Source organism: Inquilinus sp. CAU 1745 (assembly GCF_039839375.1).
GTDB lineage: Bacteria > Pseudomonadota > Alphaproteobacteria > DSM-16000 > Inquilinaceae > JBDOQU01.
On sequence record NZ_JBDOQU010000014.1, the window covers coordinates 56613 to 112681 of the forward strand.

Below are 56069 nucleotides of genomic sequence, written 5' to 3' on the forward strand. Positions count from 1 at the left end.
TCGCTCTGGAGCCCGGTGAGAACCTGGCCGGGGCGGGACCGATCGCGGCGGGAGACACGGCCCGCTGGATCATCGGCGATACCGAGAGCGGGGCCGGCAACAGCCGTCGCGTCCATATCCTCGTCAAGCCGACCCGGCCGGACATCTCGACCAATCTGATCGTCACCACCAACCGGCGCACCTATATGATCGAGTTGCGCGCGCGGGAATCGCTTTACATGCCGGCCGTAGCCTGGGCCTATCCCGCGCCGCCAGCCGGTCAGCGCCGAGCCGTGCCCGCCGCACCGATCATCCCGGGCGAGACAGCCCGAAATTACCGCTACGGATTGCAGGTGCAGGGCGACAGCCCGCCCTGGCGGCCTGTCTCCGTCTTCGATGACGGGCGGCGTGTCTATGTGGTCTTCCCGGCCGGGATTGTGCAGGGCGAGATGCCGCCTCTATTCGTCCTCGGGTCCGATGGCGAACCCCAGATCGTCAACAGCCGCATCCACCGCAACGTCCTGATCGTGGATCGTCTGTTCGGTGCGGCCGAACTGCGTCTCGGTAGCGGCGAGCATCAGCGGGTCGTCAGGATCGTGCGCATTGAAGAGCGGAAGACAGCCGCTCCGCAACAAGGCGGCACGCACGACGGAGGATCATCGTCATGAGTGACACCGAAACCGCAGCCCCGATGCGCCTGCGTGCGGAACCCCCGCGCGTCACGCGCCTGTCCCGGAAGATGCTTGCCGGTATCGGCGCCGTCGCGCTTCTCGGCATCGGCGGGGCGCTGATCTATGCCCTTCAGGTGCCGGACAGAGGTGGAAACGGCGAAGAACTCTATTCCACCGAGAACCGGCCCACGGCGGACGGACTCACCGGCCTGCCGTCCGACTATACCGGGCCGGTTCTCGGTCCGGCGCTGCCGGGCGATCTCGGTCGTCCGATCCTTGACGCGCAGGAACGTGGACAACCTGTCGCTTCGCCCGCCATCGCCACACCGGCCGTCGATCCCGAAGAGGAACGCCGACGCGCCGAAGAAGAAGCCGCGCGGCTCAGCAACGTGTTCTTCCAGTCCGGCCCGCGCAGTGGGGCCACACCTGGCGCCGCGGCACCCGGCATTGCGAACCTCAACCCTGGCGGCCAGTCCGCAACGCAGGACCGGCACACGGCCTTCCTCAATGGTCCGGTGGATCGCCAGACCGTTGCTCCTGATCGTGTAACACCGCCCGCATCGCCATACATCCTGCAGGCGGGTTCGGTCATCCCCGCCGCGTTGATCACCGGCATCCGTTCGGACCTTCCGGGCCAGATCACGGCGCAAGTGACTGAAAACGTCTATGACAGCCCGACCGGCTCGCTGCTCCTGATCCCGCAGGGGACGAGGATCATCGGCCAATACGATGACGGCGTGACCTTCGGCCAGCGCCGCGTGCTTCTGGTCTGGAACCGCCTGATCCTGCCGGGCGGCCGCTCGATCGTCCTGGAACGCCTGCCGGGCGCGGACGCTTCCGGCTATGCCGGCCTCGAGGATGGCGTCGATTATCACTGGTGGGATATCATGAAAGCGGCCGGGCTCTCGACCTTGCTTGGCGTCGGCACAGAACTCGCCACCGATGACGAAGACCGGCTGATCCGCGCCATCCGCGACGGCGCGCAGGACACCATCAACCAGGCCGGCCAGCAGATCGTTCAGCGCCAGTTGCAAGTCGCGCCCACGCTGACCATCCGGCCGGGATTCCCGGTCAGGATCATCGTGACGCGCGACCTGATATTCGAGCCCGTAGGAGGTTGAACATGGCCAAGCTGAAACTCGGTCCGCTGCCCGATGACAAGCCGGTGAAAGTGACGGTGGAGCTGCCCGCGCCGCTCCACCGCGATCTCGTCGCCTATGCCGATATACTGGCCCGCGAAACCGGCCAGCCCGTCACCGATCCCGTGAAGCTCATCGTGCCGATGCTGGAGCGGTTCATTGCGACGGATCGTGGCTTCGCCAGGGCGCGAAGGGCAGGGGGCAGAAACGCCAGTTGATTCCACATAGAACTTGCCGCACCGTCGGGGTATCTATCGCCTGTATGGCGTGTCAGGGAGACGGAAGAAAGAAGCCCAGCTAGGGCCACAAATGGATGGCGTCACAGGTAATATGGCAGCGGAGTTGCATGACGGGAAGCGCTTGCCGTAGGTCCAGCCGCGTTTACGGGGTATCGCACAAGAATTTGTAGTTCAAAGAAGCAAAAACGGATACAAGCTCAGAGGTGAGAAGGAGGCGAGATTAAACGGTGTCGAACGCGAGGCAAATATTGGCGATGTTGCGCAGCCGCGCAGATGATGACGACGAGCAATTCTATTCGATTGCTCTGCAAATCGCTGCATCAGAGGCTCGTCAAGGGCATCGATCGACTGCTGAAGAGCTTCGTTCCGCTGTGGAAAAAGCCCGCTCCCGGTCTCAATCCGGTGTCCCCATTCAGTTTGCGCAACCCCGTGGCGACCTGGAAAGCATCATTGAGTTCCGTGAGCCGCGTTATGTTCTCAAAGATGTTGTTTTAAACTCCCGCATTTGCGAACGGCTTGATGATCTGGTTCGTCAACAGGCACGGCGAGATTGGCTACGCGAACATGGAAAAGCTCCCAGTCGGCGTGCGCTGTTTCTAGGGCCACCAGGGTCGGGTAAGACCATGACGGCTGAGGCGTTGGCCGGTCAGCTCCGTTTGCCGCTTTTTGTCATTCGCCTTGAGGCGCTTATCACACGATATATGGGTGAGACAGCCGCCAAGCTGCGGCTTGTTTTTGATGAAACCGCAAAGCGGCGCGGTATTTATCTTTTCGATGAATTCGACGCCGTGGGCGGTCGGCGCAGCGCGACGAACGATGTGGCTGAGATGCGGCGTGTCTTGAATTCCTTTCTGCAATATATGGAGGAAGAGAGTGCAACCGACAGTCTTGTTGTCGGAGCAACCAACCATCCGGAACTGCTCGATAAGGCGCTTTTGCGCCGCTTCGATCTTGTTCTGACTTTCGACATGCCATCGGAAGAGGACATTAAGCGTATCGTTACAATCGGGTTGCGCCCCTTCAAGGCGGGGCGGCTTGCGTGGACGAAAGTCGTGCCTGCCGCCGCTGACCTGAGCCAAGCGGAAATCGCCAAGGCGGCTGAGGACGCCGTCAAGGCGGCTATCCTTGATGAAAGGAAATCCATCACCACCGATCAGCTTTTGCGGCGTTTGCACGAACGCCGTGAAATGCAGGAGGCATTCTCGAATACGAAAGCCACGTAAGAAAGCCTCATGCCTCCTGAATTTGATCGGACACACATCAATATCTCCGAATTTGCCGTTTCCAGGCGTTATAGCTCCCCTCCGCAGAATGTTGGCGATGGGCAAGCCCCGCGGGTTCGAGAAGAGCACGGCAGAATGCTGGGTGAGCAGCTCCGGGCAACTTTCCGTGAGGAACGCGAAGCGCGTGGCGAGATGGAAATCCCGGAAGATTTGGCGGTAAGTGAAGGGGCCTATTACGAAGTCGAACTGCGAAAAGGGGCGAAGGCAGAGAAACTCGAACGCAAACGGGATCATATCGCAGTTGGCGCTACGAAAATCGACCCGGACACGGAGCGAGTTTCAACGGTTGTTTTCATTCCCGATGCATCGGTGCCTGTTCTGGAGAACATCTTTCAGGATTATGCGACCGGTGAATTGACGGAGAGAGGCAACAAGCCTCCGAACAATAACTACGTCGATCCCATTGAAACGATCCGGCGTGCCCGCCTTTTCTCCTTCTGGACCGACAACCCCGCCGCGCTACCGGATGATGCGCAGGATCGCATCTGGTGGGAGGTCTGGTGCAGACCCGATGAGGTGGATGACGATGCCGCTGTGTTTCGGCGCATGGAATGCCGGGTTGCAGATGAGGATCGCTGGCTGAAATTCCCTGAATCTACGGTCATTCCTGTTCTCGCCCGTCGCGCCGACATCGAGCTTGCGCTGGTTGTCGCCGACGGGATCATGGAATTGCGCCGCGGCTCCGATACACCGAATTTCTTTTTGGAGGAAGAGCGCGAAAACCAGTACGACTGGGCGGCCAACCTTGCTGACCGCACGATTTGGCCTGGCGCCAATGTGCCGCGCGTCTGCCTTCTCGACACCGGCGTCAACAGGGCGCATGTATTGATTGAACCAGCCTTGGCTGGAGGCGACCTGATGGCCGCCAATCCGGATTGGCCGTCCACGGACAATGTCCGGGAAAGCCACGGCACTCCAATGGCGGGCCTTGCTCTGCATGGCGATCTGTTTGCACGCTTGCAAGACTATCAGGAGTATCGGCTTGGACACCGACTGGAATCTGTTCGGATCATGCCGGCGGACGGCTTCGATCCCAACGAGCCGTCCCGCTACGGGTCAATCACGCTGAACGCTGTGGCGCGTGCCGAGATCGAGAATCCCAACAGTAACCGCGTATTTTGTATGGCCGTAACCAATGAGGACCGCTCTGGTGAACGGGCCAGCAGTTGGAGCGCTTGTGTTGATCGGGCGGCGGCGGGGCTTCTTGTCGGTGATGAAGTCGACCGGCCCCACCGACTGTTTTGCATTTCCGGCGGCAATGTTCGAAACGCGATGCAGATCGACCGCTTGGGCGCGCTTGAAGATCATCCTATCGAAGACCCGGCTCAGGCATGGAATGCCCTTTCGATTGGGGGTTATACCGACAAGACCGACATTGATCCCGCTGATCCGTATTTCAGAGGACATCGCCCCGTGGTGGACGCCGGCGATGTCAGCCCCTTTTCCAGAAATTCTACCGGGTGGCATTCCAGCAAAACGCCTATCAAGCCGGAAGTTGTGTTCGAGGCCGGCAATCGTGCTGTCTCAGGCAATGGGCGCGATCTGATTGATTGCCCGTCTCTGGAGCTGCTGACGACCGGAGCGGAGGTTGATCGCCTGCCCATCGTCAACTTTGCGGCAACCAGTGCCGCGACTGCTCAGGCAGCAAGACTGGCCGCACGCCTGCAAGCCGATCATCCGGATTCATGGCCGGAAACGATTCGCGCGCTCATCGTCCACAGTGCTGAATGGACGGAGCGTATGAAAGAACGTCTCACGAATGAGGGGCGCTTGCGGAAGCGCAAACAGCTTGTTCGCGCCTTCGGCTACGGCGTGCCATCATACCGCCGCGCTACGGCATCGGCCACCAGCGACCTTGCGCTCCTGGCACAGAGAACGATTCAACCTTATCGGCGAGAACAAGGCGTCGTCTTCAACGAATGTCACTATTACCCTCTGCCTTGGCCGCGAGACGTACTTGAACAATACGGAGACCAGGAATTCACACTCAAGATCACGCTGTCCTATTTCGTGGAGCCCAACCCAGGCAAGTCAGCAGCTATTGATCCTCAGCGCTACCAGTCCTTTGGCCTCCGATTCGATCTCAAGCGCCCTCGAGAGACCAATGACCAGTTCAGACACCGGGTCAATGCTCAGGAACGTGAAGACCCACGCAGGGCTGGGCCGAGGGCGGAGCCCGATAGCGGCGAATGGTTGTTAGGGCCGAACAGCATTTCAGCCGGTTCCCTGCATTGCGATGTTTGGCACGGAACCGGCGCCCAGCTTGCCGCGCGCAACGTGATATGTATCAGGCCTGTATCCGGTTGGTGGAAAGAACGCAGACGCCGTGAAATCTGCGAGCAACGGGCGCGTTATGCCCTCATTGTTACCTTGACGGCCCCTGAGGCTGAAATCGACCTATACACCCCTATAAGCAATATTGTCGAACAGGGTATCGAGATTGAGGTGTAGCGTCGAGCAAATCCGAGTTTGACACTCTGTCTTGAGAATCGGGAATGTTGGTTGCTCATGTCGCATCACTTCCATTCTGAAGGCAGAAGGCGAGTTTCTTCTGTCCTTAGATGGCAACCCGCAACGAATGTCGGTATCGGTAGTTGCGAGCCCCCGCAACCAAGTCCGCCGAAAAGTCTCAGCAAATTCAATGAGCTGCAGAGATTATGCTTTGAGGTATGGTGGTCGCAGAAATGTGTGTCAATAAAATAAATAGCTTACAACTAGGTTCAAATCACCTCGCAACCAACCACAAACATCTGGTTGGTGGAGCAGAAACGACCATTACGCGCCCTCTTTCTGGCCGTTCGACTGCCGCTTGCGGCGTCCCGAAAGCCGACATTGCTCACGGCGTAGCCAAGCGCAAGCCGATTACTTCGGCGCATGTTCGAATCCCACCCGGTCCGCCACTTTGGTAAAAACCGGGAACGCCGATTCCAGCCGACTTCCCTCCTTTGGTGGCTACCGGCGTCCTCAATAGGGTGTTTTTTGCTGACCTTGATGTAGATCGCGTCGTCCGCGATCTCGGCGTGTTAGGCGAAGGCGCGGACATGTTCCCGCCGATAGCCGCCCTTTCCAAGCCGGAGGCGAGTGCGAGCTTCGCTTGCCAGTTCCGGCACGACCGCTTTGGCGTGAATCTAAATTCAAACAGCAAAGCGCCCGATGGGTTGCACCGGGCACTTCTTTCTCAAGTCACCTCGAGATTACTTGGTAGCGAGGATTTCGAAATTGTGGACGTTTGCCACCACACCGTCGTCCCATCCACCTGAGATCAATTCTGAAGCCTTTTCATTCAGGAGTCCGGCGACTTGTCCGGCAAAGTGCGCTTCGCGGCCAGAGTTGTCGGCAAAGATGTCGAAGATGGCGAAGTTGGTCTCGTCAATCTGCAGCGCCGCCCAGAACAATGTCTTGGGTTCAGTTTCTGCGACGATGGGGCCGGCGGCGGTCAGCAAGGCTGCCAATTCGGGGCCTTTACCTGGAGCAGCTTTGAGCTTGATGTAAGTTGCGGTCGTTGCCGTGGAGAGATCAACCGGCGCCTTGACCGACAGGACATCGGAGTTGTTGATATTCGCGACAACACCGTCGTCCCATCCGCCGTCGACCAGCGCGTCGGCGTTTTGGTTCAAAGCCGCCGCAACCGCTCCTGAGAAGTGAGCGTCGCGTGCTTCTTCGTCTGCGAAGATGTCAAAGATTGCGAGCGTATCGTCGGCTTGCAGAGCAAACCAAAGGACGGTGCCCGGCTCTGTGTCCCGCACGATCGCTGCGGCACCAGCCAGAAACTCCGCGAAAGCTCCGGTCTGGCCTTCGGCGGCCGGCATGGCGATGTAGCTGGCTGTATGATTTACCATTGGGTTGTCCTGTGCAGTTGCAGAAGTTGTGATCAGCGCCAGTGCGGCGACTGTCTGAAGGATTTGCGTTTTCATGGTCGTCTCCTGATTTGAAGTGCTTCAGGTTTGGTTTCGATGCACTTTTGTCCCATGCCGAATGCGCCCGAACCCAATTCCGAAATTCTATTCTTTGATAGACATTGACTATTGAAATTGGTTTGATGGTGTGGCTGAAGATGTAACGGAGAATGCGGCGATGGAAATGAACCAGATCAGGTATTTTCTCGCTGTCTGCGAGCACCGAAACTTCACCCACGCAGCCAGCGCCTCCAATGTCTCCCAGCCTTCCTTGACGACTGCGATCAAGAAACTTGAAGACGAGCTTGGAGGTGACCTGTTTGTCAGGGACCGTGCGGGATGCAGGCTGACGACGCTGGGAAAACTCATGCAGCCAAGATTGCAGAAGGCTCATGATGAGACGAGACAGGCGAAGGCGGAGGCGGTCCGTCATATGCGCTTGGAGCGGGTGCCAATCTCTGTCGGTGTCGGAGAAACGATTGGCCACAACAGGATTTCGGCAGCTATGGAGCGTACTCGTACGCGATTGCCGCAAGCCGAAATAGAATTGATCGTTGCGTCAACCTCCGAGCTTCTTGCCGGGTTACGAGATGGTGAATTTGACGTTGTAGTCACCGCAGAGAAGGTCAGTGAAGACCTCTATCGTATAGACCATCTCTATGAAGAGGACTACAAGGTCGTGGTGTCAAAGTCGCATCCGTTGTCTGAACTAAGTGCGATCTCTCTTTCGACTCTTGCTAAAACTGACATGCTTGACCGCCTAAATTGCGAAATGCGGGATGTTTTGCATGGGACCTGCGCGGATCATGGTCACGAACTCTACGCGGCCTATCGGTCAAATCGCGTGGATTGGTTAGTTGAACTTGCTCGGCAAGGGTCAGGTGCGGTGATCCTGCCAGCCACCGCTATTCCTTCGGACATGGGCCTGGTGTCGAAACCCATCGATGGTCTTGAAATATCAAGAACTGTTTTGGCCCTTCGATATCGGCACCAAACGACGAGACCAGAGACAAATGATCTGATCCGTGAGATGACGCGCACGCTGGCGTAGTGAGGTCGGTAATCGACATTCGCCCATCGTGCAGCATTCGTCACTTTGGGCTCAGACCAGACTTTCGCGGCATCACGCTCGAACGTCCGTTCTACTTTTCTTCGAGATCTCGCCAGCAATCCGCCACTTAGCGCTGGAGAAATTGCGCCAGATTGCGGTGAAGGTCACAGCGAACCACACCCATTGTGTGCGGTGATAGTCGTCGGTGACGAGGCCGTACTCTTCAAGAAGCCACCGCGCCGCGTGAGGCGACCTTCGGCGCGGGTAACAGTGGGTGGGTTCTTTTCAATCTTGAGGAGCCGCTTGATTTCCCTGATGACCTCTTCAGCAGACGTCCCCGACTTTGCCGTCGGGTGGAAGTGAATGAACGGCAGGTTTCGGGCGCCGAACGCGGCGCTCCGAACGGCGACAATGGAGTCGGGTCCCGAACGTCAGCTTTCTCGATACCAGAAACCGGTCAGTCCGCTATCGGCCCCCATTTTGCCAGTCAGCAAAGCGCCCCCAATTCGAGGCATTCACGCGGTGTTTGCGGTTGCCCGGTAGCTGCCGTTCGTGCGGTGGTCGTCCGATATCGTGCTTGGGGTGGGAAGGGGAAAGACTGGTTTGACCGACTGCTTGCGTAACGCGACATCCTTAGGTTCACTGAGCGACTCCCCGATCCTTGGACAGAATTCCGGCTGGTTTAGGCTGCTGCCTGAACCAGCTGATCGTCATCTCGCACCGAGTTGTCGCTGGTCCTCTCGAGACTATGCTTCGATCTCTACGAGTTCTGCCAGTTGCGCTACGACTGTGCCCCAGCCTTCGTGAAACCCGAGTTCTTCATGTTTCTCGCGGTCTGCACGGCTCTTGTGCAGAGCCTGTGCGCGATATCGGGTTCCATCGGGGTGGTCCGAAAGCGTGATGATTGCCGTCACAAAGCCATGCTCCGCTGGTCGCCAGCCACCGGTCAGCGCGTTCGTGTAGATGATGCGTTCCCTGGGTATCACGTCGAGAAAACAGGCTGACAGGTGCGGAACAAATGGCTCGCCATTCTCACTCATTTCGGTGACGAATGCTCCACCTGGTTGCATGTCCAGGCTGACAACGCGGCAGGCGATGGGGTGCGGTATCCACCATTTTGCCAGTCGTTCGGGATCCTCCCAGGCATGCCACACGCGGTCTCGAGGCGCCCTGATAATTCGGGAAACTTCGAGATCGAGTTCAGCGGTCCGGGTCTGCATCGTTGGCGTCCTCTTCCTGTTCCTGCATAACAAACGCCTCCAGGCGATCGGTCTGCGCTTCCCAAATTTCCCGCTGCTCAGCCAGCCACCGCTCGGCATTGGAAAGACCTGGACCGTCGATCAAACACGTGCGGGTCCGCCCCGCCTTTTTGGTCCGGATCATCCCGCTGCTTTCAAGAAGCCGAATGTGCTTCATGAACGATGGCAGTCCCATGTCGAACGGACTTGCGAGTTCGCTGACGCTGGCCGGCCCTTGCCCAAGTCGGGCAATAACGGCACGGCGGGTCGGATCGGCGAGCGCCAGGAAGATCGTGCTGAGATCGTCGGGCGGTTGATGGGCGGTTGATGATATCATTTTGATGCTCGATCGCTGGCAGCCTCAGACGCCGATAGATTGGTCTGCCCGCGCACATATGTTCCGGCCGCTCCAACGCCGGTGTTCTCAAGGCGGCACATAATCAGGCCCGACGGGGTGCGCTCCTCGGACAGCAGGTTGAAGCCTGATGGTGCTTGCGTGTCGCCAAACAGTTTTCGTCCCTGGCCCACAATCACCGGAGCGATCGCGAGACGCAGTTCATCGACAAGATTTGCAGCTAGGAGAGACCGGCCCAATCGGCCGCTGCCGTGCACCTGAAGTTCGCCACGTCCATCCTGCTTCAGAGCGGCGATGGCGGCTTCAACATCGTGGTCCAAGACCGTTGCTGGCCCCCAAGTGGCGTCGACGGGAGAGGTGGCCGCCACATACTTTGGAAGAGAATTGAGCCGAGCGGCGTTGCGATCGGCTGGATCGGTTATGGTGGGCCAGACGGCTGAGAATTCCTCGTAGGTTCGTCTTCCGAACAGAAATCCGGTCGCAGACGCCGCCCATTCCTCCACTCTCTTTTCCAGAGCCGCATCGACAAAGGGCACGAACCAACCGCCGCGCTCAAAGCCATCAGTCCGATCCTCATCCGGGGACCCCGGACCCTGATAGACGCCGTCGAGCGATAGAAAATTCAAAATGACAACGCGCACTTTAGCCTCCATGCACAATAGTTCTCCTTAAAGCCAACTATCATGCATGCATACTTCTCTCAAGAGAAAAGTGTTTGGCCTCGCGACGTCAACGGCGTAAGTTTCCATATATGGAAACTGCCATTGAAATCGCGGGAAATCTGGGCTATTGGTTTCCTTTGATGGAAACTAATGGACGCATAATGGCTCTCACGCTCTACCTCCACCCACTCGCATCGTTCTGCCACAAGGTCCTGATCGGCCTCTACGAGAACGATACGCCTTTCGAGTCCAGCTTCGTCGATTTTTCGAACGCCGGATCCGCCGCCGCTCATATCGAGCGCTGGCCGGTGGGCAAGATCCCCGTGTTGTATGACAGCGTCGGCAACAGGGTGATCGCCGAAACCAGCATCATGATCGAATATCTTCAGCGCCATTATGCCGGCCCGGTCCAACTCATACCGAACGAGCCGGAGCGGCAGCTCGACGTTCGCCTCTGGGATCGTTTCTTCGATCTCTATGTCAGCGTGCCGATGCAAAAGATCGTCGGCGATCGTATTCGCCCCGAAGGCGCCGCCGATCCCCACGGCGTTGCCGAAGCACATGCGACGTTGGAGACGGCCTATGACATGATCGAGGAGCAGATCGAGGGGCGCAGCTGGATTGCGGGCGGGACATTTACAATGGCGGATTGTTCGGCGCTGCCGGCGCTCTTTTTTGGCTCCATCGTGCACCCCATTGGCGATGGCAGGCCGCAAGCGCGCGACTACCTAGAGCGCCTGCTGGCGCGACCTTCCGTGCAACGTGTGCTCGCCGAGGCACAGCCTTACTTCGAATTCTTTCCCTATCGTGACGCGATGCCAGCGCGCTTTCTGGAACCTGCACAATGATTGAATCAAGGAGTATCGATCGCTATTTCCAAGCCATGGCTGACCCTTACCGGCGCGGGTTTATCGAACGGCTCTCGGAGGGTCCGGCTTCGGTGAAGGAGCTGGCAGCTCCGGCCGACGTTCAGTTGCCAGCTGTGCTCAAGCATCTTCGGGTGCTCGAAGACGGCGGCATTGTCGTCAGCGAAAAAGTGGGCCGCGTGCGCACCTATCGCATGCGGCCCGATGCGTTCAATGCCATGACCACCTGGATAGAACAGCGCCAGCGCGACATGAACGCTGCCTTCGACAGGTTGGCGGCCGCTATGGCCCAGGTGCCTGAGGAGAAAGATCACTGATGGGTATCAATGTCGATCACCGCAGTTTCGTCATCGAGCGCGACCTGCCCGGCAGCCCGGCCCACGCTTTTCGCTTCTGGTCCGACCACCAGCTCAAGCGGCGCTGGAATAGTTGCCATCCGGATTGGACGGTAATTGAAGACCGCTTCGACTTCCGCGTCGATGGGCATGAGAGCATGATCTGGCGCATGCTGGACGGCACTGAACAGGCGATGCTGGCTCACTTCCTTGAAGTTCATCCTCGCAAACGCATCGTCTATGCATACACGATGCGCACCGACGGGAAACCAATATCGAGCTCGCTCGTCACTGTCGAATTCGAAGGCCGGGACGGCAAAACCAAAATGACCTTCACCGAACAGGCTGCCTTTGCAGACGCGGCTGACGGGGACGTGCGAGAGAGAGGCACGGGCGTCGGCTTTGCCCGGCTCCAGGAAGCGATGCTGGATTTCGAGAAGGATACAAGCCGATAGGATCGGTCGGCTTCCGGGGACCCGCGGGCTACCGTCACACGACAGCAAATGGGGTCGGGGGCCGACTGTCGGGTTTCTCCGTTTCTCAACCAGAACCGGACAGGCAGCTTCCGGCCCCCTTCCGGTCATTGCGTGGCAGTCTTTTGACGGCTCTCGACCAATAACGTCTCAAATGGTGACTTTCAGCGAATGTCGGTATCGGGGGTTGCGAGCCCCCGCAACCAAATTTCCCTCTCGCTGCAACAGCGACCCAGAAGCCGCCCCCAAGGGCGGCTTTTTGCTGTGCAGCAGAAGAAGCGTGAGGGGTACGTCCATGGTCCGCAGCCTCGCATGCGATTCAGTTGATGCTGCGTTGCAGCATTCGATATACTGAATCCACTCCCGGGACGCCATCTTATGGATGTCGTTACAAGGAGATTATCATGACTGAAATCAGAATCTCGCATGTCGGCTCCGCCCCCGAGGGGATTCGGCAGCGCATCGCCAACTCGTTCCGGGGCATGTTTGACGGCTATGCGGCCTACCGCCGCTATGTCGGGCTTTCGAGCATGAGCGAATCCGCTCTGGCCTCGATCGGGCTGACGCGGCTGGACGTTCCGCGGGCGGCCATGTTCCCCAACGAGTTCGCCAGCGGGCAATCACAGGAATCCCGTTCCGAGGCCGGAGCCGCCGGCGTCATGTTTCACAATGACGACGACGCCAATCGCGCGGCTGCCTGAAGGTTTGTGAAGGCGGCGAAGCGGGCGTCGTGCCAGTCGCGGGTCGCGCCGGACGCCGGAGCATAAATCTTGTCGCGGGCCGACATGGCGGCCATTGCGGCGGCGATGTCGGCATAAGCGCCTGAGGCTACCGCGCCGAGGATGGCCGAGCCAAGCAGGACCGGCTCCTCCGACTGCGTGGAGATGACCGGCAGTCCGGTGGCGTCGGCCAGAAGCTGGCGGATCAGAGGGTGACGGCCGGCCCCGCCGCTGATCGCAATGATTTCGACCCCTATACCCTCGGCCGCCTGGGCCTCGACGATCTGGCGCAGGCCGTAGCCCAACCCGCAAAGACCCCCGACATAGAGCGCGACCAGCGAGTCGACATCCCGCTCCATGCCCAGCCCGGCGATGATTGCGCGGGCCTGCGGGTCGGCGAAGGGGGCGCGGTTTCCAAGGAACTCCGGCACCACGTGGAGGCCGTCGGCGAGACGGGCCGCGTCCGACAGGCTTTCCGCCGATCCGGCCGCGCGGTCCGCCAGCCATTCGGCCAGCGGCTTTCCGTCGGCCCTCGCCAGGTCCGACGCCTCCGCATGGGCGGGATGGAAGGCGACTAGGTGATCGATCGCGGCCCCGGCGGCCGATTGTCCTCCCTCGTTCAACCAGGCTCCCGGAATCATCGCCGAGAAGTACGGCCCCCAGACGCCCGGGACGAAGGCCGGCTGGCGGGTCGTGGTCATGGTGCAGGAAGAGGTGCCGAAAACGTAGCCCATGCAGTTCGCCGGGTCGCTCGTCGTTCCGCTCCCGGATGCCGCGCCGACCGTTCCGACGCCGCCGGCATGGGCGTCGATCAGCCCCGCGGCGACCGCGAGGCCCGGCGGGAGGCCAAGCTGCTCCGCTGCTTTCCCCGTCAGTCCCGCACCGAGCGCGGCGCCGGGGTCGACCACCTCCTGCCCGATGCGCGCGAACTCCTCATCCGCCAGCTCCTCCAGCCCGATCTGCCGGAAATAAGTCGGGTCCCAGCGGCTCTCATGGGCGAGGTAGGTCCATTTGCAGGTCACCGTGCAGGACGATCGGGCGAGGCTGCCGGTCGATTTCCAGGTCAGGAAATCGGTGAGGTCGAAGAACTGCCAGGCGGCGTCAAAGATCTCGCGCCGGTGCTCCTTCAGCCACAGCAGCTTCGGCGTTTCCATCTCAGGGGATATCGCGCCGCCGACGAAACGCAGCACATCGTGGCCGCCGGCGTTGATACGCCCGGCCTGGTCGACCGCGCGATGGTCCATCCAGACGATGATGTCGCGCTCCGGATCGCCCGAATCCCCGACCGGCAGCGGCGCGCCGCCCTCGCCCAGCACCACGAGCGAACAGGTCGCGTCGAAGCCGATGCCCCTTATGTCGCCGGGAGGAACCGCCGCGCCCGCCACGGCCTCTCTCACCGACGCGCAGACGGCGCCCCATATCTCCCGGCTCGACTGCTCCACCATGCCGCCCTTGCCATGGTGGACCGCGATATCGCGCTTCGCCGTGCCGAGAAGTTCGCCGGCAGTGCCGAAGATTCCCGCGCGGGCGCTGGCCGTTCCAACGTCCACGCCCACGAAGAAGGCGTTCCGGGTCACAGGTCGACGCTCTGCGGCAGGATCACCAGATCCCTGACCGTCACGTTCCGGGGGCGCGTCAGCATGAAAAGGACGGCGTCGGCGACTTCCCTCGCCTCCATCAGGCTGCCGGCCGCCAGCGCCTCCTCCATCTTCGCCTTCGGCCAGTCGTCCAGCAGCGCCGTCACCACCGGGCCGGGCGCGACGGCCATGACGCGGATGCCATGCGGTGCGACCTGCCGCCTGACCGTATGGACGAACGCCTGCACCGCATGTTTCGACGCGGTGTAGATCGGCTCCCAGACCACGGGAACCATCCCGGCGACCGAACTGGTGAACAGGATGTCGCCGGCCTTGTTCTCGACCATATGCGGCAGCACGGCATGGACTGACCGGAACGCCGCATTGATGTTGAGGTTCAGCATGCGGTCCCACGCATCGGGATCGCCGGTCACCACGTCGCCGCCGATATAACTCCCCGCATTGGCATGGAAGATATCCAGCCCGCCGGCCAGTTCCAGGATGGGCTCCAGCATTCCCGAAACGCTTGACGGGTCCGTCAGGTCAATCGTCAGGGGGAGGGCTTCGGGCCCCAGTTCCGAGCAGATTTCGTTCAGCCTGTCCTCCGCGCGGTCGATCAGGACGACCCTGGCGCCCGCATCGAGCATCGACCGGGCGCAGGCCAGCCCGATGCCGGATGCCGCGCCCGTGATTGCGGCGACCTTGCCGTTCAACTCATTCGTCATATCGATGTTTCCACTAGATCGTCTTGTTTATGCGCGGCCGTGGGAGACCCGGCTTTGCCGCGCGAGGCTGTCGACGATGACCGCGACGGCGAGAACCGCCCCGGTGATCATGTAGCGCAGCGAGGATGACAGGTTCAGAAGCGTAAGCCCGTTGGCGATGGACTGGATCACGATGATCCCCAGCAGCGCGGAGAACGCGCTGCCGCGGCCGCCGAAGAGGCTGGTCCCGCCGATGACGGCCGCGGCGATGGCGTTGAGGTTGACGTCCCCCGTGCCGGCCTGCTGGCTTGCCGAAGCCAGGCGCGCGGAGGACAGGATCCCGCCCAGCGACGCGAACATCGAGCACAGGATGAAGGCGCTGAAATAGATCCGCCTGACGCCGATGCCGGCCCGCCGCGCGGCCTCCGCGTTACCGCCCACCGCCCGCATGGAGCGGCCCCATTTGGTGCTTGTGAACGCATAGTTCATCACCAGCACCAGCGCGACGAACAGCGCGAACATCCACGGCACGCCGCGGCCCAGATTGAGATAGTAGACCAGCGCCTCCAGCCCGATCGTGATGAGGATGGCGCGCAGGACCAGCCCGCCGGGCGAGCCGGCCGAGAGGTTCGCCGCCCGACGCTGGCGCATCGTACGGAGGCCCAGCAGCAGGATCACGAGCCCGCCCACGGCCGCAAGCGAATGGGAGAGCCAGTCGGGCATGATCATGAGCTGCCCGAAACTCACCATCGCCGAACCATAGGGCAGGTTGATCGAGCCCGTATTCCCCAGGAGGTAGAGTTGCAGGCCGAGCAGCGCCAGCAACCCGGCGAGGGTGGAGACGAAGCTGGGCATACCCAGCCGGGTGCGCAGAAGCGCGTAGAACGCGCCGATCATCGCCCCGGCGGAGACGGAGATCACGATGACCAGGGGCAGCGGGACACCCTGATTGACCCAGAGCACGCCGACCAGCGCCGATCCGACGCCGCTCATCGAGCCGACCGAGAGGTCGATCTCCCCCAGCATCAGCACGCACACGATGCCCAGCGCTATGACGCCGACGGTCGAGCAGTCGAAGAGCAGGTTCACCAGATTGTTGCTGGAGAGGAAGATCGGATTGAGGCTGGTGAAGACCGTCCAGATGAGCACGAGTCCGACGACCACGGGCAGCGATCCGAGATCGCCTGAACGCACCCGGTCGAGAAAGGCGCGGACCGATCCGCCGATCCCGGTGGCGTGGGTCACGCGGCTGTCGCTGCGGTCCAGCAGGGCGGCTGCGCCCGTATTGTTGGCGTTGTCTGTCATGGGCTTTGCTCCGGGACAGGCGCGTCGGCGGCCGGACGCCTGCCGGCCGCGCGCCGGGAGACGGCGTTGTCCGTCGCGCCGGTGATCGCGCCGACGAGCTGTTCGTTCGAGGCGTCGGGGGTGAACACGCCGTTGTTCCGGCCGAGCCGCAGCACGGCGATACGGTCGGAGACGGCGCGCACATCCTCCATGTTATGGCTGATCAGGATCACGCCGAGGCCGCGGTCGCGCACCCGCTCCACCAGGTTCAGCACCTCGGCCGTCTGCGCGACGCCCAGCGCTGCGGTCGGCTCGTCCAGCATGATCAGCCTGGGGTTGAGGAGCAGCGACCGCGCGATGGCGACCGTCTGCCGCTGCCCGCCGGACAGCGAGGCGACCACGTCGCGCACGCTGGGGATGCGGGCGGCAAGCTCGTTCAGGAGGGTCCAGGACCGCAACTCCATCGACACCTCGTCGAGATGGAGGGGGTTGATCTCCTGGCCGAGGAAGATGTTGGCGACGACATCGAGATTCTCGCAGAGGGCGAGGTCCTGGAACACCGTCGCGATGCCAAGCTCCAGCGCGTGGCTCGGGCTCGGCAGGCTGACATGCTTGCCCTCGAAATAGATCTCGCCGGAGGTCGGCTGGTAGACTCCGGCGAGGATCTTCACCAGCGTGGATTTGCCCGCGCCATTGTCTCCGACCAGAGCCACGACCTCCCCGGCGCGGACCTCCAGATCGATGTCGGTCAGCGCCGAGACGGCGCCGAAATTCTTGCAGACGCCGTGCAGGCTCAGGATCGGTTCGCCGCTGACGGCGTGATCGGCTGCATTGGTCATGGAGGCTGTCTCCTCCCGCTGGATCGGAACGATGGCCCCCGGCCCTGCGGCCGGGGGCGCTTCAAGGCAGGTTACTCGATCCCAAGCTCGGCGCAGCCTTCGGCATAGCGGCCCGTGCAGATATCCTCGGCCGAGGCGATGCCCGTGTCGAAGATCTCCTCCTTGATGTTCTCCCGGGTGACGACCACGGGGACGAACAGTTGCGAGGGCGTGTCGTAGAGCGTCGTTTCGGCCTCCGGCGTCTCGCCGTTCAGCAACTGGACGGCCACCTGCGCCGCGGCGGCGGCCACGATCTCGGACGGCTTGGAGATCGTGTTGTACTGGTCGCCCGCGATGATCAGCTGCAGCGCGGCGTTGGTGGCGTCGTTGCCGGTGACCGGCGGGACGGGATCGACGCCGGCCGCCTTGAACGCGGCGATCGCGCCGCCCGCGGTGCCGTCATTGGCGGCGACCACACCGACGATCTCGTCGCCGAAGCGGGTGATCTGGCCGCTGGTCCATTCCTGCGCCTTCGGCGGCGCCCAGTCCGGCGTGTCGTATTCAGCCAGCGTCGTATAGCCGCTATTGTCGAGACCGGCGTCGATGCCGTCCCGGATCAGTCCGGCGGCGGCGTCGGTCGGCGACCCGTTGATCTGCAGAACGCCGCCCACGTCCTTCGGCACTCCGGTCTCTTCCAGATGCGCGACGAGGCTTTCGGCGATCGCCTGGCCGATCGCTTCATTGTCGAAGGAGACGTAGTAGTCCGCCGGCACGTCGGGGATGGGTCGGTCATAGGCGATGATCTTCACGCCCTGAGATTGCGCGAGCTGCACCAGCGACGCCGCCGCGCTGGAATCGACGGGATCGAGGACGATCACCTTAGCGCCCTGGGTGATGGCGGAATTGAACTGCTGCTGTTGCAGCGCCACGTCGGCGTTGGCGTTCTGGTAGATCACCGTGCAGTCGGGGCACAAATTCTCCATCTCGGCCTGGAAACCGGGGAAATCATGCTCCTCATAGCGGGTCGACGCCTGGTCGGGCATCAGGAAGGCGACCGTTCCGGCGGTCTGGGCGGACGCGGCCGTTCCGCCCAAAAGGGCTACCGTGAGCGCCGTGGCGCCGATCAATCTGGTCTTGTCGAACATTTGCGTTTCCTCCGTTGGGATTTTCCCGTTGCGCAATAAGCCGGCCCTTTTCCCACAGGCAAAATCCGGCCGTTTCGTTGGCATTCGGCGCCAGCGATTTTGTGTGAAACAGTTTCGTGCCGGTCAGGCCGACATTGCCTCCTCCCACTGTTCGCTCCTGGGCGTTGTGTCGCCCAGATTGAAATTCTCTGCCAGAAGCGCCCGGAAGCGGGACGGCGTCATGCCCTTCTGCTTCAGGAACTGGCGGTTGAAGTTCGACAAATTGTTGAACCCGGACGAGAAGCAGACATCGGTGATCCGGACGTCCGCATCCCCCATCAGGAGTTGGCAGGCGAGGTTGACGCGCAGCCGGTTGACATACTTCACGAGCGCCAGGCCGGTATGCCGCCGGAAGCTGCGTGAGAACGCAGCCGGGCTGAGGCCCGCTATCTCCGCCAGATCCTTCTCGCCGAATGGCTCGGTCAGGTTCTGGTTGACGTAGGCAAGCGCCTCGTTGATCCCGGCGGACATGAAGCCCGACGGGTCGGGGATGTAGCTGGCGCTGGTCAGAAGCCGGGTGTCGCGCGCGCCGCCCAGCGCGCCGATCACGTCCATGAAGATCTTGATGCGGCGGATTCCCTGGGCGTTCACCAGCTCCTTCAGCATGGGGCCGACCAGCCCGGCCGTCGCCGCCGGGAACAGCACGCCGCTGCGGCTCCGTTCAAGCAGGTCGCGAAGGCAGCCCAGTTCGGGCAGGAGCGCCATGGCATCGTTGATGAATACTTCGGAGAATTGCACGACGCGGCTGCGCAAGGGCACTTCCGCGTCCGGCGCGGTGTCGCTCACCCAGTTGTGCGGAAGGTTGGGGCCGGTGAGGACGAGGTTTCCGGGCTCGAACGTCCCGATGAAGTCGCCGACGAAATATTTTCCCGTCGTCGCGACCACATGATGGATCTCATATTCGGGATGGAAGTGCCACCGCACGGTGTGGAACGGATATCCGTGTTCCCACGCCTTGAATGACTCCGCCCGTCCGATCTGAACGACTTCCAGGTCCGGGTTCACCTCGATGTCCTCCCCGGCAGCACTTAAACTCGCGCTACTCAACAGTTAGGGTACATCGCGACGCCGAGGGTCACTACTACGTTCACATAGGTTCAATGATACTTTTTTGTCGTTTCCGGCAGCCGTGCGAGCCGGAATTGCATTGAGACCAAGCCGGCTTCAACGGCCAGCAGAAAATATCGGAATCAGCGCATAAACCGATTTTATGCGCCAAGCCCGATAAGAAAGTTCAACTGCGCTCCGGATAGAGTCCCGACAAACCCTCCCGCGAGGCCGCGACCACGCCGCGTTCGGTGATGAGGCCGGTGACTAGGCGCGCGGGCGTCACGTCGAAGGCAGGGTTGCCGGCGGGTGTGCCTTCGGGCGAGGTGCGGACCTGGGTGACCGCGCCATCGGCGGTCCTGCCCCAGACGAGGGAGACCTCGTCCCCCGCCCGCTCCTCGATCGGGATCTCCCTGATCCCGTCCGATACGGTCCAGTCGATGGTGGGGGAGGGCAGGGCGACATAGAAGGGCACGCCGTTGTCGGCTGCCGCCAGCGCCTTCAGATAGGTGCCGATCTTGTTGCAGACATCGCCGTTCGCCGTGGTGCGGTCGGTGCCGACGATCACCATGTCGATATTGCCGCGCTGCATCAGGTGGCCGCCGGCATTGTCGACGATCAGCGTGTGCGGCACGCCATGGCCGACCAGTTCCCACGCGGTAAGCTGGGCGCCCTGGTTGCGCGGCCGCGTCTCGTCGACATAGACATGGACGGGCACCCCCTCCTCGGCCGCAAGGTAGATCGGCGCGGTGGCGGTGCCGTAATCGACGGTGGCGAGCCAGCCGGCATTGCAATGGGTCAGGATGTTGACCGGCTCGCCCGGCTTCTTCCTTGCCGCCGCCTCGCGGATGAGGGCGAGGCCGTTGCGGCCGATCGCACGGTTGATCTCGATATCCTCCGCCGCGATCTCTCGCGCCCGGGCATAGGCCGCCTCCGCGCGATCCGCCTCCGGCAGAGCCTTCAGATGGCCGCGCATGGCGTCGAGCGCCCAGCGCAGGTTGATCGCGGTTGGGCGCGTCTCGTGCAGCCGCTCCCAAGCCTCGTCCAGCGCGGCGTCGGAAGGATCGGCCGTCATCTGCCAGGCCATCCCATAGGCCGCGGTGACGCCGATCAGCGGCGCGCCGCGCACCCACATATCGCGGATGGCGGTGGCGAAATCCTCCAGCGACGCCAGCGTGACGATGCGGAATTCGTGCGGCAGCCAGCGTTGGTCGATGATGTCGACGGAGCGACCGTCCTCATTGACCCAGATGGTGGTGTAGTGCCTGCCCTGAACCTTCATGGCCGGGCCTCCTCGTTCAGCCGTCGGGCGATGGCGTGGATCTCCTCCAGGCCGGCGATGCGGCGGCGGTTGACGACCAGGTGGCGGCCGAGCAGGAGCGCCGGCCGTTCGCACGAGGCGCGCAGGTCGGGATCCTCTATCGTCTCGAACTCGGCATTATGGGCGAGGCCGAGGATGCGGCGGTGCATCTCCACGCCGGCGAAGCCCAGCATGTCCCGCCAGATGTCCGCCAGCATATGGTCCAGCGCCTGCCGGGCGCCCAGCGGATCACCCTGATCCTCATAGAGTGTGCTGGGATAGAGAATGCCGGCGCGCTCCGTCTCCCAAAGGCGGGTGAATTCCTCGCGGAAGACCCGCCAGATCTCCACGACGACATCCAGCAGATAGGCGCGCATCGCGTCGCGGGAGCCGTCAGTCTCATGGCCGGCCTGGGAGAAATAGGCCATCCAGAAATTGGCGAGCAGCATGCCGACATCGAAAGCCATCGGGCCATAGACCGCGAATTCCGGATCGATGACGCGGCTGTCCTCCATCGTCACCATCACCGACCCGGTATGCAGATCGCCATGGAGAAGCGTTTCGGCCGCGCTGGTAAAGAGGCGCTTGAGGTGCTGCGCTTCCACCTTGAGGTCCCGGTCGGCGCGCAGTTGGGCGACCAGTTCGTCGAGCTGCGGAGAGGTGTGGCGGTTCATCTCCGCCGCGAAATAGGGGTCAGTGAAGACCAGATTCTCGGTGATGTCGCACAGCTCGATATTGCCGGCAAAGAGGGCGAGGTCCTTCTTTCGCGCCGGCGCCTCCATCGAGAGGTCGGAGCCGCGGAACAGCGTCCGCGCCGCGAACAGGCCGAGATCGCGGCCGATCCTCGGCAGGCGCTGCCCCTCGATCAGCGCGCGGCGCAGGATGACGTGGGGTGTCAGATACTCCATGACGATCAGCGCCTGGGCCTCGTCGAAATGGTAGATTTCCGGCACCCGTCCGGGGTCGCGCGCGGCCTGCCGCGTCAGCGCGTGATATTCGAAGAAGGATCGCCTGAGCGGCAGCGGCCAGCTTTCTCCGACCAGCCTGACATAGGGTAGCGCCTGCTTGACGATCGCCCCGCCGTTCGCGCCCTCCACGATGAAGACGAGGTTGAGATTGCCGTCGCCGACCTCACGCACCGACCAGGCGGCGTGGTCGGGGCCGATCCTTTCGGTCAGCGCCGCGACCGTGGCCAGCCGCGCGCCGAGCGTTTCCACGGTGAGAGGTTCGAAGCGGGCTTCGGACATGATCGGCATCTCTCCCATCAGTCTCGCGGACCGGCATTGCGCCGCCTTCTCCTGTCACCTTGGCTAATCCGCCGATTGTCAAATGTCAACCGTGTTGACATTTGATTGGCCGCTGATAGCATCATGGTCGGGGAGGAATGGCGACTTGCAAGATGCCGTCTTTCGCATCGAACGGATGATGAAATCCTTCGGGCCGGCGCCGGTGCTGGCGGGGGTCGATCTGTCGCTCAACGCGGGAGAGGTGACCGCGCTGATGGGCGCCAACGGCGCCGGCAAATCCACGCTGGTCAAGATCGTCTCCGGTGTCCATCGGCTCGACGCCGGGACCATGCAACTCGCCGGCCGGCCTTATGAACCGCCGGGGCCGGCGGAGGCCATTCGCGCCGGGATCGTCACCGTCCACCAGAACATCAATGATGGGATCGTCGCTGACCTGGACGTCGCGACCAACCTGACACTCGACCGCCTGTCGGGCAAAGGAGCGCGGCTGGTCTTCAATCCGCGCCGGGTCAGGCGGGAGGCGGAGATCGTCGCCGAACGGATGGGCCTCCATCTCGACCTGCGCGCCCGCGTCGGCGACCTGTCGCTGGCCGACCGGCAGATGGTGGCGATCGCCCGCGCCATGGCGCGGGAGCCGCAGGTGCTGATCCTCGACGAGCCGACATCCTCCCTGTCGAGCGCCGAGGCCGACCGTCTCTTCGACCTGATCGACAGGTTGCGCGCTCGTGGCGTGGCGATCCTCTACATTTCCCACCGCATGTCCGATATCCGCCGCGTCGCGGACCGCATCGTGGCCCTGCGCGACGGGCGGATCGCCGGGACCTTCGACGGCAACCCGCTCGATTACGAGGGCGCAATCCATGCCATGCTAGGACGGTCCACGGCCGTCGGCACGATCGAGCCGAGAGAGGCCGGGGACGCGATCTTCTCCGCCCGCGACCTCAAGATCGCGCCGCACGCGGCCTCCTTCGACCTGGAGATCGGCGATGGGGAGATCGTCGCCGTCACTGGCCTGGTCGGAGTGGGCAAGACGGCGCTGGCCGAAACGCTGTTCGGGCTGCGCGCACCGTTCGGCGGGACGATGACGCTGGATGGCCGGGATTACCGGCCGGCCTCACCCGCCGCCGCTATCGATGACGGCGTCTTTCTGTTGGCCAAGGATCGCGCCGACAACGGCATCGTCCATGATTTCGACCTGGCGCGGAATATCAGCCTGCCCTTCCTGCCACGTCTATCCGACTTCTCAATCCTGCGGCGAGGCCGGGAGCGGAGCCGGGCGCGGGAGCAGATCGAGGCCCTGGGCATCGTCTGCCGGGGCGAGCGCGACCCGATGGACGCGCTGTCCGGCGGCAACCAGCAGAAGGTGATGGTCGGCCGCTGGATGGCGGAGAGGGCTCGGCTCTTCATCCTGGACGAACCCTTCCAGGGCGTCGATATCGCCGCCCGGCGCGACATGGCGGCCCGGCTGCGCGATTCCGCCGCCGGCCGCGCGACGCTCATCTTCCTGACGGAGATCGACGAGGTGCTGGAGACCGCCGACCGGATCCTCGTGATGTCCGAACACACGATCGTCGGCGCGCACCGCAACAGCGGCGTCGATATGGACCGGCTGCTGGCGGAGATCGCGGGCCGGCACGCCTTTGTCGAGGAAAGCCGCCCGTGAACGCCTACGCCGCCGCCAGCAAGCAACAGCCCGCCGCAGCCGCCCGGCTGTCCCTGACCGGGATCGCCATCCGTTACGGCTTCATCGCGCTGATGTTGGGGCTGGTCCTGTTCTTCTCCATCGCCGCCGATGGATTCGCCTCGCCCATGAGCGCGGTGTTCATCCTGCAATCCGTGGCGATCACCGGCATCCTGGCGCTGGGGGTGACGGCGACGCTGGTCGTCGGCGGCTTCGACCTTTCGATCGGCTCGGTCGCGACCACGGCGATGATGACCGCGGCCTACGTCATGGTGGTGCTGGACCAGAACGCCATCGTCGCCGTCCTGGCCTGCCTCGCCATCGGGGCGGCTGTGGGCGCGTTCAACGGCTGGCTCATCGTCTATATGCGCGTGCCGGACCTGCTGGCGACGCTCGGCATGATGTTCCTGCTGATCGGCCTCCAGCGCATCCCGACCGAAGGCAGGTCGATCGCCGTCGGCATGACGCTGCCGGACGGATCGACGGCGCCCGGCGCGTTCAGCGAGGCCTTCCTGGCGATCGGCCGGCACCGTTTCGACCTGCTCCTGGAGGATTTCCTTCCGATCTCGGTCGTCTTCCTGCTGGTGCTGGCGGTGCTGATCTGGGTCTTCCTGGAGTTCACGCGGTTCGGCCGGATGATGTATGCCGTCGGCTCCAACGTACGGGCGGCGAGGCTCGCCGGCGCGCCGGTTCGGGCCTACAAGGTCTGGGCCTATGTGATCTCCGGCGTCTTCGCCTCGATCGGCGGCATACTGCTCGCCGCCCGCCTGGGGCGGGGCGACATCGCCTCGGGTAACAATCTGCTTTTGGACGCCGTCGCCGCCGCGCTGATCGGCTTCGCCGTGCTGGGCGCGGCCAAGCCCAACGCCTTCGGCACGGCGGTCGGCGCGCTTTTCGTCGGCATCCTGCTGCAAGGGCTGACGATGATGAACGTCCCCTACTACACGCAGGATTTCGTCAAGGGCGCGGTGCTGGTCGTCGCCCTTGTCTTCACCTTCGCCCTGTCCGGCAAGGGCAGGCAATAAGGACCTCCCGCAAGAGGTCCGGAACATATGGAAAGGGAGGAATGGACATGAGAATCGACAACAGGACAATCGCCCGGTTCGCCGCCGGACTGACGATGGCGACCTGCCTTTCGGCAACACCGGCGACCGCGCAGGACATGCCGCCGCCCTTCGACAATCCCGAAGAGGTGACGATCGCGCTGGTGCGCTATCTCTCGACCGGCGATTTCTTCCAGGCCTACCTGTTCGGCGTGGAAGCGCAGGCCGAGGCGCTGGGTGTCGAGCTGAGGGTGCTGGACAGCCGGCAGAACGCCGCCCTCCAGGCCGACATGGTCGATCAGGCGATCGCCTTGGGCGTCGACGGCATCATCATCCAGCACGGGCTGACGGAATCGATGTCCCCCGCCGCCCAGCGCGCGGTCGAAGCGGGGATCGACGTCGTCGCTTTCGACGTCAATGTGGAGAACGAGGCTATTCCGCAGATCGAGCAGTCGGACCGGGACCTGGCAAGGCTCGCGCTCGAACAGGCGATCGCGGACAATGGCGAAAGCTTCGCCGCAGGCTATGTCTACGTCCCCGGCATCGCGCCGCTCGACCGCCGCGACGAGACCTGGCAAGCCTTCAAGGAACGCTATCCGGGAATCGAGGAGGTCGCGCAGTTCGGCACGCTCGACAATCCGATCGCCAACAGCGTCGCCAACCAGGCGCGCGCGGTCCTGCAGGCCAATCCGAACATCACGGTGATGTTCGCGCCCTATGACGAATTCGCGAAGGGCGTGAAGATCGCTGTCGACGAGATCGGCATGTCGTCTAACGTCAAGATCTACTCTGCCGACATCTCGACCTCCGATATCGCGGCGATGCGGGAGCCGGGGAGCCCCTGGGTGGCGACGGCGGCGACCAACCCGGCGGTGGTCGGTGAGGTCTCGGTGAGGGCGCTCGCCATGCTGATGGCCGGTGAGGAGCCGGACCACAACGTCATCGTGCCGCCGACCCTGATCACCCAGGACATGCTGCTGGAGAACGACATCGCCAACATGCAGGATCTTTCCGCGGCGCTGCCGCAGTTCGCCCATGCCGACGTGGCGATGCCGGACTGGATGCCGCTGCCCGATCGTGACTGAGGAAAGCCCTACGGCTTCTCCAGCCCGGCTTCCAGCAGCTTCTGTCCCATCTCGGCGGAGACGACGAGATGGGAGACGAAGCCGCCCCTGATCGCGGCGGCCAGCGCCTCGAACTTCCCGGCCTCCACCACGACGACGAAGCGCTTGGGGATGCGGCGGACGGTGTCGAGATCGACGGAGATGAGCCGCCGGTTGTAGGAGCAGTCGATCCACCGGCCCGCGCCGTCGATCAACTGCCCGCCGATGACGCCGACCGCGCCTTCCTCCCGCATCCGGGCCAGCTTGTCGGCCGGAAGAGCGCCGCAGGCGACGATGTGGCTGTCCGGCTCGACGCTACCGACGGAGAAGAGCGCGATATCGCATTCCGCTATGCCGGCAAGCTGGCCGGCGACCACCCGTTCGGCGCGCAGGCCCCGGGCCAGTTCCTCCGTGCTCAGCACCAGCGGCGCATAGAGGTTGATCGGCCGGGCGTTGAGGCGGCGCGCGATCTCTATCGTGCATTGGTCGGGCCGGTAGGTGTAGGGCGCGCCCAGATTGCCGCAGAGCTGCGTGACCGTCACGTCCTGCAGGTCGGCCACGTCCATGGCGTCGGCGACATGATAGATCGTGCGCCCCCAGGCGACGCCGATGCGGCTCGTCGGGCCGATCAGGGAGAGGAAGGCGTTCGCCGCCACGAACGGTATGTTGGCCTCGGCCGACATCGCGCCGCCGCCCTCCGGCACGATCCAGACAGCCCCGAGCCCCAGCCCGTCCTCCAGCCGCCGCGCCAGCGTCTCCTCCCGATAGAGCCGGGTGGAGGCGGAGATGCTGACGACGCCGGCTTCCCGCGCCTTGCGCAGATAGGCCGCCACGCTGGCGCGGGAGATGTTCAGCGCCTTCGCCACCTCTTCCTGGCGCATATTGTGCGTGTAGTAGAGCCACGCCGCCTTGTGGATGATCTGATCGCTGGCCCGCAAACCCGCCGGTCTCCCCTTGTCCGGCAGTCACAATAGTCAGCGGTGCTGACAAACGGCAAGGTTCTCCGCCGTCACATTGTCGCGCCCAACTGCCAGGGCACGAACTCGGCGTCGCCGTATCCTAAGCATTCCGATCTTGTCCGGCGGCCCGACGCGACGGCCAGGATCTCGCGGAAGATCTCCTCGCCCTTCTCCGCCAGCGACACGCCGTCCAGGATGTCGCCGCAGTTCAGATCCATGTCGTCCCGCATGCGCAGGAAGAGGTCGGTGGTGGAGGCGAGTTTGATCGATGGCGTGGGCTTGCAGCCATAGGCGGAGCCGCGGCCGGTGGTGAAGCAGAGGACGTTCGCGCCGCCGGCCACCTGGCCGGTCGCCGAGACGGGATCGAAGCCGGGCGTGTCCATGAAGACGAACCCCTTCGTCGTCACCGGCTCGGCATAGCCGACCACGTCCATGAGCGGGCTGGTGCCGCCCTTCATCGCCGCGCCCAGCGACTTCTCCAGGATCGTGGTCAGGCCGCCGGCCTTGTTGCCGGGGGAGGGGTTGTTGTTGAGGTCGCCGCCCATCCGGGCCGCGTACTCCTCCCACCAGCGGATGACGCCCAGCAGCTTCTCCCCCACCTCCCGGCTGGCCGCCCGCCTGGTCAGCAGGTGTTCCGCGCCGTAGATCTCCGGCGTCTCCGACAGGATGGCCGTGCCGCCCTGGCGCACCAGCAGGTCGGCCGCGACGCCCAGCGCCGGATTCGCGGTGAGGCCCGAATAGCCGTCGGAGCCGCCGCATTGCAGGGCCAGCGTCAGTTCCGAAGCAGGACAGGCCTCGCGGCGCGCGCGCTCCGCGACGGGCAGCATCTCCCGCACGGCAGCGACGCCAGCCTCCACCGCGCGGCGGGTGCCGCCGCTCTGCTGGATGGTCAGCGTGCGGAAGGTCTCGCCTTCCTGGATCCCATAAGCGTCCTTCAGCATGGCGATCTGGAAGACCTCGCAGCCAAGGCCGATCATCACCACCGCCGCCATGTTGGGATTGCTGGCGTAGCCCCACAGGCTGCGCTTCAGCGTGTCGAAGCCGGGGCCGTGGGCGGCCATGCCGCACCCCGTGGCGTGGACCAGCGGGATGACGCCGTCGACATTGGGGAAATCATCCAGCATCCCCGAACGCTCGACCTCCCGCGCCACGAACCGCGCGACCGAGGCGGAGCAGTTGACCGAGGTCAGGATGCCGACATAGTTCCGCGTGCCGACCCTGCCGTTGGCGCGGCGGAAACCCTGGAACGTCTCCGCCTGCTCCGCCGGGGGGAGGGAACGGGCGTCCTCGCCAAACCGGTAGTCGCGGTCATGGTCGCCCATGCCGCAATTATGCTCATGCACCCATTCGCCCGCCGCGATGGGACGCAGCGCCACACCGATCGCCTGGCCGAACTTGCGGATCGTCTCGCCTTCCGCCAGATCACGCGCCGCCAGCTTGTGGCCGCGCGGCACCTTCTCGGCGACGGTCACACCGTCGACGGCTATGCCGGGCTCCAGCCCGTCGACTGCCAGGACGACATCGTCATCGGGGTTCAGCCGCACCGTCCGCGGCTGCGGGTTGGCGGTCATGTCATTCACTCCCGATCCTTATGGCCTCCGCCGGAGGCCGAACGGATCACCAGCTCCACATCGTCCCGTCCTGGAGGCGCGCCACAGGCAGGTAGGCGGGATCGTAGGGATATTTCGCCGCAAGTTCCTCGTCTATGTCCACGCCATGGCCGGGCGTCTCTCCGGGGTGAAGGAACCCGTCCGCGAAGCTGTAGGCATGGGGGAAGACGGCGTCCGTTTCCTCAGTATGGCGCATATATTCCTGGATGCCGAAATTCGGGACCCAGAGATCGAAATGCAGGGCCGCGCCCATGCAGACGGGCGAAAGGTCCGTCGCGCCGTGGCAGCCGGTGCGCACCTGGTAAAGCTCGGCCAGCGCGGCGATCTTTCTCAACTGCGTGATGCCGCCGGCATGGACCACGGTGGCGCGAATATAGTCGATGAGCTGGTTTTCGATCAGCCCACGGCAATCATGGATCGAGTTGAAGACCTCGCCGACGGCGATCGGCGTGACCGTGTGCTGGCGTATCAGCTTCAGCCCGTCCTGGTTCTCCGCCGGCGTCGGATCCTCGATCCAGAACAGCCGGTGGGGCTCCAGGCTCTTTCCCAGCCGCGCCGCCTCGATCGGCGTCAACCGGTGGTGGACGTCGTGGAGGAGATGGAAATCGAAGCCATGCTTCTCGCGCAGCGCGTCGAACAGCTTCGGCGCGAAATCGAGGTATTTCTCCGTCGACCAGACCTGCTCTTCCGGCAGGCCCTTGGTCGCTGGCTCGTAATAGAGATCGCCGCGCGCGATTCCGTAGGCGGTGTCCAGCCCCGGAACGCCGGACTGGGCGCGGACGGCCTTGTAGCCCAGTTCGAGATACTGGCCGACGGCGTCGACCGTCTCCTCTATGTCCTTGCCGTTGGCGTGGCCGTAAACCATGACGCCCGCGCGGCTCTTGCCGCCCAGAAGCTGATAGAGCGGCAGGCCGGCCGTCTTGGCCTTGATGTCCCACAGTGCGGTATCGACCGCCGCGATCGCCGCCATGGTCACCGGCCCGCGTCGCCAATAGGCGCCCTTGGCCAGATACTGCCAGATATCCTCTATCCGGTGCGGGTCGCGGCCGATCAGGCACGGGACGACATGGTCGGCCAGATAGGCGACAACCGCCTTCTCCCGCCCGTTCAGCGTCGCGTCGCCGATGCCGTAGAGCCCCTCATCCGTCTCAATCTTGAGAGTGACGAAGTTCCGGCCCGGGCAGGTGACGATGACCTTGACTCCCGTAATCTTCATCTTGCGATCTGCCTCGACGGTTGGTGCTTCAGGCTGACATGGCGTCCGGCAGGGCCGGCTCGAACAGTTCGGGGTGGCTTGCCGCGATGTCCGGCAGGGTGCGCAGGATCTCCGTCAGGTGATCGCGCATGGCGCTCTCCGCCCGGTCGGGGTCGCCCGCCTTCACCGCCTCCATGATCGCGGCGTGCTGGGCGACGATGACGTCCATCGGCGTGGCGTCGGCCATGCTGAGGAACCGCACCCGGTCCATCTGCGGCTTCAGATCCTCCACCGTCCGCCAGGCGGCCGGCCTGCCGGCGGCGATCGCCATCAGCCGGTGGAACTCCTCGTCCAGATCGAACGACGCCTCGCCGTCCTTGGCCCGCGCCGCGCGTCGCTGGCGGGTCAAATTGTCGGTGAGAAGGGCGAGGATCCGCGCGTCGCCCCGGATCGCCGCCTCCCGGACGACGGCGGATTCGATGGCCTCACGGATGAAGCGGGCATCCTCCACCGCGGCGCGGGAAATCTTCACGACCAGCGTCCCCCGCTGCGGCAGGATGCGGACCAGCCCGACCTCGCCCAGCTTGATGAACGCTTCCCGGATGGGGGAGCGGCTGATCCCGAAGCGGGTCGCCACCTCCTGCTCCGACAGCATCTCGCCCGGCTGGATGCGGTTGGTCACGATGGCGTGACGCAGCAGCCGGACGACCTGACGGGCGATGGATTCGGAATTGTTGGCCGGATCGATGGCGAAAACTGTCTTCATATCTTGTCTTCTACCATACTAGTCTGGTATTGCATATATGAATGACGGCGCGAAACGGCCGTCGTCGCGAAAAAGACGCCCCAGGGAGAAGCGACGCCAATGCTGATCGATGACGACCGGCTGTTCCCCGCCGACCCGTCGGCCCGCGCCGTCGCGCGCCGGCTCTATGACGGGGTCAAGGGCCTGCCGATCGTCTCTCCCCATGGCCATACCGATCCCGCCTGGTATGCGGGGGACGAGCCGTTTCCCGATCCGGCGCGGCTCTTCGTCATCCCCGACCACTACATCTTTCGGATGCTCCACAGCCAGGGCGTCCGGCTGGAGGATCTGGGCATCGCGTCCAGGGATGGCGGCGCGCCTGCCGCCGATCCCAGGGCGGTGTGGCGGCTCTTCGCGCGCCACTATTATCTGTTCCGCGGCACGCCCACGCGGATGTGGCTCGACCACGCCTTCGCGACCCTCTTCGGGTTCGAGGAGCGGCTGTCCGCCGAAAACGCCGACGCCTATTACGATCGGATCGCCGAATGCCTGGCCCAGCCGGAATTCCGGCCGCGCGCCCTCTTCGAGCGGTTCAATATCGAGGCGATCGCGACCACCGAAAGCCCGCTCGACCCGCTAGCCCACCATGATGCGATCCGCCGGTCCGGCTGGAAGGGCCGAATCGTCACCGCCTATCGCCCAGACCCCGTCATCGACCCGGAATTCGAGGGCTTCTGCGCCAATGTGGAGCGGTTCGGCGAGATCACGGGCTGCGACACGCTCTCCTGGGCGGGCTATCTGGAGGCCCATCGCCGGCGGCGCGCCTATTTCCGGGAGCGGGGGGCGACCTCCACCGATCATGGCCATCCCAGCGCCGCGACCGCCAATCTGTCGCCGCGGGAAGCCGAAGCCCTGTTCGCGAAGGTGCTGGGCGGCGGCGCCAATGCGGCGGAGGCCGAGCTTTTCCGCGCCCAGATGCTGACCGAGATGGCGGCCATGAGCGTCGAGGACGGGATGGTCATGCAGATCCATCCGGGTTCCTTCCGCAACCATAATGGCGGCCTCTTCGCCCGGTTCGGGCGGGATATGGGCGCCGACATCCCGATGCGGACGGACTATGTCCACGCTTTGAAGCCGCTGCTCGACCGGTTCGGCAACGACCGCGGCTTCACGCTGATCCTCTTCACGCTCGACGAAACCAGCTATTCGCGGGAACTGGCGCCGCTGGCCGGGCACTATCCGTGCCTCCGGCTGGGACCGGCCTGGTGGTTCTTCGACAGCCCCGACGGCATGCGCCGCTTCCGCGAACTGACGACGGAGACGGCGGGCTTCTACAACACGGTCGGCTTCAACGACGATACGCGCGCTTATCTTTCCATTCCCGCCCGCCACGATGTCGCAAGGCGCGTCGACTGCGCCTTCCTCGCCGATCTCGTGGTCGCCCGCCGGCTGGACGAGGACGAGGCGCACGAGGTGGCGGGCGACCTCGCCTACAGACTCGCCAAGGAGACCTACAAGCTGTGAGCCTGCCGCATCCGGCGGCCGGACACGGGCAACAACAAGGGAGGAAAACGATGAAAAAGCTTTATCGGATATCGCGCAGGGGCTTCGTCGCCGGCACGGCCGGGACGGTCGGGTTCGCCACGCTCGGCGGCAAGGCCGCCTTCGCCCAGCTCGCCCTTCCCGACGAGGCGGTGGCGCTCAACATCATCGACGTCGCCGGCAATCTGGCGTTGACCCAGCCGGCGATCGAGAATTATGCCGAGGCCCATCCCGAGCTTGTGTCGCGGGTAACCTTCACCAAGGCCCCTGCGCCCGAACTGCCGGGCAAGATCATGGCCCAGCAGGGGGCGGGACGGCTGGATATCGACCTGGTGCTGACGGGCACGGACGCGCTGTCGGCCGGGATCGAGCAGGATCTGTGGGTGGAACTTCTGCCCGGCCATCAGGACGAACTGCCGAACCTGGAGGAGATATACCTTCCGGCCGCCCACGACATGCAGGGGCTGTCGCAGGGCTACGGCGTCGTCGTGACCTACTACCCTTCCGGCCCGCTGCTGGAATACATGCCCGACCGGGTGGCGACCCCGCCCAAGACGGCGCAGGAACTGCTGGACTGGGCGCGGCAGAACCCGAACCGCTTCATGTACGCCCGGCCGGCCAATTCCGGGCCGGGGCGCACCTTCATCATGGGGCTGCCCTACCTTCTGGGCGATTCCGACCCGAAGGATCCCGAGAATGGCTGGTCCAACACCTGGGCCTACCTGAAGGAGCTGGGGCAGTATATCGAGTACTATCCGACCGGCACCACCGCGACGATGAAGGAACTGGGCGAAGGGTCGCGCGACATGGTCGCGACGACCACCGGCTGGGACATCAACCCGCGCGTCCTCGGCGTCGTGCCGAAGGAGGCGAAGGTCGCGGCGCTGGAAGGTTTCCACTGGGTCGCCGACGCGCACTACATGGTCGTGCCGAAGGGGCTGCCGGACGGCAAGATGGCCGTGGTGCTGGACCTCATGCGCTACCTGCTGACGCCGGAAGCGCAGGCCTACACCTATGACGAGGGCTATTTCTATCCCGGCCCTGCCGTCGCCGGCGTGACGCTCGACATGGCCCCGCCGGAAAGCCAGGCCGCGATCGAGGAGTTCGGGCGGCCGGAATATGAGGACTGGATCGCCAACAATCCGGTCGAAACGCCGCTCGAACCCGCCCAACTCGTCGTCGCTTTCCGCAAGTGGGACGAGGAAGTCGGCGCCGCGCAGCAATAGTAGACGCTAAGGAACGGGAGCCCCCGCGATGCCGATCGAACATCCGCGTTTCGAGGAGGTGAGGCTCGACCGGCTGAGCCGCTCCTTCGGCGCGCTCAATGCCCTGCACGAGGTAAGCCTGTCCATCCGGCGGCGCGAGTTCATCGCGCTGCTTGGCCCCTCGGGCTGCGGCAAGTCGACCGCGCTGAACTGCATCGCGGGGCTTCTCCCCACCACCGGCGGCAGCATCTGGCTGGACGACCGCCGCATAGACGGGCTGCGGCCGGAGGATCGCGGGTTCGGGATGGTGTTCCAGAACTACGCGCTCTTCCCCCATATGAACGCCCGGAAGAACATCGCCTTCGGGCTGAAGATGCGCGGTACGCCCAAGGCGGAGATCGAGACGAGGGTCGAGGAGGCGATCCGGCTCGTCCGGCTGGAGGGCCATGCCGACAAGCTGCCGGGCCAGCTTTCGGGCGGCCAGCAGCAGCGCGTCGCCATCGCGCGGGCCATCGTCATCGAACCGCCGCTGGTGCTGATGGACGAACCGCTGTCGAACCTGGACGCCAAGCTGCGGCTGGAGATGCGGGCGGAGATCAGGCGCATCCATGACGAGCTGGGCGCGACCACGATCTACGTAACCCACGATCAGGACGAGGCTCTGTCGCTGGCCGACCGCATCGTCGTGTTGCGCGACGGGGAGATCAGGCAGGTTGGAGCGCCGAAGGAGCTGTACGACACGCCGGCCCATCTCGATGTCGCCGAATTCATGGGGTTCCGGAACCGGCTTTCCGGGATCGTCGCGGGACGGAACGGCGATCGCGCCACCGTCTCGGTGAACGGCGTCCCGATCACCGGGCTGGCGCGGGAGCCGGTGTCCGACGGCGCGCCGGCGATCATCGCGCTCCGCCCCGACGATCTGATGGCGGGGCCGGCGGGCGAGCACGCCCTGACCGCGTCGGTGGAGACGATCGAATATCGCGGACGGGAATTCGTCGGCATGGCGCGGACGGCAGACGGCATGGAGCTTGTCTTCCGCTCCCATGAACTGCTGGAGCCGGGTGCGACCGTTCATCTGAACGCGGCCGAGGACAGGGTGCTGGTCTATGCCGACGACGACGCCGGACGCGACCGGCAAGAGGTCGCGGCATGACCGTCGAGGCGACGCTCCACGCCCCGCCGGCCGCCGGTCGCAGCCTTCGCCAGAAGCTGGCGGCGCGCGGCATCGACGGGGTGACTCTGCTCGTCCTGCCGGCGGCTATCTTCCTGGTCGCGCTCTTCATCTACCCGTTCCTCTACGGGCTCATGCTCTCCTTCACCCCGAAGGAAGGGGACTGGCTCGCCAACTACCGGGTCTTCTTTTCCGACCCCTTCCTCTATGAGACGATCGGCAAGACGCTGTGGCTCGCCGTGCCTGTCACGCTGCTGAACCTCCTGATCTCGATCCCGGTCGCCTTCCGGGTGCGGCTGATGCGCCGCCAGCGCATCCTGACGGCGATCCTCGTCCTGCCGATCACGCTGGGCACCGTGCTGGTGGCCGAGGGGCTGCTGAACTATCTGGGTCCGCAGGGCTGGTTCAACCGCACCCTCCTCCTGCTCGGCCTGGTCGAGGATCCGGTCCAGCTCATCCATAATTACTGGGGCGTGTTCGCGTCCCTCATCATCACCGGCTTTCCCTTCACCTTCCTCTTGACGCTGTCCTACGTCACCGGCATCGACCCGGCGCTGGAAAACGCCGCCGCGACGCTGGGGGCGGGGGCGGCGCGGCGGTTCCGCCATATCTTCCTGCCGCTGCTGGCGCCGGGGCTGGCCATCACCTTCTGCCTGTCCTTCGTCCAGGCCTTCGCGGTCTTCCCGTCGGCGATCCTCCTGGGCGCGCCATCGGGGCCGACGCGCGTCATCTCGATCGCCGCCTATCAGGCCGCATTCGAGCAGTACGACTACTCCATGGCCTCGGCCATCGCGATGATCATGGCGTTCGTGCAACTCGGCATCGTCGTCGCGCTCCTGTCCTCGCGCCGGCTGTTCTATCGCGGGCCCAGCGCCGGCGGGAAAGGGTGAGACGATGATCCGCGACACCACCATCCTCTCCAAGCTCTGGTCCACCGCCGTCTGGGTGCTGGTCGGCTTCTTCGTGCTGAACCTCTTCGCGATGATCGGAACAGTGATCACCAGCTCCTTCGCGACCCGCTGGTTCGACACCTGGCTTCCGGCCGGCGCCACCATGCGCTGGTACTTCTCCGCCTGGGACGAATTCCAGCTTGACCAGGTGCTGATCGTCACCTTCCAGATCGTCTTCGTCGTGGTGCTCCTGTCGGGCGTTCTGGGCGTGACGGCGGCCTATGCGCTGGCGCGCCGCGATTTTCCCGGCAAACGGATTGTGCTGCTTCTGTTCCTGCTGCCGCTGCTGGTCCCGCCGATCACTTTCGGCATCCCGCTGGCGACCGTGCTCTACCAGACCGGGTTCGGCGGCACCTTCTGGGGCGTCGTGCTGGCCAATCTGGTGCCCACCGTGCCCTTCGTCATCCTGGTGATGATCCCGTTCATCGAGCAGATCGATCCCAAGATCGAGGCGGCGGCCCGGGTGTTCGGGGCCAACACCTTCCAGCTTTTCATCCATGTGCTGCTGCCGCTGCTGCTGCCGGGCATCCTGGCGGCGCTGCTGCTGGTGCTGGTCCGGACGCTGGCGATGTTCGAGCTGACCTTCCTGACGGCGGGGCCGACCAGCCAGACGCTCGTCGTCGCGCTCTACTATTCGGTGTTCGCGGCCGGCGTGCGGGCGGTACAGTCGATCGACGCCATGGCGGTCATCTACATGGCGACGACCCTCGTCTGGCTGCTGATCGCGCTGCGCTTCGTCAACCCGACGCAGATGGTCACCCGCGGCAAGCAGCAGCGTAGCTGAGGAGTCTTCGTCTTGCGCCTCAACGACGCCGCCCTCTCCGCGCTGCCGGCTTCGATCCGCCGGCCTTCATACGACCGGCGGTCGGTGACCGCCGGGATCGTCCATCTTGGCATCGGCGCGTTCCACCGCGCCCATCAGGCGGTCTATACCGACGACATTCTCCGCCACGACCCCGGCTGGGGCATCGTGGGGGCGAGCCTGCGCAGCGCCGGCACGCGCGACGCGCTGGGGCCACAGGACGGCCTCTACACGCTCGCCGTCCGGTCGGGCGAAGGGGAGGCACTGCGGGTCGTGGGGTCCATCGGCCAGGTGCTAGTCGCGCCGGAGGACCCCCAGGCGCTCCTCGCCCGCATGTCGGAGCCGAGGGTTCGGATCGTCTCCCTGACGGTCACGGAGAAGGGCTATTGCCACGACCCTGCGACGGGGGAACTGAACGAGGACCACCCCGACATCGTCCGTGACCTGGCCAACCCCTCCGCCCCGGCCTCCGCGCCCGGCTTCATCGTGGAGGCGCTGCGCCGCCGCCGCGAAGCCGGCATAGCGCCCTTCACGGTGCTCACCTGCGACAACCTCCCCTCCAACGGGCGCGTGGCGAAGAAGGTCATCGACCGTTTCGCCCACCTGCGCGATCCCGATCTGGGCGCTTATGTGGAGGCGGAGGCGCTGTGCCCGTCGACTATGGTCGACCGCATCGTGCCGGCGACGACGGAGTCCGACCGGGCGGAGATCGCCGCGGCGACCGGCCTCTCCGACGCCTGGCCCGTGGTGACGGAGCCCTTCACCCAATGGGTGATCGAGGATCGCTTCGCCGTCGGCCGGCCGACCTGGGACGAGGCGGGGGCTGAGTTCGTCGCCGATGTCGAGCCCTACGAGCATATGAAGCTCCGGCTGCTGAACGGCAGCCATTCGCTGATGGCCTATCTCGGCTACCTGGCCGGATTCGAGACGATCGCGGAAACCATCGCCGATCCCGGCTTCGCCCGGCTGGTCGGCGGCTTCATGGATGAGGAGGTGACGCCGACCCTCGCGGTACCGCCGGGCGCGGACGTGACGGCGTACAAGCGCGCCCTTCTGGAACGGTTCGGGAATCTCGCGCTGAAGCACCGGACATGGCAGATCGCCATGGACGGCTCCCAGAAACTGCCGCAGCGCCTTCTCGCCACCGTCCGGGACCGGCTGAAGGCCGGCGCGCCGATCGACCGGTTGGCGCTCGGCGTCGCGGCCTGGATGCGCTATGTCACCGGCGTGGACGAGGCGGGCCATGAGATCGACGTCCGCGACCCGATGGCCGCTCGTCTGCGCGAAATCACCCGATCGGTCGGCCCGGACGCCGACCGGCTTGCCCCGGCGCTGCTCAGGGTCCGCGAGGTCTTCGGCTCCGACCTGCCCGCCGACCCCCACTTCACCGGCCCGGTGACGGCCGCGCTCAAGCGGCTCTATGCCGACGGCGCGAAGAGGGCGGTGGAAGCCTCCCTCTGACTTTTCTCGCGGCGGGAAAAGCCGCGAAGCAGGCGTTTGGTTCAAATCCGAAACGTTACGGGTAATCAAAAAATTGTTGACAGGCGGCGCTCTGTTCTTGCTACCGTAACGTTACGGTAAGAGCGTCGACGCCGCTGCGGCGATCGGGAGAAGCGGCCATTCAAGGCCGATCAACCATCGGAGGAGACGGACCATGAAGTTTTGTTCCCGCGCAACCATCCTCGCCGCCTGCGGAGCCGCCGGCCTGACCGCGGCCGGCGCATCGGCCCAGGAGGCGGAGGTCATCCACTGGTGGACTTCCGGCAGTGAATCCGAAGCGATCGGCGTCTTCGTCGATGCGTTCGAGGAACGAGGCGGAACCTGGATCGACAGCGCAGTGGTCAGCGGCGACGCGGCGCAGGGGCTGGCGTTGAGCCGGATCCTTGGCGGCGACCCGCCGACGGCGATGCAATGGAACATCGGCGTCGACATCCTGAACCTGGCGCAGCAGGGCGTGCTGAACGACATCGACGAGGTGGCGGTGCGGGAAGGCTGGGCCGACGTGCTGCCGCCGATCGTCGTCGAGCGCGCGACCTACGAAGGGAAGTTCGTCGCCGCGCCGGTCAACATCCACGGCGCCAACTGGATGTGGTACAGCCCCGCCGTGTTCGAGGAAGCGGGCGCCGAAGTGCCGCGAACCTGGGACGAATTCTTCGTAGCCGCCGACAAGATCCGCGAAGCCGGCTTCATCCCGCTGGCGCTGGGCGGGCAGCCCTGGCAGGAACAGCTTCTGTTCGGCGCGGTTCTGGCCGGCGTCGGCGGGAACGATCTCTACCGCCGCGTCTATGAGGACCGCGACCCGGAGGCCGCGTCCAGCCCGGAGATGCTGGCGGTGCTGGAGACGATGGGCCGCCTGCGCGCCTATGTCGACGAAGGCAGCCCCGGACGGAACTGGAACGACGCGACCAATCTGGTGCTGACCGGCCAGGCCGGGATGCAGATCATGGGCGACTGGGCGAAGGGAGAGTTCGAGGCCGCGGGCATGACCGCCGGCGAGGATTTCGGGTGCGCCATGGCCCCCGGCAACGAGGATTCCTACATCCTGGTGGTTGACGTGTTCGCTTTCCCGAAGACCGACGATCCGGCCCAGATCGAGGCGCAGCACATGCTGGCTGACGTGATGCTCGACCCCGAGGTCCAGGTCCGCTTCAACGAGGTCAAGGGTTCCGTTCCGGTCCGACAGGACGTCTCGCTGGAGGGCATGGATATCTGCTCCCAGCAGGCGATGGAGATCCTGGCCGATCCGGCACACCATCTGCCCAACCCGGCTCTTGCGCTGAGCGGCGACCTGGAAGGCGCGCTCAACGACGTCCTCACCCAGTTCTGGAACACGCCGGACATGCCGGCTGAAGAGGCGGCGGCCATGCTGGCCGACGCGATCTCCTCCCTGTAGCGCAAACTCCCCTCCACCCATCGGCGGGTCCGCCGTTCGATGGGTGGAGGGAGTCTTTTCGATAGGGGAGCGAGTACCATGCCGACCGCACGCAGCCATTTCCGGTTCCGCAACCTGCCGGCCAAGGCGACGGTGGCCCCGACGGTCGTGGTCATGGCCGTGTGCTTCTATGGCTGCATCCTCTGGACGATCTACATCTCCATGACCGCGTCCGGGATGCTGCCCAGCTACGAGTTCGTCGGGTTCGACCAGTATTCGCGGCTGTTCGACACCCGCCGCTGGGCCATCGCCTTCACCAACATGTTCGTCTTTGGCGGCCTGTTCATCGGGATATCGCTCGTCCTCGGCTTCGGGCTCGCCGTCGCCGTCGATCAGCGCGTCCGGCTGGAGGGGGCGTTCCGCACCATCTTCCTCTATCCGCTCGCGATGTCCTTCGTGGTGACGGGGCTGGTCTGGCAGTGGCTCCTGAACCCCACGCTGGGCATCCAGGACCTGATGCGCGACCTGGGCTTCGAAAACTTCACCTTCGACTGGATCGTCGATCGGGAGATGGCGATCTACACGCTGGTCATCGCGGCGGTCTGGCAGGCGTCGGGGCTAATCATGGCGCTGATGCTGGCCGGCCTGCGCGGGATAGATGCCGAGATCTGGCGCGCCACGCGGATCGAGGGCATCCATCCGGCCCGCGTCTACTGGCACGTCATCCTGCCGATGCTCCGCCCCACGGTCATGACCTGCGTCGTCATCCTGGCGATCGCGGTGGTGAAGAGCTACGACCTTGTCGTCGCCATGACCAATGGCGGGCCGGGCAACGCCAGCGACCTGCCGGCAAAGTTCGTGGTCGACTTCACCTTCCAGAGGGCCAATCTCGGCCTCGCCTCCGCTGCGGCGGTGATCATGCTGGTCACTGTGGCCGCCGCGCTGGCGCCCTATCTCTATCTCGGCTTCGGGAGGAAGGGGCGGTGACCGACGCTACGATCATGGCGCGCCCGGCCGCGCCGGCGCGGCGCAAGCGCCGGCTGAAGCCGGCCCGCATCGGCATCTACCTGTTCCTGGTCAGCACGGCGCTGTTCTTCGCGACGCCGCTCTACATCATGCTGATCACGTCGCTCAAGACGATGGAGGAGATCAGGTACGGCTCCATCTTCTCGCTGCCCCAGGGGCTCAATTTCGAACCCTGGGTCACGGCCTGGAGTTCCGCCTGCACCGGCGTTTTCTGCGAAGGCATCCAGGTCGGCTTCTGGAACTCCATGCAGATCATGATCCCAAGCGTCGTGCTGTCGGTGCTGCTGGGCGCGCTCAACGGCTACGCACTCTCGCTCTGGCGGTTCCGGGGCGCGAACCTGATCCTCACCCTGCTGATGCTGGGCGCCTTCATCCCTTATCAGGTGATCTTGCTGCCGCTGGTCCGGATATCCAGCGTGCTGGGCCTCTACAGCACCCTGCCGGGCGTCATCCTGATCCATGTCATCTTCGGCCTGCCGATCCTCACCCTCATCTTCCGGAACTTCTACGCCGGCATTCCGGTGGAGATCGTGAAAGCGGCGCGGGTTGATGGCGGCGGGTTCTTCACGATCTTCTTCAGGATCATGCTGCCGATGTCGCCGGCGATCATCGTCGCGGCCGTCATCCTCCAGGTCACCGGCATCTGGAACGACTACCTGCTCGGCCTGATCTTCGCGGGGCGGGAGAACCTGCCGATGACCGTCCAGCTCAACAACATCGTCAACACGACGTTCGGGCAGCGCGCCTACAACGTCAACATGGCCGCGACCATGCTGACCGCGATCCCGCCGCTCGTCGTCTACTTCCTCTCCGGCAAATATTTCGTCCGCGGCATCACCGCGGGCGCTGTGAAAGGCTGATCGCAATGCAGGGTGTCCGCATCCGCCAGGTCGACAAGCGCTACGGCCAGCTTCAGGTGCTGAAGGATCTTTCCCTTGAGGTCGAACCCGGAGATTTCACTGTCCTGCTGGGCCCGTCCGGCTGCGGAAAGTCGACGCTCCTGAGCGCCATCGCCGGCCTGGACGACATCACGTCCGGCACGATCGAGATCGGCGGGCGCGACGTGACCGATCTGGAGCCGAAGGATCGCGGGATCGCGATGGTCTTCCAGTCCTACGCGCTCTACCCGACCATGACGGTGCGCGAGAACCTGTCCTTCGGGCTGCGCATGAACAAGGTCCAGCGGGACGAGATCGACCGGCGCGTCACGCGCGCGGCGGATCTCCTGCAGATCGACGATCTGCTGGATCGCAGGCCCAGCCAGCTTTCCGGCGGCCAGCGCCAGCGGGTCGCCATCGGCCGGGCGCTGGTCCGGGAAGCCGGCATCTTCCTCTTCGATGAGCCGCTATCCAACCTGGACGCCAAGCTGCGCGTCGAGATGAGGGTGGAGATCAAGAAGCTGCACGACCGGCTGGGCATGACGGCGATCTATGTCACCCACGATCAGATCGAGGCGATGACCATGGCGACGCGGATCGCCGTAATGCGCCAGGGACGGATCGAACAGTACGCCGAACCGCAGGAGCTCTACGACCGTCCGCAGACGCTTTTCGTGGCAGGGTTCATCGGCTCCCCGGCCATGAACTTCCTGCCCGCCACGCTCCGCCAGCGGGACGGCGGCGTGGTCGCGGAGGTGGAGGGCCACGACCTGCCGCTCCATGACGATGTGTTCTCCCGGCCTGTCGAGGACGGGATGAAGGCGATCCTCGGCGTCCGGCCGGAACATATCGCCCCTGCCGATGGGGCCGACGGCCGGTATGTGCAGTCGGCGGCGCCGGTCATGACGGAGCCGATGGGCGCGGATTCTCTGGGCTGGTTCGATTTCGGCGGCCGGCAGATCGCGGTGCGCCTCGTCCCGGAGCGGGCCCGCTCGCTGGAGCCGGACCAGAAGCTGGCCTTCGACCTGCGCAAATCCTCCGTCTTCTGCCAGACGACCGAAGAACGGCTCTGATCCTAAGAGAAAGATGATCCCATGAACCCCGTCGACATCCTGTCGTTCCAGCTCTACAGCCTGCGACGCTATCGCGACCTGCCGGCGCAGCTCGATCTCCTGGCCGGGATCGGCTACCGGCATGTCGAGACCATCATGCCCCATTACGACGACGCGGCGGGAACCCGGCGGTTGCTGGACGATAGGGGGTTGGCCGCCCCCACCGGACATTTCTCGATGGCGGCGCTGCGGGAACGGCCGGAATGGATCGTCGCCGTGGCGCATGAGATCGGCCTTCGGCAGATCGTCATGCCGGCCCTTCCGGAAGAAGAAAGGAAGGGCGATGCCGGTCATTGGCGGCGGGTCGGGGCGGAGTTGGGTGGCATCGCCCGCCGCCTCGCCGATTCCGGCCTGACCGTCGCCTATCACAATCACGATTGGGAACTGGCGGTCCTCGAGGACGGGCGGAGTGCGCTGGAACACCTGTTCGACGGCGCGGAGGGAACGCCGCTCCGCTGGCAGGTCGATGTCGCCTGGCTGGTTCGGGGCGGCGGCGATCTCGATTGGTGGATCGGCCGCCATGGCGACCGCATCGTCTCCTGCCACGTCAAGGACATGGCCCCGGAAGGGGAGAATGTTGAGGAGGATGGCTGGGCCGATGTCGGCGACGGCGTCCTGCCCTGGGACTCCTTCTGGCGCGCGTGCCGCGAGGCCGGCGCGGAGTGGATGGTGGTGGAGCACGACAACCCGCAAAGGTTTGAACGCTTCGCCGAACGAAGCTTCGCCGCGCTCCGCGCCCTCGCGGCCTGACCCATTCGATAGTCCAAGCATCAGAAATTCCGAGGCGGAATCATGGATCCCATCACCGTCGGCGTCATCGGCTGCGGCAATATCAGCGACGCCTATTTCCAGGGCGCGCGCCGGTTCGACATATTGAAGGTCAAGGCGTGCGCCGACCTTCGCGAGGAAGTCGCGAAGGCGCAGGCGGCGAAGTACGGCGTCCAGTCGGTGCCTTTCGACCGGCTGCTGGCCGACCCGGAGATCGACCTCGTCGTCAATCTCACCGTTCCCCTTTCCCACGCGGCGATCGGGATCGAGGCGGCGAGCGCCGGGAAGCACGTCTATTCCGAAAAGCCCTTCGCGGTGACGGCGGAGGAGGCGCGGGGCCTCATGGCGGCGGCGGCCGAACATGGCGTCCGCCTGGGCTGCGCGCCGGACACCTTCATGGGCGGTGCGCACCAGGCGGCGCGGAAGCTGCTGGATGACGGCGTCATCGGTCGGCCGGTGGGCGGCGCCGTCTGCGTGATGTCGCGGGGCATGGAGCATTGGCATCCCAATCCCGAATTTTTCTTCAAGCGCGGCGGTGGCCCGATGCTGGATGTCGGACCCTATTATGTGACGGAGCTGGTCAATCTCTACGGGCCTGTCCGGCGGGTGGTCGCCAGCGCATCGGCCGCCTTCCCGCGCCGGACCGTGACCAGCCAGCCGCTCCATGGCGCGGAGATCGAGGTCGAGGTGCCGACCAGCGTCCATGGCGTGCTGGATTTCGCCAACGGCGCGACGGTCAGCCTGTCGGCGAGTTGGGACGTGTGGACCCACGGCCGCAACCCGATCGAGATCTACGGAACGGAAGGATCGATGCTGGTCCCCGACCCGAACTTCTTCGGCGGGACGCCCAGGGTCTCGGTCCGGGGCGGCGGCTGGGAGGACAGGGATATCTCCGCCCATCCCTTCGGCCTCCCCAACCGGGACAATAACGGCCAGAAGGTCGCGGACTACCGCGCGATCGGCGTCGTCGATATGGCATGGGCGATCCGCCAGGGCCGGCCCCATCGCGCCAACGCTGATCTTGCCCTCCACGTGCTTGAGGTGCTGGAGGCGTTCGAGAGATCGTCGGTCGAGGGTCGCCACATCGTCATCGATAGCGCCTGCGACCGGCCGGCCGCCATCGCTACGGGGCAGGGGGAGGAGGTCTTCTCCGGCCTGTCCGGTTCGCTGCTGGCGAAGGCCGCCGCGGTGTAGGCGGCCCGGAAGCTGGCGGTCTCGCGTCCGGAAGGTGCTAATAACGTGAGAAAGACCCACACAATCGCCTGAACGGCGCAAGCGTGATCATCGATGTCCCGACCCACCCTCAAGACCCTCGCCCGGCAGCTAGGCCTTTCCGTCACCACCGTTTCGCGTGCGCTGAAGGATGGCGACGACGTCAGCCCAGAGACGATCGAGCTGGTGAAGGAGCGGGCGCGGCTGGTCGGCTACCGCCCCAATCTGCGCGGCATCAGCCTCCGCACCGGCCGGACCAGCCGCATCTGCGCCATCCTGCCGGTGCCGACGATCGGCGATCTGGGCGATATCGGCTTCGTCGCCCTGATCGAGGGCATCATGATGGCCCTTCAGGAGACGCAATACAGCCTGACCGTGCTGCCCCAGCTCCCGGGGGACGAGGAGATGGGCCATATCCGGAACGTGGTCGAGGCCCAGATGGCCGACGGGCTGATCTTCACCCGCACCAAGCCGCAGGACGAGCGGGCGAAATACCTGATCGAGAAGAAGTTCCCCTTCGTCGCCTTCGGGCGAACGGAATTGTTCACGCCGTTCCCCTATCTGGACATCGACAATGAGGAGATCGGGTATGAGGCGACGCTTCGGCTGATCGGGCTGGGCCACCGGCGGATCGCGCTCATCAACCCGCCGCGCGAATACACCTATTCCGGCCATCGGGTCCTGGGATACCGCCGCGCTTTGTCGGAACGGGCGCTGCCGTTCGACGACGCGCTGATCCACTACAACGATCTGGGCGCCGGCGCCGGTCGGGCCGCCGCGATCGATCTGTGTGGCATCGCCGATCCGCCGACCGCCTATGTCTGCGCCAACGCGCTCTCCGTCATGGGGCTGATAACGGGCTTGCGCGAATGCGGGCGGGAGATCGGGCGGGACGCGACGGTTATCGGTTTCGATGGAACGCCGATGACCGCCTACTATAACCCGCCCATCACCACCTACTACGCCTCCCTTCCCGATGCCGGGCGAAGGCTGGCGGAACTGCTGATCGAGGCCATCGCCGGCGCCGACCCGGCCACCCTGCGGGAAGTCTGGAAGGCGGAGCTGATCGAGCGCCAGTCCGACAGGCTGGGCGCGGGGCTTCGGTCTCAGGCGGCGGATTCCAGTCTTTCCAGATAGGGCAGATCGTCGGGCTGAAACTCCCGGACGATCAGGTCGATGCGGGCGATGGCCCGGTCTCGGCTGACGCGCAGATGGTGCTCCAGCGCCTCGGCCGCGTTGTCGATCCTGCCCCTCTCCAGCCTGTCCACGATCTCCAGATGTTCGGGCAGGAAGGGCTCGGCCTTGAACAGCCGGGGCGTCCAGCGATAGAGGAAGCGGTGGGCGATCAGCAGCGACTGGTGCAGCGTGATCGCCTGCATCAGCGTGCCGTTGCCGCAATGGCCCAGCAGCGCCATGTGCATCTCCTCCTCGAGCTGGTCCAGCGTCGAGCCGGCGATGCCTTCCCCGTCGCCGATCGCGGATTCCAGGCTGCGGCGCATGTCCTGGAGAAAGCTGGCCGGTACGTTGGGTGCGGCCTTGGCGAGGGCCACCGGCTCCAGCAGCCAGCGCAGCTCGTAAAGCTCGCCCACATGGTCGGGCGACAGGGAGGGCGCGTACCAGCGCGACCGGTCGTCCTTGCGGATCAGCCCCCGCTGCTGCAACCGGCCGACGACATCCCGCGTGACCGTCCGGCTGACCCGGTAGTGGCGGGCAAGCTCCGCCTCGTTGACCCGCCAGTCGGCGAAGGCGATGCGGGCGATGATCTCGCTCTCCACCTCACCGTAGATTCGCTCCCAGCTCGATGACGACAGCAACCGGAGATCGACCTCCTTCGGCGGAGAGATCCGAGGGCCGGACGATTCCGGCCGGTGGGCCGACCGCACCCTGAACCCCCGGCCGGCCGCCTTCTCGACCAGCCCCTGCCGCTCCAGCTCCATCAGCGCCTGCCGCGCCGGCGCGCGGCTGACCCCGAACTGGGTGGCGAGGGTGAGTTCCCGGAGCTTCGTCCCGTCGGGCAGCGCGCCCGTCTCGATCTGGCCGGCGACGATGTCGAACACCCGCTGGTAGAGCCTCGGCGCGGCCCCGGACTCCGGCCGCGTTCTTCCCTGACGATGATCTGGCATCAAGCTTTCTCTGGTGTGGCCGGACTTTCGGCTTGCCCGGGCAAGATAGCCCGTCTCTCCCGCCCATCACATTTCCATTGTGTCTGAAGCGATCTTACTGAATAGTGTGCACATAAGACAATAACGGCGACGACGAAGCGCCGACGGACAGGAGGATGCGCGGCGGCATGGATCAGCGGCTCCACGGAAAGCGCGCCCTGGTGACGGGGGCGGGCCAGGGCATCGGCAGGGCGATCGTGCTCGCCTTCGCCCGCGAGGGCGCTGAGGTGATCGCCGCCAGCCGAACCCTCTCCAAGATGCGCGACCTGCCGGAGATCGCGCCGTCCGTGACGCCGATCGCGCTCGACGTCACGGACGGCGACGCCGTCGCCCGGACGGTGGCGGAGGCGGGAAGGGTGGACGTGCTGGTCAACTGCGCCGGCTGGGTCCATTCCGGCACGGTGCTGGAATGCGGCGACGAGGATTGGGCGCGAAGCTTCGACCTGAACGTCACCGCGCCCTTCCGGCTGATCCGCGCCGTTCTGCCGGGCATGGCGGAACGCCGCGCCGGCTCCATCATCAACGTCGCGTCGGTCGCTTCCAGCATCACCGGCGTCGCCGGCCGGGCCGCCTACGGCGCCAGCAAGGCGGCGATGATCGGTCTGACCAAGGCGGTCGCGCGGGATTTCATCCGGTCGGCCGTGCGCTGCAATGCCCTTTGCCCCGGCACGACCCATTCGCCCTCACTGGAGGAGAGGATCCAGGCGACGGCCGATCCCGAAGCGACGCGGCGGGATTTCGTCGCGCGCCAGCCCATGGGGCGGCTGGGCACGGTGGAGGAGATGGCGGCCGCCGCCCTCTACCTTGCGGGCGACGAATCCGCCTTCACGACGGGGCAGCTCTTCGTCATCGACGGGGGGCAGACGCTATGACCGCGCTGCCGGAGAAAGCCGTCCGCCAGCCGGGTCGCCGGGCCGGCATCGAGGATCTGGGGAATTTCTGCGAAGCCGTGCTGGCCGCCGCCGGGGCCGACGCGCCGACCGCCGATGCCGCCGTCCGGGCCATGATGCATGGCTCGCGGCTGGGGGTGGACAGCCATGGCGTCCGCCTTCTCGACCATTACGTCACCGTCCTGACCGGTGGCCGGGTGAACCCGCGCCCGGACGTGCGGATCGTGCGGACCTTCGGCGCGCTGGCGACGCTGGACGCCGATAACGGCCATGGCGCGCTGGCCGCCTACAAGGCGATGGACCGTGCGGTCGCGCTGGCTGAGGAAATGGGGATGGGCGCGGTCGCCATCCGCAACAGCTCTCATTTCGGGCCGGCCGGGGCCTACGCCGTCGCGGCGGCGGAGAAAGGCTGCATCGGGCTCGCCTTCTGCAATTCCGACAGCTTCGTCCGGCTGCATGACGGCGCGATGCGCTTCCACGGCACCAACCCCATCGCCTGCGCGGTTCCCGTCGCCGGCGGCCGTCCGTGGCTGCTGGACATGGCGACCAGCGCTATCCCCTTTAACCGCATCCAGTTGAACAAGAGCCTGCGCGCACCTCTCCCACCCGGCGTCGCGTCGGCGGCGGACGGGAGCGATACGGAGGATGCCGAGCGGGCGGAGATGCTGGCGCCGCTGGGCGGAGCCTTCGGCTACAAGGGGGCGGGGCTCGCCGGGCTGGCGGAGATTTTCAGCGCCCTCCTTTCCGGCATGAAGCTCAGCGTCGAGATCGCGCCCATGGGCGGGCCCGATTTCAGCACCCCTCGCGGGCTCGGCGCCTTTGTCCTGGCGCTCCGTCCCGACGCGCTGGTGGAGGCCGAAACCTTCCAGGACGGCATGCGCCGCTATCTGGATGCGCTGCGCCGGTCGCCGGCCCGGCCGGAGACGATTGTGCTGGCCCCCGGCGACCGAGAATGGGCGGAGGCGGATCGGCGCGTCCATGACGGCGTGCCCCTCGATCCCGCGACGGTCGCGGCGTTCGAGCGGCTGGCCGCCCGCTTCGCGATCGACCCGCCTTTCAGTGAGCGCACCCCCAAGGACGCCGGAAGAGAGCGTCCGTGATCGGCAAACCGCATGAAATCGAAAGGAGAGGCATCATGATAAACATAAGTAGAAGACTTCCCCTCATCGGCGCGGCGCTGGGCCTGGCGGCGTTCGCCTTCCTGGGGCCGGCCCATGCGCAGGAGGAGGAGTTCGTCCTGCGCTTCAACCATGTGCTGGGCCCCAGCGAGCCCTTCCATGAAGGATTCCTGAAATGGGCCGAGCGGGTGGAGGAACGGACCGGCGGCGGCCTGACGATCGAGGTCTTCCACAGCGCCCAGCTTGGCGTGGAGGAGGACATCATCGAGCAGATCCGCCAGGGCGCGAATATCGGGCAGAACACCGACGCCGCGCGGCTGGGCAACTACGTGCCCGGCATCGCCGTCGTCAACGGCCCCTATTTCGTGGAGACGATGGAGGAGGCCTTCGCGCTCGCCGACTCCCCCACCATGATCGAATGGCAGCAGGAACTGGCCGAACAGCACGGCCTCAAGGTCGTCTGTTTCGACTGGGTCCAGGGGCTCCGGCACTTCTTCACCAACCGGGAGGTCCATACGCCGGCGGACCTGGAGGGGCTGCGCATCCGCACGCCGCCGGCGCCGATCTGGCAGGAATCGATCCGGGCGCTCGGCGCGTCGCCGGTGGCGATGAATTTCGGCGATGTCTATCCGGGGCTCCAGCAGCAGGCGATCGACGGGGCGGAACTGGTCTACCCCAACATCACCGCCGGCAATCTCTATGAGGTTCTCGACTACGCGATCGAGACGGGACACATCCTGCTGGTCAACTTCCAGGTGGTCAGCAGCGAATGGTTCAACGGCCTGCCGGAGGATTACCAGACGGCGCTGGTCGAGGAATGCCGCAGGGCCGGCCAGGAAACCTCTGAGATCGTCCAGCAGGCGGTGGATCAGGCCGAGGCGGAGGTCCGCGAACAGGGCATGACCGTGATCGAGGATGTCGACCTTGAGGCGTTCAGGCAGGCGGGTCAGGCGGCCTATGAGGTGCTGGGTCTGGTTGACGCGAAGAACCAGGTCCAGGAAGAGATCGGCAAGTAACGGGACCGACGAGAAGGAAGGCCGGGAGGATCGATGCGCAGACTGTACGACCATCTCCTGAAGCTGGAGGCGATCCTCGCCGGAACCTTCCTCATCCTCATGGTCGGATTGATCTTCACGGGCGGGGTGGCGCGGATGATGCGCCACCCGCTCAACTGGACGATCGACCTCTCGACCTGCTTCTTCGCCTGGGGCTGTTTCCTGTGCGCCGACGTCGCGTGGCGGAAGAACGGCCTGATGTCGATCGACCTTCTGGCCGGCCGCGCGCCGGAGAAGGTCCAGCGGGCGCTTGCCTACATCAACTACTTGCTGATCGTGCTCTTCCTCGGCTACCTCATCCATACCGGGATCGTGCTGTCCTGGGTCAGCCGGGCGCGCAGCTTCCAGGGCATCCCCGATGTCAGCTATTCCTGGGTCACCATGAGCCTTCCCGTCGGTGCGGCGCTCATGCTGGTGACGACGGTCCTGAAGGTGAGGGAGGCGCTGCGGCGCGACGGGCTGCTGGGGCGGCCGTTCCCATGACGATCGTCGCCATCGCCTTCGTCGTCCTGCTGCTGATGGGGATGCCCGTCGCCTTCGCCATCGGCATCTCAGGCGTTCTCTTCTTCTTTCAGCATCCCGAACTTCCGCTCACCATTCCGGTGCAGGTGACGGTCTCCCAGACACAGAATTTCGCGCTGCTCGCGGTGCCGCTCTTCATCCTCGCCGGCAATTTCATGAACAGGTCGGGCATCACCGAACGGCTTCTCGACCTCGCCTCGGTGCTGACCGGGCGGCTGAGGGGCGGGCTGGCGCAGGTGTCACTGGCGCTCGCCGGGCTGATGGGCGGCGTCTCCGGATCGGCCATCGCCGACGCGGCGATGCAGTCGCGGATGCTGGGCGACGAGATGGTGAAGCGCGGCTTCAGCAAGGGCTTCGCCGCCGGCGTGCTGTCCTTCGGGGCGGTGCTGACCCCGATCATCCCGCCGGGGATCGGCATGATCCTCTACGGCACGATCGGGCAGGTCTCGATCGGCCGGCTGTTCGCTGCGGGATTCGCGCCGGCCCTTCTGCTGTGGGCGGCCTTGTCGGCCTCCATCGTCCTGACGGCGCGGCGGCGGGGCTATGAGCCCGAACGCAAGACGCGCCCGAGCGTGCGGGAAGTGGCGAGCGCCTTTCGCGGCGGGCTGTGGGCGCTGCTGTTCCCGGTCTTCCTGCTGTTCGGCCTGCGCATGGGGGTCTTCACCCCGTCGGAGATCGGGGCCTTCGCCGTCCTCTACGCCATCTTCATCGGCGTCCTCATCTATCGGGAACTGAAGGGCCGGGATTTCCTGGAGGCGCTGGAAGGCAGCCTCACCGATGTCGGCTCCGTCATGTTCCTGATCGCGCTTTCCGCCATCTTCAGCTACGGCATCGTGCTGGAACGGGTGCCGGAAGTGATCTCCGGCTTCATCGTCGATCTGACGGGGAATTTCTACGCCGCGACGGTGCTGATCGCCCTCTTCATGCTCGCCGCCGGCTTCTTCGTGGACGCGACGGTCCTCATCATCATGCTGACGCCGATCTTCCTGCCGCTGGTCCGCGAACTGGGGGGCGATCCGGTGCATTTCGGCATCGTCTTCATCGTCGCCGCCACGATCGGCAACTTCACGCCCCCCGTGGGCGCGGCCATGTACGCCGTCTGCTCGATCATGAAATGCTCCATCGGCGACTATACGAGGGAATCCCTCTATCTGTTCGCCGCCGTGGCGCTGGTGACGATCGTGCTGATCTTCGTCCCCCAGGCGGTCCTGTTCGTCCCGAACATGATCTTCGGGAAGTGAGTTCAGGCAGGCTGGGGAAGGCGCGCGATGACCTTGATCTCGAAATCGAAGCCCGCCAGCCAGTTCACGCCCACCGCGGTCCAGTTCGGATAGGGCGACTTGTCGAAGATCCGGTTCTTGACCGCCATGATGGTCTCGAACTGATTTTCGGGGTCGGTGTGGAAGGTGGTTACGTCGACGATGTCGTCAAACGTGCTGCCGGCGGCTTTCAGCACGGCCGCGAGATTATCGAAGGCAAGCTGGACCTGGCTTTCGAAGTTCGGCTCGGGCGAGCCGTCCTCGCGGCTGCCGACCTGGCCCGACACGAACAGGAGATCGCCCGAGCGGATCGCCGCCGAATACCGGTTGATCTCGTACAGCGCCTGACGGCCGGCCGGGAAGATCATATCGCGTTTGGTCATGTTCACTCCAGTTACCCGGGTCTCATTGCCCGGGATCGCATTGATATACGCGTCGTATGTCGACATGTCGGTGCATACGCGACGTATGTCAACAGACATACGCGAGGTATGTCAGGATCGGGCGGTCTGACGCATGCCATCGCGGCGGGCGTCACGGGTTCCGCCCGGCGAAGGCGAGGATGATGTCCAGCGCGCGTTTCGCCGCCGGTATCTCCAGATCGGTGCGCCAGACCATGCTCAGTTCCACCGGATGGGGATTCCGGGTCCTGATCGGCCTGTAGACCACGCCTTCGAAATGCAGTTGCCGGGCGGCGATCGGCACCAGCGCGACGCCCAGCCCCGTCCTCACCAGCGCCAGGATCGAATGGATCTGGCTGACATGCTGGACGAAGCGGGGCCACATGCCTTCGTCGAGGAGCAGCCGGCTGACCAGATCGTGGAAGTACCGCGCTTCGAACGGCGAATAGCCGATGATCGACGCGTCGGCCAGCGCCGGGGCGTCGATATGGGGCAGGCCGGCCAGCGGGTGGTCCGCCGGAATCGCCAGGATCAGCGGTTCGCTGAGCACGATCCTGGATTCGTAGTGCCGGCCGACGACCGGCGGGCGGACGAGCGCGATGTCCAGCCGGCCGGCGGACAGGTCGTCAAGCTGGATCCCCGTCACCCCTTCGCGCAGCACGAAATCCACGTCCGGCTGTTCGGCCTGCAGGACGCGCATGACCGAGGGCAGGAAGTCATAGCCCGACGCGGCGGTGAAGCCGATGGCGACCGTCCCGGCCTCTCCCTTCGTCGTGCGCTTGATGGAGATGGCCGCACTTTCGGCGAGCTGGAGGATGCGCCGCGCCTCCGGCAGCAGGGAGCGGCCGGCATAGGTGAGGGCGACATGCCGGCTCGACCGCTCGAACAGCCGCGCCTCCAGCAGATGCTCCAGCAATCGTATCTGCCGGCTCAACGGCGGCTGCGTCATGTTCAGCCGTTCCGCCGCGCGGCCGAAATGCAACTCTTCGGCAACCGCGACGAAGCAGCGTAGCTGGCTCAGCTCGAACATCGATCCAAATCCTGTATCAATCGATATGTTCTATAGCTTAGACGATCATCGATCAGGCCGGTAGCATCCTAAGGAGATCACGAAACCAGCTTCGTTCCCTGGCGTAGAGGAAAAACAAAGTGGCATCACAGCTAACCCCCGCCGAAATGGCCGCCTCGATCGGCAAGGGCCTTCTCAGTTTCCCGGTGACGCATTTCGATGAGCATCTGGCTTTCGATGTCGATCCGTTCCGCCGGCACGTTTCATGGTTGATGGAGCACGGGCCGGCGGGCGTCTTCGCGGCGGGCGGCACGGGCGAGTTCTTCTCCCTGACCCCGGCGGAGGTCGAGAAGGTGGTCCGTGCGTCCGTCGAGGAGACGGCGGGCCGGGTCCCGGTGATCGCCGGCGTCGGCTATGGCCGCGGGATCGCCCAGACCATGGCGAAGTCGGCGGAAGCCGCCGGAGCGGACGGAATCCTGCTGCTGCCGCCCTATCTGATGCGGTCCGAACAGGAAGGGCTGGCGGCCCATATCGAGGATGTCTGCCGGTCCACGAAGCTGGGCGTCATCGTCTATAACCGCGACAACGCCATCCTGACCGACGAGACCCTGGCGGGCCTCTGCGACCGCTGCCCGAACCTGGTCGGCTTCAAGGACGGCGTCGGCGATATCGAGCTGATGGTGCGCATCCAGGCCAGGCTGGGGGACCGGCTGGTCTATGTCGGCGGACTGCCGACGGCGGAGACGTTCGCGCTTCCCTATCTGGAGCTGGGGGTGACGACCTATTCGTCGGCGATCTTCAATTTCATCCCGGAATTCGCCCAGGGCTTCTATGCCGCCGTCAGGCGGCGGGACCATGAGCAGGTGCTGGCCGGGCTTCGCGATTTCGTCCTGCCCTACACCCGTATCCGGGATCGCGCCAAGGGCTATGCGGTGTCGATCGTGAAGGCCGGCGTGTCGCTGGTCGGCCGCCCAGCCGGTTCGGTCCGGCCGCCGCTGACCGATCTGGACCAGCGGTCGATGGCCGACCTTCAAGCCCTGTTGGAAAAGATCAGCACGCCCGCCGCGGCGGCGTGAGGAGGCGGGCGGGACCATCGGATGAACCGGCGGCCCGCCTTTTTTGAAACGACAAATTGAATAAAACCAAGGAGGAGGAAGCGATGACGAGAAGATATGGTGCATTGGCGGCCCTGATGGCCGCTTCGATGGCGGTGGCCATGCCCGTGGCGGCCCAGGACAATGCGATCACGATCGTCCTGCCCGAACAGCCCGACAATCTGGAACCCTGCCAGTCCCTCTACAGCAATATCGGGCGCGTTCTCAGCCAGAACGTGACCGAGACGCTGACCTACCTGAAGGTGGAGGACGGCACGGTCGAACCCCAACTCGCCACCTCGTGGGAGCGGCTGGACGACACGACCTGGCGGTTCGAACTGCGCGACGGCGTCAAGTTCCATGACGGCGCGGATTTCAACGCCGAGGCCGTGGCCTTCTCAATCGACCGCCAGATGAGCGGCGACATCACCTGCGACAACAACACCAAGCTGGGCGGCCTCACGCTTGAGACCGAGATCGTGGACGAGAACACCATCGACCTCATCACCGGAGAGCCGGTGCCGATCCTCCCGACTCTGCTCAACCTCGTGATGATGGTGTCGCCCAACACGCCGGCCGACCAGGCGACGAATGAGCCGGTGGGCACCGGACCTTATACGCTTGAGACCCATACGCCGGAAGAGATCGTGCTGACGCGGTTCGACGGCTATTGGGGTGATGCGCCGGCGGTTTCCGAGGCGCGCTATGTCTGGCGTTCGGAATCGGCCCTCCGCGCCGCGATGGTGGAAACGGGGGAGGCCGATCTGACGCCGGACATCGCGATCCAGGACGCGACCAACCCGGAAACGGATTTCCCCTACCTGAACTCCGAAACCACCCGCATGCGGATCAACACGCAGGAACCGCCGCTGGATGATGTCCGGGTACGCAAGGCGCTGAACCTTTCCATCGACTGGGAAGGGCTGGGCCTGCTGTTCGGGCCGGACGTGATCCGCGCGGCGCAGCTCGTTGTCCCCGGCATCAACGGGCACAACCCGGATATCGAGCCCTGGGCCTACGATCCGGAGGAAGCCGCGCGTCTGCTTGAGGAAGCGCGGGCCGACGGCGCGCCGCTGGACACCGAAATCACCATCATCGCCCGGAACGGCATCTATCCGAACGGCAACGAGGCCATGGAAGCGATGGCGGCGATGTGGGAAGCCGCAGGCTTCAACATGAACCTGTCGATCCTCGACGTTGCGGCCTGGGTCGAATATCTGAACAAGCCCTTCCCGGAGGATCGCGGCGCGATGCTGCTCCAGGAGCAGCACAACAACATCTCCGGCGACGCCTATTCGACGGCGTTCCTGATGTACCATTCCGACGGACAGACCTCGACCATCTCGAACCCTGAACTGGACAGCCTGCTGGACGAAGCGGCGGCGGCCACGGATGAAGAGCGGACGCAGCTGCTGCAGCAGGTATTTGCCAAGGTTCATGACAACATCGTGCCGGACATGCCGATGTTCCACATGTTCGGCTACGCCCGCGTCGGCGAGCGGCTGGATTGGGAGCCGTCGATCGCGACCAACAGCGAAATCCGGCTCTCTACCATTGAGTTCGCGCAGTAAGGCGCGATGCGCCCCGGCCGCCGCGGCAAGGTCCGCCGCGGCGGCCGGAGGTGCGCATGACGGTTCGGGATAATCGAACCAAAGTTGTAAAATGAATATATCAATTGACAAATTTACCCATGATCTGTCTGGTGGCGTGAGCCACGACCGGTCGGGAACTTCCCGCACCTGGCCCCGACTCTGATCCGGGGAGGGGCGACCGGCGCGGCCACGGCTTCGATTTTCTCAAGGATCGACAAGAGATGCTGAAACCCGAAACCCGCGACCGGCTGAAATCCGTCAGCACCGCCACCATCTGCACCGCCCTGTTCAAGCGGGGGCTGCGGAACCAGTTCGTCCAGGATGTCCAGCCGCTGAATCCGGACGCCGGCACGATGGTCGGGGAAGCCTACACCCTGCGCTACATACCGGCGCGGGAAGACCTCAACCCGATCAGCGTCTTCCGCGACCGCGGCCATCCCCAGCGCAAGGCGGTGGAGGAATGCCCGGAAGGCGCGGTCTTCGTCATCGACAGCCGCAAGAACCCCCGCGCCGCCTCCGCCGGATCGATCCTCGTTTCCCGGCTGATGAAGCGCGGCGTGGCCGGCATCGTCACCGATGGCGGGTTCCGGGACAGCGGGGAGATCGCGAAACTGGACATCCCCTCCTATCACAACCGCCCGTCGGCGCCGACCAACCTCACCCTGCATCAGGCGATCGACATCAACGTCCCCATCGGCTGCGGCGACGTTGCGGTCTTCCCGGGCGACGTTGTGGTGGGCGATTGCGACGGCGTCGTCATCATCCCCGCCGCCATCGCGGACGAGATCGCGGAAGAGACGGTGGAGATGACTGCGTTCGAGGATTTCGTGACCGAGGAGGTGCTGAAAGGCCGCTCCATCCTCGGTCTCTATCCCGCCACCGACGACCGCACGCAGGAGGATTTCGCCGCCTGGCGCGCCTCCGCCAACCGCTGAAGAGAAGAAGGTCCCCCATGATTGAAGGACTCAACCTCATCGCCGGCGACTGGGAAGCGAGTTCCGAGACCGCCGCCGACATCAACCCGTC

At 64.8% G+C, this 56069-nt stretch carries 54 protein-coding genes (2 of these 54 cut by a window edge); 35 read left to right on the forward strand and 19 right to left on the reverse strand.

The window, feature by feature from the left end; all coding sequences use genetic code 11:
• The 5 genes from trbG to AAFN89_RS15715 all read left to right on the forward strand — a co-directional run.
• Window positions 1-647, forward strand: the 3' portion of a protein-coding gene (gene trbG / locus AAFN89_RS15695; protein WP_347540057.1) for a P-type conjugative transfer protein TrbG. The gene continues 385 nt to the left of window position 1, outside the view; the window shows 647 of its 1032 coding nt (coding positions 386-1032); the start codon falls outside the window, past its left edge; it ends in the stop codon at window positions 645-647.
• Window positions 644-1771 (forward strand): TrbI/VirB10 family protein, encoded by a 1128-nt coding sequence (locus tag AAFN89_RS15700; RefSeq protein ID WP_347540059.1) that lies wholly within the window; start codon window positions 644-646, stop codon window positions 1769-1771. The genes trbG and AAFN89_RS15700 overlap by 4 nt, the downstream gene beginning before the upstream one ends.
• A 2-nt stretch (window positions 1772-1773) precedes the next feature.
• Window positions 1774-2007, forward strand: a complete 234-nt coding sequence (locus tag AAFN89_RS15705) for a DUF2274 domain-containing protein (RefSeq protein ID WP_347540060.1) — start codon at window positions 1774-1776, stop codon at window positions 2005-2007.
• A gap of 275 nt (window positions 2008-2282) precedes the next feature.
• Window positions 2283-3251 (forward strand): ATP-binding protein, encoded by a 969-nt coding sequence (locus AAFN89_RS15710; RefSeq protein WP_347540062.1) that lies wholly within the window; start codon window positions 2283-2285, stop codon window positions 3249-3251.
• 135 nt (window positions 3252-3386) lie between these two features.
• Window positions 3387-5762 carry a S8 family peptidase gene (locus AAFN89_RS15715; RefSeq protein ID WP_347540063.1) on the forward strand — a complete coding sequence of 792 codons (2376 nt, stop codon included), beginning with the start codon at window positions 3387-3389 and terminating at the stop codon, window positions 5760-5762.
• A 743-nt stretch (window positions 5763-6505) separates the two neighbouring features.
• Here AAFN89_RS15715 and AAFN89_RS15720 read toward each other — a convergent pair.
• Window positions 6506-7225, reverse strand: coding sequence for a hypothetical protein (locus AAFN89_RS15720; protein ID WP_347540064.1), 720 nt, complete (start codon window positions 7223-7225; stop codon window positions 6506-6508).
• A 160-nt stretch (window positions 7226-7385) separates the two neighbouring features.
• On the opposite strand from AAFN89_RS15720, the gene AAFN89_RS15725 reads away from it, so the two are divergent.
• Window positions 7386-8258: a LysR family transcriptional regulator gene (locus AAFN89_RS15725; RefSeq protein ID WP_157289823.1), complete on the forward strand. Its 873-nt coding sequence runs from the start codon at window positions 7386-7388 to the stop codon at window positions 8256-8258.
• Between the two features lie 746 nt (window positions 8259-9004).
• Here the strand turns inward: AAFN89_RS15725 and AAFN89_RS15730 are convergent.
• The 3 genes from AAFN89_RS15730 to AAFN89_RS15740 are packed head-to-tail and all read right to left on the reverse strand — an operon-like array spanning window position 9005 to window position 10504.
• Window positions 9005-9478 carry an SRPBCC family protein gene (locus AAFN89_RS15730; protein ID WP_347540065.1) on the reverse strand — a complete coding sequence of 158 codons (474 nt, stop codon included), beginning with the start codon at window positions 9476-9478 and terminating at the stop codon, window positions 9005-9007.
• Window positions 9459-9833: a metalloregulator ArsR/SmtB family transcription factor gene (locus AAFN89_RS15735; protein ID WP_347540066.1), complete on the reverse strand. Its 375-nt coding sequence runs from the start codon at window positions 9831-9833 to the stop codon at window positions 9459-9461. The genes AAFN89_RS15730 and AAFN89_RS15735 overlap by 20 nt, the downstream gene beginning before the upstream one ends.
• Window positions 9830-10504 carry a dihydrofolate reductase family protein gene (locus AAFN89_RS15740; protein ID WP_347540067.1) on the reverse strand — a complete coding sequence of 225 codons (675 nt, stop codon included), beginning with the start codon at window positions 10502-10504 and terminating at the stop codon, window positions 9830-9832. Before AAFN89_RS15740 ends, AAFN89_RS15735 begins: the two co-directional genes overlap by 4 nt.
• 98 nt (window positions 10505-10602) lie before the next feature.
• On the opposite strand from AAFN89_RS15740, the gene AAFN89_RS15745 reads away from it, so the two are divergent.
• From AAFN89_RS15745 to AAFN89_RS15760, 4 genes are all read left to right on the forward strand, one after another.
• Window positions 10603-11361, forward strand: a complete 759-nt coding sequence (locus tag AAFN89_RS15745) for a glutathione S-transferase family protein (protein WP_347540069.1) — start codon at window positions 10603-10605, stop codon at window positions 11359-11361.
• Window positions 11358-11696 carry a metalloregulator ArsR/SmtB family transcription factor gene (locus tag AAFN89_RS15750; protein ID WP_347540070.1) on the forward strand — a complete coding sequence of 113 codons (339 nt, stop codon included), beginning with the start codon at window positions 11358-11360 and terminating at the stop codon, window positions 11694-11696. The genes AAFN89_RS15745 and AAFN89_RS15750 overlap by 4 nt, the downstream gene beginning before the upstream one ends.
• Window positions 11696-12169, forward strand: coding sequence for an SRPBCC domain-containing protein (locus tag AAFN89_RS15755; RefSeq protein ID WP_347540072.1), 474 nt, complete (start codon window positions 11696-11698; stop codon window positions 12167-12169). The genes AAFN89_RS15750 and AAFN89_RS15755 overlap by 1 nt, the downstream gene beginning before the upstream one ends.
• Before the next feature lie 422 nt (window positions 12170-12591).
• Window positions 12592-12888 carry a hypothetical protein gene (locus AAFN89_RS15760; RefSeq protein ID WP_347540073.1) on the forward strand — a complete coding sequence of 99 codons (297 nt, stop codon included), beginning with the start codon at window positions 12592-12594 and terminating at the stop codon, window positions 12886-12888.
• Here AAFN89_RS15760 and AAFN89_RS15765 read toward each other — a convergent pair.
• The 8 genes from AAFN89_RS15765 to mtnK form a co-directional block, all read right to left on the reverse strand.
• Entirely contained in the window at window positions 12852-14483 is a 1632-nt protein-coding gene (locus tag AAFN89_RS15765; RefSeq protein WP_347540074.1) for an FGGY-family carbohydrate kinase, read from the reverse strand. The genes AAFN89_RS15760 and AAFN89_RS15765 overlap by 37 nt on opposite strands.
• Complete coding sequence (locus AAFN89_RS15770; protein ID WP_347540075.1) at window positions 14480-15208, reverse strand: SDR family oxidoreductase; 729 nt, start codon at window positions 15206-15208, stop codon at window positions 14480-14482. The genes AAFN89_RS15765 and AAFN89_RS15770 overlap by 4 nt, the downstream gene beginning before the upstream one ends.
• 27 nt (window positions 15209-15235) lie before the next feature.
• A complete protein-coding gene (locus tag AAFN89_RS15775; RefSeq protein WP_347540076.1) occupies window positions 15236-16492 on the reverse strand; it encodes a hypothetical protein in 1257 nt (418 codons plus the stop codon).
• Complete coding sequence (locus AAFN89_RS15780) at window positions 16489-17310, reverse strand: ATP-binding cassette domain-containing protein (protein ID WP_347540077.1); 822 nt, start codon at window positions 17308-17310, stop codon at window positions 16489-16491. The genes AAFN89_RS15775 and AAFN89_RS15780 overlap by 4 nt, the downstream gene beginning before the upstream one ends.
• Window positions 17311-17381: 71 nt before the next feature.
• Complete coding sequence (locus tag AAFN89_RS15785; RefSeq protein ID WP_347540078.1) at window positions 17382-18434, reverse strand: sugar ABC transporter substrate-binding protein; 1053 nt, start codon at window positions 18432-18434, stop codon at window positions 17382-17384.
• Between the two features lie 123 nt (window positions 18435-18557).
• Window positions 18558-19478, reverse strand: coding sequence for an AraC family transcriptional regulator (locus AAFN89_RS15790; RefSeq protein WP_347540079.1), 921 nt, complete (start codon window positions 19476-19478; stop codon window positions 18558-18560).
• 229 nt (window positions 19479-19707) lie between these two features.
• Complete coding sequence (gene mtnA, locus AAFN89_RS15795) at window positions 19708-20802, reverse strand: S-methyl-5-thioribose-1-phosphate isomerase (RefSeq protein ID WP_347540080.1); 1095 nt, start codon at window positions 20800-20802, stop codon at window positions 19708-19710.
• Window positions 20799-22067, reverse strand: a complete 1269-nt coding sequence (gene mtnK, locus AAFN89_RS15800; RefSeq protein ID WP_347540081.1) for an S-methyl-5-thioribose kinase — start codon at window positions 22065-22067, stop codon at window positions 20799-20801. Before mtnK ends, mtnA begins: the two co-directional genes overlap by 4 nt.
• A gap of 145 nt (window positions 22068-22212) precedes the next feature.
• Between mtnK and AAFN89_RS15805 the strand changes: the two genes are divergently transcribed.
• The 3 genes from AAFN89_RS15805 to AAFN89_RS15815 are packed head-to-tail and all read left to right on the forward strand — an operon-like array spanning window position 22213 to window position 25876.
• Window positions 22213-23730, forward strand: coding sequence for a sugar ABC transporter ATP-binding protein (locus AAFN89_RS15805; protein ID WP_347540082.1), 1518 nt, complete (start codon window positions 22213-22215; stop codon window positions 23728-23730).
• On the forward strand, window positions 23727-24773 hold the full coding sequence (locus AAFN89_RS15810) for an ABC transporter permease (RefSeq protein ID WP_347540083.1): 1047 nt from the start codon (window positions 23727-23729) through the stop codon (window positions 24771-24773). Before AAFN89_RS15805 ends, AAFN89_RS15810 begins: the two co-directional genes overlap by 4 nt.
• Window positions 24774-24820: 47 nt before the next feature.
• Window positions 24821-25876: a substrate-binding domain-containing protein gene (locus tag AAFN89_RS15815; RefSeq protein WP_347540084.1), complete on the forward strand. Its 1056-nt coding sequence runs from the start codon at window positions 24821-24823 to the stop codon at window positions 25874-25876.
• Between the two features lie 8 nt (window positions 25877-25884).
• Here the strand turns inward: AAFN89_RS15815 and AAFN89_RS15820 are convergent, their stop codons facing one another.
• The 4 genes from AAFN89_RS15820 to AAFN89_RS15835 all read right to left on the reverse strand — a co-directional run bounded on the left by AAFN89_RS15820 (window position 25885) and on the right by AAFN89_RS15835 (window position 30424).
• Window positions 25885-26832: a sugar-binding transcriptional regulator gene (locus tag AAFN89_RS15820; RefSeq protein ID WP_347540085.1), complete on the reverse strand. Its 948-nt coding sequence runs from the start codon at window positions 26830-26832 to the stop codon at window positions 25885-25887.
• A 71-nt stretch (window positions 26833-26903) separates the two neighbouring features.
• Window positions 26904-28424, reverse strand: a complete 1521-nt coding sequence (locus AAFN89_RS15825; RefSeq protein WP_347540086.1) for an altronate dehydratase family protein — start codon at window positions 28422-28424, stop codon at window positions 26904-26906.
• Between the two features lie 46 nt (window positions 28425-28470).
• Window positions 28471-29679 (reverse strand): D-mannonate dehydratase ManD, encoded by a 1209-nt coding sequence (gene manD / locus AAFN89_RS15830; protein ID WP_347540087.1) that lies wholly within the window; start codon window positions 29677-29679, stop codon window positions 28471-28473.
• 28 nt (window positions 29680-29707) lie between these two features.
• Window positions 29708-30424, reverse strand: a complete 717-nt coding sequence (locus tag AAFN89_RS15835; RefSeq protein ID WP_347540088.1) for a GntR family transcriptional regulator — start codon at window positions 30422-30424, stop codon at window positions 29708-29710.
• A 99-nt stretch (window positions 30425-30523) separates the two neighbouring features.
• Between AAFN89_RS15835 and uxaC the strand changes: the two genes are divergently transcribed.
• From uxaC to AAFN89_RS15900, 13 genes are all read left to right on the forward strand, one after another.
• A complete protein-coding gene (gene uxaC / locus AAFN89_RS15840) occupies window positions 30524-31927 on the forward strand; it encodes a glucuronate isomerase (protein WP_347540089.1) in 1404 nt (467 codons plus the stop codon).
• Between the two features lie 50 nt (window positions 31928-31977).
• On the forward strand, window positions 31978-33171 hold the full coding sequence (locus tag AAFN89_RS15845; protein ID WP_347540090.1) for an extracellular solute-binding protein: 1194 nt from the start codon (window positions 31978-31980) through the stop codon (window positions 33169-33171).
• Window positions 33172-33199: 28 nt separating this feature from the next.
• Complete coding sequence (locus AAFN89_RS15850; RefSeq protein ID WP_347540091.1) at window positions 33200-34303, forward strand: ABC transporter ATP-binding protein; 1104 nt, start codon at window positions 33200-33202, stop codon at window positions 34301-34303.
• Window positions 34300-35211, forward strand: coding sequence for a sugar ABC transporter permease (locus AAFN89_RS15855; protein ID WP_347540092.1), 912 nt, complete (start codon window positions 34300-34302; stop codon window positions 35209-35211). Before AAFN89_RS15850 ends, AAFN89_RS15855 begins: the two co-directional genes overlap by 4 nt.
• 4 nt (window positions 35212-35215) lie before the next feature.
• Window positions 35216-36055, forward strand: a complete 840-nt coding sequence (locus tag AAFN89_RS15860; RefSeq protein ID WP_347540093.1) for an ABC transporter permease subunit — start codon at window positions 35216-35218, stop codon at window positions 36053-36055.
• A 12-nt stretch (window positions 36056-36067) separates the two neighbouring features.
• On the forward strand, window positions 36068-37534 hold the full coding sequence (locus AAFN89_RS15865) for a mannitol dehydrogenase family protein (protein ID WP_347540094.1): 1467 nt from the start codon (window positions 36068-36070) through the stop codon (window positions 37532-37534).
• Window positions 37535-37727: 193 nt separating this feature from the next.
• Entirely contained in the window at window positions 37728-38966 is a 1239-nt protein-coding gene (locus tag AAFN89_RS15870; RefSeq protein ID WP_347540095.1) for an ABC transporter substrate-binding protein, read from the forward strand.
• 78 nt (window positions 38967-39044) lie between these two features.
• Window positions 39045-39932, forward strand: coding sequence for a sugar ABC transporter permease (locus AAFN89_RS15875; protein WP_347540096.1), 888 nt, complete (start codon window positions 39045-39047; stop codon window positions 39930-39932).
• Window positions 39929-40831: a carbohydrate ABC transporter permease gene (locus AAFN89_RS15880; RefSeq protein ID WP_347540097.1), complete on the forward strand. Its 903-nt coding sequence runs from the start codon at window positions 39929-39931 to the stop codon at window positions 40829-40831. The genes AAFN89_RS15875 and AAFN89_RS15880 overlap by 4 nt, the downstream gene beginning before the upstream one ends.
• Before the next feature lie 5 nt (window positions 40832-40836).
• Window positions 40837-41922: a sn-glycerol-3-phosphate ABC transporter ATP-binding protein UgpC gene (ugpC, locus tag AAFN89_RS15885; RefSeq protein ID WP_347540098.1), complete on the forward strand. Its 1086-nt coding sequence runs from the start codon at window positions 40837-40839 to the stop codon at window positions 41920-41922.
• A 21-nt stretch (window positions 41923-41943) separates the two neighbouring features.
• Window positions 41944-42711 (forward strand): sugar phosphate isomerase/epimerase, encoded by a 768-nt coding sequence (locus AAFN89_RS15890; protein ID WP_347540099.1) that lies wholly within the window; start codon window positions 41944-41946, stop codon window positions 42709-42711.
• Window positions 42712-42753: 42 nt separating this feature from the next.
• Window positions 42754-43923 (forward strand): Gfo/Idh/MocA family oxidoreductase, encoded by a 1170-nt coding sequence (locus tag AAFN89_RS15895; RefSeq protein WP_347540100.1) that lies wholly within the window; start codon window positions 42754-42756, stop codon window positions 43921-43923.
• A gap of 93 nt (window positions 43924-44016) precedes the next feature.
• Entirely contained in the window at window positions 44017-45078 is a 1062-nt protein-coding gene (locus AAFN89_RS15900) for a LacI family transcriptional regulator (RefSeq protein WP_347540101.1), read from the forward strand.
• Here AAFN89_RS15900 and AAFN89_RS15905 read toward each other — a convergent pair.
• Window positions 45048-46064, reverse strand: coding sequence for a GntR family transcriptional regulator (locus tag AAFN89_RS15905; RefSeq protein ID WP_347540102.1), 1017 nt, complete (start codon window positions 46062-46064; stop codon window positions 45048-45050). The genes AAFN89_RS15900 and AAFN89_RS15905 overlap by 31 nt on opposite strands.
• A 167-nt stretch (window positions 46065-46231) precedes the next feature.
• Between AAFN89_RS15905 and AAFN89_RS15910 the strand changes: the two genes are divergently transcribed.
• The 5 genes from AAFN89_RS15910 to AAFN89_RS15930 are packed head-to-tail and all read left to right on the forward strand — an operon-like array spanning window position 46232 to window position 50929.
• On the forward strand, window positions 46232-46975 hold the full coding sequence (locus AAFN89_RS15910) for an SDR family oxidoreductase (protein ID WP_347540104.1): 744 nt from the start codon (window positions 46232-46234) through the stop codon (window positions 46973-46975).
• Complete coding sequence (locus tag AAFN89_RS15915; RefSeq protein WP_347540105.1) at window positions 46972-48093, forward strand: Ldh family oxidoreductase; 1122 nt, start codon at window positions 46972-46974, stop codon at window positions 48091-48093. The genes AAFN89_RS15910 and AAFN89_RS15915 overlap by 4 nt, the downstream gene beginning before the upstream one ends.
• 35 nt (window positions 48094-48128) lie before the next feature.
• Window positions 48129-49127 (forward strand): C4-dicarboxylate TRAP transporter substrate-binding protein, encoded by a 999-nt coding sequence (locus AAFN89_RS15920; protein ID WP_347540106.1) that lies wholly within the window; start codon window positions 48129-48131, stop codon window positions 49125-49127.
• Between the two features lie 33 nt (window positions 49128-49160).
• Window positions 49161-49649, forward strand: coding sequence for a TRAP transporter small permease (locus AAFN89_RS15925; protein ID WP_347540107.1), 489 nt, complete (start codon window positions 49161-49163; stop codon window positions 49647-49649).
• On the forward strand, window positions 49646-50929 hold the full coding sequence (locus AAFN89_RS15930; RefSeq protein WP_347540108.1) for a TRAP transporter large permease subunit: 1284 nt from the start codon (window positions 49646-49648) through the stop codon (window positions 50927-50929). Before AAFN89_RS15925 ends, AAFN89_RS15930 begins: the two co-directional genes overlap by 4 nt.
• A 2-nt stretch (window positions 50930-50931) precedes the next feature.
• On the opposite strand, the gene AAFN89_RS15935 is transcribed toward AAFN89_RS15930, so the two are convergent.
• Together AAFN89_RS15935 and AAFN89_RS15940 are read right to left on the reverse strand one after the other, a co-directional pair.
• Window positions 50932-51330: a RidA family protein gene (locus AAFN89_RS15935; RefSeq protein ID WP_347540140.1), complete on the reverse strand. Its 399-nt coding sequence runs from the start codon at window positions 51328-51330 to the stop codon at window positions 50932-50934.
• 151 nt (window positions 51331-51481) lie between these two features.
• On the reverse strand, window positions 51482-52378 hold the full coding sequence (locus AAFN89_RS15940; RefSeq protein ID WP_347540110.1) for a LysR family transcriptional regulator: 897 nt from the start codon (window positions 52376-52378) through the stop codon (window positions 51482-51484).
• Between the two features lie 119 nt (window positions 52379-52497).
• Here AAFN89_RS15940 and kdgD point away from each other — a divergent pair, with 119 nt between their 5' ends.
• From kdgD to AAFN89_RS15960, 4 genes are all read left to right on the forward strand, one after another.
• Window positions 52498-53433, forward strand: a complete 936-nt coding sequence (gene kdgD, locus AAFN89_RS15945) for a 5-dehydro-4-deoxyglucarate dehydratase (protein WP_347540111.1) — start codon at window positions 52498-52500, stop codon at window positions 53431-53433.
• An 83-nt stretch (window positions 53434-53516) separates the two neighbouring features.
• On the forward strand, window positions 53517-55022 hold the full coding sequence (locus AAFN89_RS15950) for an ABC transporter substrate-binding protein (RefSeq protein WP_347540112.1): 1506 nt from the start codon (window positions 53517-53519) through the stop codon (window positions 55020-55022).
• A gap of 242 nt (window positions 55023-55264) precedes the next feature.
• Window positions 55265-55978: a ribonuclease activity regulator RraA gene (locus AAFN89_RS15955; RefSeq protein WP_347540113.1), complete on the forward strand. Its 714-nt coding sequence runs from the start codon at window positions 55265-55267 to the stop codon at window positions 55976-55978.
• Window positions 55979-55995: 17 nt separating this feature from the next.
• On the forward strand, window positions 55996-56069 hold the 5' end (the start) of the coding sequence (locus AAFN89_RS15960) for an aldehyde dehydrogenase family protein (RefSeq protein ID WP_347540114.1). The gene runs 1375 nt beyond the window's last position; 74 of the gene's 1449 nt are visible here — the first part of the coding sequence; its start codon is at window positions 55996-55998; the stop codon falls past the right edge of the window.

What these genes read in the sequence shown, in the direction of transcription:
- AAFN89_RS15700 (WP_347540059.1), top strand. Translation starts at nt 644, where the DNA reads ATGAGTGACACCGAAACCGCAGCCCCGATGCGCCTGCGTGCGGAACCC.
- AAFN89_RS15705 (WP_347540060.1), top strand. Translation starts at nt 1,774, where the DNA reads ATGGCCAAGCTGAAACTCGGTCCGCTGCCCGATGACAAGCCGGTGAAA.
- AAFN89_RS15710 (WP_347540062.1), top strand. Translation starts at nt 2,283, where the DNA reads ATGTTGCGCAGCCGCGCAGATGATGACGACGAGCAATTCTATTCGATT.
- AAFN89_RS15715 (WP_347540063.1), top strand. Translation starts at nt 3,387, where the DNA reads ATGCTGGGTGAGCAGCTCCGGGCAACTTTCCGTGAGGAACGCGAAGCG.
- AAFN89_RS15720 (WP_347540064.1), bottom strand. Translation starts at nt 7,225, where the DNA reads ATGAAAACGCAAATCCTTCAGACAGTCGCCGCACTGGCGCTGATCACA.
- AAFN89_RS15725 (WP_157289823.1), top strand. Translation starts at nt 7,386, where the DNA reads ATGGAAATGAACCAGATCAGGTATTTTCTCGCTGTCTGCGAGCACCGA.
- AAFN89_RS15730 (WP_347540065.1), bottom strand. Translation starts at nt 9,478, where the DNA reads ATGCAGACCCGGACCGCTGAACTCGATCTCGAAGTTTCCCGAATTATC.
- AAFN89_RS15735 (WP_347540066.1), bottom strand. Translation starts at nt 9,833, where the DNA reads ATGATATCATCAACCGCCCATCAACCGCCCGACGATCTCAGCACGATC.
- AAFN89_RS15740 (WP_347540067.1), bottom strand. Translation starts at nt 10,504, where the DNA reads ATGGAGGCTAAAGTGCGCGTTGTCATTTTGAATTTTCTATCGCTCGAC.
- AAFN89_RS15745 (WP_347540069.1), top strand. Translation starts at nt 10,603, where the DNA reads ATGGAAACTGCCATTGAAATCGCGGGAAATCTGGGCTATTGGTTTCCT.
- AAFN89_RS15750 (WP_347540070.1), top strand. Translation starts at nt 11,358, where the DNA reads ATGATTGAATCAAGGAGTATCGATCGCTATTTCCAAGCCATGGCTGAC.
- AAFN89_RS15755 (WP_347540072.1), top strand. Translation starts at nt 11,696, where the DNA reads ATGGGTATCAATGTCGATCACCGCAGTTTCGTCATCGAGCGCGACCTG.
- AAFN89_RS15760 (WP_347540073.1), top strand. Translation starts at nt 12,592, where the DNA reads ATGACTGAAATCAGAATCTCGCATGTCGGCTCCGCCCCCGAGGGGATT.
- AAFN89_RS15770 (WP_347540075.1), bottom strand. Translation starts at nt 15,208, where the DNA reads ATGACGAATGAGTTGAACGGCAAGGTCGCCGCAATCACGGGCGCGGCA.
- AAFN89_RS15775 (WP_347540076.1), bottom strand. Translation starts at nt 16,492, where the DNA reads ATGACAGACAACGCCAACAATACGGGCGCAGCCGCCCTGCTGGACCGC.
- AAFN89_RS15780 (WP_347540077.1), bottom strand. Translation starts at nt 17,310, where the DNA reads ATGACCAATGCAGCCGATCACGCCGTCAGCGGCGAACCGATCCTGAGC.
- AAFN89_RS15785 (WP_347540078.1), bottom strand. Translation starts at nt 18,434, where the DNA reads ATGTTCGACAAGACCAGATTGATCGGCGCCACGGCGCTCACGGTAGCC.
- mtnA (WP_347540080.1), bottom strand. Translation starts at nt 20,802, where the DNA reads ATGAAGGTTCAGGGCAGGCACTACACCACCATCTGGGTCAATGAGGAC.
- mtnK (WP_347540081.1), bottom strand. Translation starts at nt 22,067, where the DNA reads ATGTCCGAAGCCCGCTTCGAACCTCTCACCGTGGAAACGCTCGGCGCG.
- AAFN89_RS15815 (WP_347540084.1), top strand. Translation starts at nt 24,821, where the DNA reads ATGAGAATCGACAACAGGACAATCGCCCGGTTCGCCGCCGGACTGACG.
- AAFN89_RS15825 (WP_347540086.1), bottom strand. Translation starts at nt 28,424, where the DNA reads ATGACCGCCAACCCGCAGCCGCGGACGGTGCGGCTGAACCCCGATGAC.
- manD (WP_347540087.1), bottom strand. Translation starts at nt 29,679, where the DNA reads ATGAAGATTACGGGAGTCAAGGTCATCGTCACCTGCCCGGGCCGGAAC.
- AAFN89_RS15835 (WP_347540088.1), bottom strand. Translation starts at nt 30,424, where the DNA reads ATGAAGACAGTTTTCGCCATCGATCCGGCCAACAATTCCGAATCCATC.
- uxaC (WP_347540089.1), top strand. Translation starts at nt 30,524, where the DNA reads ATGCTGATCGATGACGACCGGCTGTTCCCCGCCGACCCGTCGGCCCGC.
- AAFN89_RS15845 (WP_347540090.1), top strand. Translation starts at nt 31,978, where the DNA reads ATGAAAAAGCTTTATCGGATATCGCGCAGGGGCTTCGTCGCCGGCACG.
- AAFN89_RS15850 (WP_347540091.1), top strand. Translation starts at nt 33,200, where the DNA reads ATGCCGATCGAACATCCGCGTTTCGAGGAGGTGAGGCTCGACCGGCTG.
- AAFN89_RS15855 (WP_347540092.1), top strand. Translation starts at nt 34,300, where the DNA reads ATGACCGTCGAGGCGACGCTCCACGCCCCGCCGGCCGCCGGTCGCAGC.
- AAFN89_RS15860 (WP_347540093.1), top strand. Translation starts at nt 35,216, where the DNA reads ATGATCCGCGACACCACCATCCTCTCCAAGCTCTGGTCCACCGCCGTC.
- AAFN89_RS15870 (WP_347540095.1), top strand. Translation starts at nt 37,728, where the DNA reads ATGAAGTTTTGTTCCCGCGCAACCATCCTCGCCGCCTGCGGAGCCGCC.
- AAFN89_RS15875 (WP_347540096.1), top strand. Translation starts at nt 39,045, where the DNA reads ATGCCGACCGCACGCAGCCATTTCCGGTTCCGCAACCTGCCGGCCAAG.
- ugpC (WP_347540098.1), top strand. Translation starts at nt 40,837, where the DNA reads ATGCAGGGTGTCCGCATCCGCCAGGTCGACAAGCGCTACGGCCAGCTT.
- AAFN89_RS15890 (WP_347540099.1), top strand. Translation starts at nt 41,944, where the DNA reads ATGAACCCCGTCGACATCCTGTCGTTCCAGCTCTACAGCCTGCGACGC.
- AAFN89_RS15895 (WP_347540100.1), top strand. Translation starts at nt 42,754, where the DNA reads ATGGATCCCATCACCGTCGGCGTCATCGGCTGCGGCAATATCAGCGAC.
- AAFN89_RS15900 (WP_347540101.1), top strand. Translation starts at nt 44,017, where the DNA reads ATGTCCCGACCCACCCTCAAGACCCTCGCCCGGCAGCTAGGCCTTTCC.
- AAFN89_RS15905 (WP_347540102.1), bottom strand. Translation starts at nt 46,064, where the DNA reads ATGCCAGATCATCGTCAGGGAAGAACGCGGCCGGAGTCCGGGGCCGCG.
- AAFN89_RS15910 (WP_347540104.1), top strand. Translation starts at nt 46,232, where the DNA reads ATGGATCAGCGGCTCCACGGAAAGCGCGCCCTGGTGACGGGGGCGGGC.
- AAFN89_RS15915 (WP_347540105.1), top strand. Translation starts at nt 46,972, where the DNA reads ATGACCGCGCTGCCGGAGAAAGCCGTCCGCCAGCCGGGTCGCCGGGCC.
- AAFN89_RS15920 (WP_347540106.1), top strand. Translation starts at nt 48,129, where the DNA reads ATGATAAACATAAGTAGAAGACTTCCCCTCATCGGCGCGGCGCTGGGC.
- AAFN89_RS15925 (WP_347540107.1), top strand. Translation starts at nt 49,161, where the DNA reads ATGCGCAGACTGTACGACCATCTCCTGAAGCTGGAGGCGATCCTCGCC.
- AAFN89_RS15930 (WP_347540108.1), top strand. Translation starts at nt 49,646, where the DNA reads ATGACGATCGTCGCCATCGCCTTCGTCGTCCTGCTGCTGATGGGGATG.
- AAFN89_RS15935 (WP_347540140.1), bottom strand. Translation starts at nt 51,330, where the DNA reads ATGACCAAACGCGATATGATCTTCCCGGCCGGCCGTCAGGCGCTGTAC.
- AAFN89_RS15940 (WP_347540110.1), bottom strand. Translation starts at nt 52,378, where the DNA reads ATGTTCGAGCTGAGCCAGCTACGCTGCTTCGTCGCGGTTGCCGAAGAG.
- AAFN89_RS15950 (WP_347540112.1), top strand. Translation starts at nt 53,517, where the DNA reads ATGACGAGAAGATATGGTGCATTGGCGGCCCTGATGGCCGCTTCGATG.
- AAFN89_RS15955 (WP_347540113.1), top strand. Translation starts at nt 55,265, where the DNA reads ATGCTGAAACCCGAAACCCGCGACCGGCTGAAATCCGTCAGCACCGCC.